62 protein-coding genes (2 of these 62 cut by a window edge) are annotated in these 55913 nt (G+C 63.9%); 28 read left to right on the top strand and 34 right to left on the bottom strand.

What is annotated here, in order from left to right; all coding sequences use genetic code 11:
• Window positions 1-1322, top strand: the 3' portion of a protein-coding gene (locus tag EV664_RS08925; RefSeq protein ID WP_133495332.1) for an AAA family ATPase. The gene continues 949 nt to the left of window position 1, outside the view; the window shows 1322 of its 2271 coding nt (coding positions 950-2271); its start codon lies beyond the left edge, outside the window; the stop codon is at window positions 1320-1322.
• Window positions 1323-1995: 673 nt separating this feature from the next.
• On the opposite strand, the gene EV664_RS08920 is transcribed toward EV664_RS08925, so the two are convergent.
• Both EV664_RS08920 and EV664_RS08915 read right to left on the bottom strand, forming a co-directional pair.
• A complete protein-coding gene (locus EV664_RS08920) occupies window positions 1996-3582 on the bottom strand; it encodes an amino acid ABC transporter ATP-binding/permease protein (protein ID WP_133495331.1) in 1587 nt (528 codons plus the stop codon).
• Window positions 3579-5114: an ABC transporter ATP-binding protein/permease gene (locus EV664_RS08915; RefSeq protein ID WP_133495330.1), complete on the bottom strand. Its 1536-nt coding sequence runs from the start codon at window positions 5112-5114 to the stop codon at window positions 3579-3581. The genes EV664_RS08920 and EV664_RS08915 overlap by 4 nt, the downstream gene beginning before the upstream one ends.
• A 125-nt stretch (window positions 5115-5239) precedes the next feature.
• Between EV664_RS08915 and EV664_RS08910 the strand changes: the two genes are divergently transcribed.
• The 6 genes from EV664_RS08910 (at window position 5240) to EV664_RS08885 (ending at window position 11120) form a co-directional block, all read left to right on the top strand.
• Complete coding sequence (locus EV664_RS08910; RefSeq protein WP_133495329.1) at window positions 5240-6829, top strand: cytochrome ubiquinol oxidase subunit I; 1590 nt, start codon at window positions 5240-5242, stop codon at window positions 6827-6829.
• A gap of 24 nt (window positions 6830-6853) precedes the next feature.
• Window positions 6854-7999, top strand: coding sequence for a cytochrome d ubiquinol oxidase subunit II (cydB, locus tag EV664_RS08905; protein ID WP_133495328.1), 1146 nt, complete (start codon window positions 6854-6856; stop codon window positions 7997-7999).
• A gap of 12 nt (window positions 8000-8011) precedes the next feature.
• Entirely contained in the window at window positions 8012-8128 is a 117-nt protein-coding gene (cydX, locus tag EV664_RS08900; RefSeq protein WP_133495327.1) for a cytochrome bd-I oxidase subunit CydX, read from the top strand.
• 77 nt (window positions 8129-8205) lie between these two features.
• Window positions 8206-9549: an oxygen-independent coproporphyrinogen III oxidase gene (gene hemN, locus EV664_RS08895; RefSeq protein WP_133495326.1), complete on the top strand. Its 1344-nt coding sequence runs from the start codon at window positions 8206-8208 to the stop codon at window positions 9547-9549.
• Window positions 9550-9632: 83 nt separating this feature from the next.
• Window positions 9633-10439 (top strand): universal stress protein, encoded by an 807-nt coding sequence (locus EV664_RS08890; protein WP_229668186.1) that lies wholly within the window; start codon window positions 9633-9635, stop codon window positions 10437-10439.
• A 213-nt stretch (window positions 10440-10652) separates the two neighbouring features.
• The gene (locus EV664_RS08885; RefSeq protein ID WP_133495325.1) at window positions 10653-11120 is read left to right on the top strand and encodes a DUF1203 domain-containing protein; all 468 of its coding nucleotides are present in this window, start codon (window positions 10653-10655) and stop codon (window positions 11118-11120) included.
• Window positions 11121-11271: 151 nt separating this feature from the next.
• Here the strand turns inward: EV664_RS08885 and EV664_RS08880 are convergent, their stop codons facing one another.
• Window positions 11272-11955 (bottom strand): OmpW/AlkL family protein, encoded by a 684-nt coding sequence (locus EV664_RS08880; protein WP_133495324.1) that lies wholly within the window; start codon window positions 11953-11955, stop codon window positions 11272-11274.
• Window positions 11956-12119: 164 nt separating this feature from the next.
• Here EV664_RS08880 and EV664_RS08875 point away from each other — a divergent pair, with 164 nt between their 5' ends.
• The 6 genes from EV664_RS08875 (at window position 12120) to EV664_RS08850 (ending at window position 16950) form a co-directional block, all read left to right on the top strand.
• Entirely contained in the window at window positions 12120-13595 is a 1476-nt protein-coding gene (locus tag EV664_RS08875; protein ID WP_268237644.1) for a PAS domain-containing sensor histidine kinase, read from the top strand.
• Window positions 13592-14212 (top strand): response regulator transcription factor, encoded by a 621-nt coding sequence (locus EV664_RS08870; protein ID WP_133495322.1) that lies wholly within the window; start codon window positions 13592-13594, stop codon window positions 14210-14212. The genes EV664_RS08875 and EV664_RS08870 overlap by 4 nt, the downstream gene beginning before the upstream one ends.
• Before the next feature lie 47 nt (window positions 14213-14259).
• Window positions 14260-14634 (top strand): response regulator, encoded by a 375-nt coding sequence (locus EV664_RS08865; RefSeq protein ID WP_133495321.1) that lies wholly within the window; start codon window positions 14260-14262, stop codon window positions 14632-14634.
• A gap of 201 nt (window positions 14635-14835) precedes the next feature.
• Window positions 14836-15426 (top strand): MaoC family dehydratase, encoded by a 591-nt coding sequence (locus EV664_RS08860; RefSeq protein WP_342353530.1) that lies wholly within the window; start codon window positions 14836-14838, stop codon window positions 15424-15426.
• Between the two features lie 49 nt (window positions 15427-15475).
• The gene (locus tag EV664_RS08855; protein WP_133495319.1) at window positions 15476-16225 is read left to right on the top strand and encodes an NUDIX hydrolase; all 750 of its coding nucleotides are present in this window, start codon (window positions 15476-15478) and stop codon (window positions 16223-16225) included.
• A complete protein-coding gene (locus EV664_RS08850; protein ID WP_133495318.1) occupies window positions 16222-16950 on the top strand; it encodes an extensin-like domain-containing protein in 729 nt (242 codons plus the stop codon). The genes EV664_RS08855 and EV664_RS08850 overlap by 4 nt, the downstream gene beginning before the upstream one ends.
• A 64-nt stretch (window positions 16951-17014) precedes the next feature.
• Here EV664_RS08850 and EV664_RS08845 read toward each other — a convergent pair whose 3' ends face one another.
• Together EV664_RS08845 and EV664_RS08840 are read right to left on the bottom strand one after the other, a co-directional pair.
• Window positions 17015-17566, bottom strand: coding sequence for a transcription elongation factor Spt5 (locus tag EV664_RS08845; protein ID WP_133495317.1), 552 nt, complete (start codon window positions 17564-17566; stop codon window positions 17015-17017).
• Between the two features lie 206 nt (window positions 17567-17772).
• A complete protein-coding gene (locus EV664_RS08840) occupies window positions 17773-18249 on the bottom strand; it encodes a hypothetical protein (protein WP_133495316.1) in 477 nt (158 codons plus the stop codon).
• A 128-nt stretch (window positions 18250-18377) separates the two neighbouring features.
• Here EV664_RS08840 and EV664_RS08835 point away from each other — a divergent pair, with 128 nt between their 5' ends.
• The gene (locus tag EV664_RS08835) at window positions 18378-20318 is read left to right on the top strand and encodes a M1 family metallopeptidase (RefSeq protein WP_133495315.1); all 1941 of its coding nucleotides are present in this window, start codon (window positions 18378-18380) and stop codon (window positions 20316-20318) included.
• A 145-nt stretch (window positions 20319-20463) separates the two neighbouring features.
• On the top strand, window positions 20464-21018 hold the full coding sequence (locus tag EV664_RS08830) for a CHAP domain-containing protein (RefSeq protein ID WP_133495314.1): 555 nt from the start codon (window positions 20464-20466) through the stop codon (window positions 21016-21018).
• A gap of 10 nt (window positions 21019-21028) precedes the next feature.
• Here the strand turns inward: EV664_RS08830 and msrB are convergent, their stop codons facing one another.
• The 3 genes from msrB to EV664_RS08815 all read right to left on the bottom strand — a co-directional run bounded on the left by msrB (window position 21029) and on the right by EV664_RS08815 (window position 23775).
• Entirely contained in the window at window positions 21029-21514 is a 486-nt protein-coding gene (msrB, locus tag EV664_RS08825; protein ID WP_133495313.1) for a peptide-methionine (R)-S-oxide reductase MsrB, read from the bottom strand.
• Window positions 21515-21610: 96 nt separating this feature from the next.
• A complete protein-coding gene (locus EV664_RS08820; RefSeq protein WP_133495312.1) occupies window positions 21611-22861 on the bottom strand; it encodes an ABC transporter permease in 1251 nt (416 codons plus the stop codon).
• Window positions 22858-23775, bottom strand: a complete 918-nt coding sequence (locus EV664_RS08815; protein WP_133495311.1) for an ABC transporter ATP-binding protein — start codon at window positions 23773-23775, stop codon at window positions 22858-22860. Before EV664_RS08815 ends, EV664_RS08820 begins: the two co-directional genes overlap by 4 nt.
• 92 nt (window positions 23776-23867) lie before the next feature.
• Between EV664_RS08815 and queG the strand changes: the two genes are divergently transcribed.
• A complete protein-coding gene (gene queG / locus EV664_RS08810) occupies window positions 23868-24911 on the top strand; it encodes a tRNA epoxyqueuosine(34) reductase QueG (protein ID WP_133495310.1) in 1044 nt (347 codons plus the stop codon).
• Entirely contained in the window at window positions 24908-26083 is a 1176-nt protein-coding gene (locus EV664_RS08805) for a BaiN/RdsA family NAD(P)/FAD-dependent oxidoreductase (RefSeq protein WP_188656389.1), read from the top strand. Before queG ends, EV664_RS08805 begins: the two co-directional genes overlap by 4 nt.
• 9 nt (window positions 26084-26092) lie before the next feature.
• On the opposite strand, the gene EV664_RS08800 is transcribed toward EV664_RS08805, so the two are convergent.
• Together EV664_RS08800 and EV664_RS08795 are read right to left on the bottom strand one after the other, a co-directional pair.
• On the bottom strand, window positions 26093-26470 hold the full coding sequence (locus EV664_RS08800; RefSeq protein ID WP_133495308.1) for a hypothetical protein: 378 nt from the start codon (window positions 26468-26470) through the stop codon (window positions 26093-26095).
• Window positions 26467-27153 (bottom strand): EI24 domain-containing protein, encoded by a 687-nt coding sequence (locus tag EV664_RS08795; protein ID WP_342353528.1) that lies wholly within the window; start codon window positions 27151-27153, stop codon window positions 26467-26469. Before EV664_RS08795 ends, EV664_RS08800 begins: the two co-directional genes overlap by 4 nt.
• A gap of 99 nt (window positions 27154-27252) precedes the next feature.
• Here EV664_RS08795 and EV664_RS08790 point away from each other — a divergent pair, with 99 nt between their 5' ends.
• The gene (locus tag EV664_RS08790; RefSeq protein ID WP_133495307.1) at window positions 27253-28251 is read left to right on the top strand and encodes an adenosine kinase; all 999 of its coding nucleotides are present in this window, start codon (window positions 27253-27255) and stop codon (window positions 28249-28251) included.
• Between the two features lie 489 nt (window positions 28252-28740).
• Here EV664_RS08790 and EV664_RS08785 read toward each other — a convergent pair whose 3' ends face one another.
• The 10 genes from EV664_RS08785 to hisB all read right to left on the bottom strand — a co-directional run bounded on the left by EV664_RS08785 (window position 28741) and on the right by hisB (window position 34916).
• Window positions 28741-30321: an amino acid permease gene (locus EV664_RS08785; RefSeq protein WP_133495306.1), complete on the bottom strand. Its 1581-nt coding sequence runs from the start codon at window positions 30319-30321 to the stop codon at window positions 28741-28743.
• A gap of 109 nt (window positions 30322-30430) precedes the next feature.
• Window positions 30431-30808, bottom strand: coding sequence for a histidine triad nucleotide-binding protein (locus tag EV664_RS08780; RefSeq protein ID WP_133495305.1), 378 nt, complete (start codon window positions 30806-30808; stop codon window positions 30431-30433).
• A gap of 88 nt (window positions 30809-30896) precedes the next feature.
• Entirely contained in the window at window positions 30897-31220 is a 324-nt protein-coding gene (locus EV664_RS08775; protein WP_133495304.1) for a phosphoribosyl-ATP diphosphatase, read from the bottom strand.
• A gap of 31 nt (window positions 31221-31251) precedes the next feature.
• On the bottom strand, window positions 31252-31449 hold the full coding sequence (locus EV664_RS08770) for a hypothetical protein (RefSeq protein ID WP_133495303.1): 198 nt from the start codon (window positions 31447-31449) through the stop codon (window positions 31252-31254).
• 51 nt (window positions 31450-31500) lie between these two features.
• Window positions 31501-31791, bottom strand: a complete 291-nt coding sequence (locus EV664_RS08765) for a PEP-CTERM sorting domain-containing protein (protein ID WP_133495302.1) — start codon at window positions 31789-31791, stop codon at window positions 31501-31503.
• Window positions 31792-31933: 142 nt separating this feature from the next.
• Window positions 31934-32698 (bottom strand): imidazole glycerol phosphate synthase subunit HisF, encoded by a 765-nt coding sequence (gene hisF / locus EV664_RS08760; protein WP_133495301.1) that lies wholly within the window; start codon window positions 32696-32698, stop codon window positions 31934-31936.
• Window positions 32695-33429, bottom strand: coding sequence for a 1-(5-phosphoribosyl)-5-[(5-phosphoribosylamino)methylideneamino]imidazole-4-carboxamide isomerase (hisA, locus tag EV664_RS08755; RefSeq protein WP_133495300.1), 735 nt, complete (start codon window positions 33427-33429; stop codon window positions 32695-32697). Before hisA ends, hisF begins: the two co-directional genes overlap by 4 nt.
• Entirely contained in the window at window positions 33417-34019 is a 603-nt protein-coding gene (gene hisH / locus EV664_RS08750) for an imidazole glycerol phosphate synthase subunit HisH (protein WP_133495299.1), read from the bottom strand. The genes hisA and hisH overlap by 13 nt, the downstream gene beginning before the upstream one ends.
• Window positions 34016-34330: a YciI family protein gene (locus EV664_RS08745; protein WP_133495298.1), complete on the bottom strand. Its 315-nt coding sequence runs from the start codon at window positions 34328-34330 to the stop codon at window positions 34016-34018. The genes hisH and EV664_RS08745 overlap by 4 nt, the downstream gene beginning before the upstream one ends.
• Complete coding sequence (hisB, locus tag EV664_RS08740) at window positions 34323-34916, bottom strand: imidazoleglycerol-phosphate dehydratase HisB (protein WP_133495297.1); 594 nt, start codon at window positions 34914-34916, stop codon at window positions 34323-34325. The genes EV664_RS08745 and hisB overlap by 8 nt, the downstream gene beginning before the upstream one ends.
• A 73-nt stretch (window positions 34917-34989) precedes the next feature.
• On the opposite strand from hisB, the gene EV664_RS08735 reads away from it, so the two are divergent.
• The 4 genes from EV664_RS08735 (at window position 34990) to gmk (ending at window position 38084) form a co-directional block, all read left to right on the top strand.
• The gene (locus EV664_RS08735; RefSeq protein WP_133495296.1) at window positions 34990-35475 is read left to right on the top strand and encodes an SspB family protein; all 486 of its coding nucleotides are present in this window, start codon (window positions 34990-34992) and stop codon (window positions 35473-35475) included.
• Between the two features lie 105 nt (window positions 35476-35580).
• On the top strand, window positions 35581-36972 hold the full coding sequence (gene fumC / locus EV664_RS08730; protein ID WP_133495295.1) for a class II fumarate hydratase: 1392 nt from the start codon (window positions 35581-35583) through the stop codon (window positions 36970-36972).
• A gap of 203 nt (window positions 36973-37175) precedes the next feature.
• On the top strand, window positions 37176-37394 hold the full coding sequence (locus EV664_RS08725) for a hypothetical protein (RefSeq protein WP_133495294.1): 219 nt from the start codon (window positions 37176-37178) through the stop codon (window positions 37392-37394).
• 39 nt (window positions 37395-37433) lie between these two features.
• Window positions 37434-38084: a guanylate kinase gene (gene gmk, locus EV664_RS08720; RefSeq protein ID WP_133495293.1), complete on the top strand. Its 651-nt coding sequence runs from the start codon at window positions 37434-37436 to the stop codon at window positions 38082-38084.
• A gap of 52 nt (window positions 38085-38136) precedes the next feature.
• On the opposite strand, the gene EV664_RS08715 is transcribed toward gmk, so the two are convergent.
• The 5 genes from EV664_RS08715 to crcB are packed head-to-tail and all read right to left on the bottom strand — an operon-like array spanning window position 38137 to window position 41177.
• A complete protein-coding gene (locus tag EV664_RS08715; protein WP_133495365.1) occupies window positions 38137-38832 on the bottom strand; it encodes an ATP12 family chaperone protein in 696 nt (231 codons plus the stop codon).
• Window positions 38829-39050, bottom strand: a complete 222-nt coding sequence (locus tag EV664_RS08710) for a hypothetical protein (protein WP_133495292.1) — start codon at window positions 39048-39050, stop codon at window positions 38829-38831. Before EV664_RS08710 ends, EV664_RS08715 begins: the two co-directional genes overlap by 4 nt.
• Window positions 39047-39709 carry an HAD-IA family hydrolase gene (locus EV664_RS08705; RefSeq protein WP_133495291.1) on the bottom strand — a complete coding sequence of 221 codons (663 nt, stop codon included), beginning with the start codon at window positions 39707-39709 and terminating at the stop codon, window positions 39047-39049. Before EV664_RS08705 ends, EV664_RS08710 begins: the two co-directional genes overlap by 4 nt.
• Entirely contained in the window at window positions 39706-40803 is a 1098-nt protein-coding gene (locus EV664_RS08700; RefSeq protein ID WP_133495290.1) for an RluA family pseudouridine synthase, read from the bottom strand. The genes EV664_RS08705 and EV664_RS08700 overlap by 4 nt, the downstream gene beginning before the upstream one ends.
• Complete coding sequence (gene crcB / locus EV664_RS08695) at window positions 40800-41177, bottom strand: fluoride efflux transporter CrcB (RefSeq protein WP_133495289.1); 378 nt, start codon at window positions 41175-41177, stop codon at window positions 40800-40802. The genes EV664_RS08700 and crcB overlap by 4 nt, the downstream gene beginning before the upstream one ends.
• 113 nt (window positions 41178-41290) lie before the next feature.
• On the opposite strand from crcB, the gene EV664_RS08690 reads away from it, so the two are divergent.
• The 5 genes from EV664_RS08690 (at window position 41291) to EV664_RS08670 (ending at window position 46414) form a co-directional block, all read left to right on the top strand.
• The gene (locus EV664_RS08690; RefSeq protein ID WP_133495288.1) at window positions 41291-41512 is read left to right on the top strand and encodes a hypothetical protein; all 222 of its coding nucleotides are present in this window, start codon (window positions 41291-41293) and stop codon (window positions 41510-41512) included.
• 76 nt (window positions 41513-41588) lie between these two features.
• Window positions 41589-42386 carry an outer membrane protein assembly factor BamD gene (locus EV664_RS08685; RefSeq protein ID WP_133495287.1) on the top strand — a complete coding sequence of 266 codons (798 nt, stop codon included), beginning with the start codon at window positions 41589-41591 and terminating at the stop codon, window positions 42384-42386.
• A 28-nt stretch (window positions 42387-42414) separates the two neighbouring features.
• The gene (recN, locus tag EV664_RS08680; RefSeq protein ID WP_133495286.1) at window positions 42415-44085 is read left to right on the top strand and encodes a DNA repair protein RecN; all 1671 of its coding nucleotides are present in this window, start codon (window positions 42415-42417) and stop codon (window positions 44083-44085) included.
• Between the two features lie 234 nt (window positions 44086-44319).
• The gene (locus EV664_RS08675) at window positions 44320-45939 is read left to right on the top strand and encodes a GNAT family N-acetyltransferase (protein WP_133495285.1); all 1620 of its coding nucleotides are present in this window, start codon (window positions 44320-44322) and stop codon (window positions 45937-45939) included.
• 151 nt (window positions 45940-46090) lie between these two features.
• A complete protein-coding gene (locus tag EV664_RS08670) occupies window positions 46091-46414 on the top strand; it encodes a hypothetical protein (RefSeq protein WP_133495284.1) in 324 nt (107 codons plus the stop codon).
• Window positions 46415-46815: 401 nt separating this feature from the next.
• On the opposite strand, the gene EV664_RS08665 is transcribed toward EV664_RS08670, so the two are convergent.
• From EV664_RS08665 to EV664_RS08625, 9 genes are all read right to left on the bottom strand, one after another.
• A complete protein-coding gene (locus tag EV664_RS08665; protein WP_133495283.1) occupies window positions 46816-47019 on the bottom strand; it encodes a hypothetical protein in 204 nt (67 codons plus the stop codon).
• 16 nt (window positions 47020-47035) lie between these two features.
• Window positions 47036-48172, bottom strand: a complete 1137-nt coding sequence (tgt, locus tag EV664_RS08660) for a tRNA guanosine(34) transglycosylase Tgt (RefSeq protein ID WP_133495282.1) — start codon at window positions 48170-48172, stop codon at window positions 47036-47038.
• Window positions 48173-48468: 296 nt separating this feature from the next.
• Window positions 48469-50412: a M1 family metallopeptidase gene (locus tag EV664_RS08655; protein ID WP_133495281.1), complete on the bottom strand. Its 1944-nt coding sequence runs from the start codon at window positions 50410-50412 to the stop codon at window positions 48469-48471.
• A 73-nt stretch (window positions 50413-50485) separates the two neighbouring features.
• Complete coding sequence (locus tag EV664_RS08650; protein WP_133495280.1) at window positions 50486-50731, bottom strand: hypothetical protein; 246 nt, start codon at window positions 50729-50731, stop codon at window positions 50486-50488.
• Between the two features lie 61 nt (window positions 50732-50792).
• Window positions 50793-51593: a fructosamine kinase family protein gene (locus tag EV664_RS08645; protein WP_133495279.1), complete on the bottom strand. Its 801-nt coding sequence runs from the start codon at window positions 51591-51593 to the stop codon at window positions 50793-50795.
• 258 nt (window positions 51594-51851) lie between these two features.
• A complete protein-coding gene (gene pth / locus EV664_RS08640; RefSeq protein ID WP_133495278.1) occupies window positions 51852-52421 on the bottom strand; it encodes an aminoacyl-tRNA hydrolase in 570 nt (189 codons plus the stop codon).
• A 129-nt stretch (window positions 52422-52550) separates the two neighbouring features.
• Window positions 52551-53207 (bottom strand): 50S ribosomal protein L25/general stress protein Ctc, encoded by a 657-nt coding sequence (locus tag EV664_RS08635; RefSeq protein ID WP_133495277.1) that lies wholly within the window; start codon window positions 53205-53207, stop codon window positions 52551-52553.
• Window positions 53208-53331: 124 nt separating this feature from the next.
• On the bottom strand, window positions 53332-54213 hold the full coding sequence (locus EV664_RS08630) for a TraB/GumN family protein (protein ID WP_133495276.1): 882 nt from the start codon (window positions 54211-54213) through the stop codon (window positions 53332-53334).
• A gap of 47 nt (window positions 54214-54260) precedes the next feature.
• Window positions 54261-55157 carry a TraB/GumN family protein gene (locus tag EV664_RS08625; RefSeq protein ID WP_133495275.1) on the bottom strand — a complete coding sequence of 299 codons (897 nt, stop codon included), beginning with the start codon at window positions 55155-55157 and terminating at the stop codon, window positions 54261-54263.
• Window positions 55158-55352: 195 nt separating this feature from the next.
• On the opposite strand from EV664_RS08625, the gene EV664_RS08620 reads away from it, so the two are divergent.
• Window positions 55353-55913: the 5' portion of a glycine--tRNA ligase subunit alpha gene (locus EV664_RS08620; RefSeq protein ID WP_133495364.1), read on the top strand. The gene runs 306 nt beyond the window's last position; only the first 561 of its 867 coding nucleotides appear in the window; its start codon is at window positions 55353-55355; the stop codon falls past the right edge of the window.

Here is a 55913-nt window from a genome sequence, read left to right as displayed (position 1 = left end):
CATCCGGCAGGTTCATCGATCCGGAGACACTCACCGAGCGCTACCACGCCCTGAAGACGGCGTTCGAACTCAACCACGAGCGGTTGCTAGCGAAGCGTCGCGAACCTAGTAGCGAGATCACGCTCGAAGATACGAAGGAGTTCGCGGACGCGATCGGCGATCTGCTGATGCAGGCGAACACTGCCATTGATGAATACAACGAGACCATCCGTGACCTATCCAAGTCCAAACGCATCCTGACCTCGCAGGTATGGCGCTTCATCGTAGAGGAGCGCCGGACCGACCTCACAACCTACGAGGCGGTCGCGACCAAGCTCGGTAAGATGATCGAGGGCATCGAAGCCAAGATCGCAGAGAAGAAGGGCGAGCGTGCCCGGCTCGTTGCTCAGTTGAAGGCTAAAGAGGCCAGCATCACGAGCGTTAAGCCAACGGTCGACGAGATCAACCGCATCCTCTCCTCATTCGGCTTCACCAGCTTCAAACTGGCCGTCGCCGGCGAGCGCGGGGACATGTACCGGATCGTTCGCCTGGATGGCTCCGACGCCGCGAAGACGTTGAGCGAAGGCGAGCGGTCGTTCATCACCTTCCTCTATTTCTATCACATGCTGGCCGGCAGCACGTCCGGCACAGGCACTACGGTCGAGAAGGTGGTGGTATTCGACGATCCTGTCTCGAGCCTAGATTCCGATGTGCTGTTCATCGTCAGCGCGCTTATCCGAAAGGTAGTCGGCGACGTCCGCGCCGGAAAGGGCTCGGTCCGGCAGATTTTTGTGCTCACGCATAATATCTACTTTCACAAGGAGGTGAGTTACGATCGGGATCGTCCCCTCTCAGGTTGCCGACGGGACGAAACGTTCTGGGTGGTGCGGAAGCGCGACAACGTCTCGTCGTTTCACCGCTATCCATTCAATCCGGTGAAAACCTCCTACGAGCTGCTCTGGGAGGACGTGCGCAATTCCGATCGCGCCAACCTCACCATCCAAAACACGCTGCGGAGGATCGTCGAGAACTATCTCGTCGTCCTCGGCGGCTGGCGACAGGATGCCATTGTCACGCTCTTCACTGGTCGCGACGCCCAAGTCTGCGCCTCGCTGTTTTCGTGGATCAATGACGGATCTCACAGCGCGCACGACGACATCTACCTCGCAGCCGACGACAACGCCGTGCAGAGCTACCTCCGCGTGTTCGAGCAGGTTTTCGAGAAAACCGGCCATATCGCCCACTACAAGATGATGATGCGGATCAGCGACGCGGACGAGGAAGAAACTGCGAAAGGCGAGGCGAATCCGGCTGCCGCCGGAGCGGCACTTCCTCCGATTTAGGCGCTTGAGCGGGGACCTTCAGAAGCCCGAGCCATACGGATGAATGGCTTTCTTGGCCGCGTCCATCCTTCTCCCGAGGAGCGGTTCGACGGAAAGGGAATGGCAGGTTCTGTCTAAGAGTAGCCGTTCGTGCGCTCAATCTGGAATGGCATGGTTTGGTCGGAAACGGACGGGAATATTGCGACGATCGAATGGCCGCTTCGTGAAATCCCCCGTCTACGAGCGCACAGTCCGAAGTCGGCCCAATGTAAGCCTTTGCGCTGGCTGGCCCGGAACGTCCGCAACTGGGGTGCTTTCTGCCGCCGTAACATCCTCGGCGCTCCATGCCTGTCGCAGCTCTCGCCTTTCAAAGCCGCCTGTCAGAAAACCACCCAGTTACTGCCGTACAGGCCCCGTCTGGCGCTTTCTGTGAGCGGTTGGCTATTCCCAGCGTTAATTTGTCCTCGCGGCCCAAGCTGCAAATCGCCCATCTGCTCTCGCGGGCTGCGCGTCAGCCGTTCGACCGCATACTCGCAACGTGCATCTATATGATTGAAACGAGCTACTTTAGTGGTATACACGGGTGTGACCACGGCTACATAAGCCGCTGTTTCAAAAGGGTTTTCGGGACAGGGTATAAATTCCCCTCAGCTCCACCAGCCGCCCTGTTTTCATACCGTCGATGCCCGCGCTCTCAATCGATCCCGTCGATGGGAATGTGACGTGCGGCGAGCGCCAGCGGCGCCTGCCGATGCGATACCAGAATCACGCCGGTCCCGGTAGCATCCAGCCATTCGCCTAGCCGCGTCACCAGCAGCGCCTCGGTCGCTGCGTCCAGCCCCTCGGTGGGTTCGTCGAGCAACAGCCAGGGCCGGTCGGCGAGCAGCGCGCGGGCAAGCGACAGCCGCTTGCGCTCACCGCCCGACAATATCCCACCGCTTTCGCCCAATAGCGTATCGAGCCCGTCCGGCATCGCCGCCACCCGGGTGTCGAGGCAGGCGATATGCAGCGCGGCGCGCATCTGATCCTCGCTGATACCGGGCCGGGCGAGGCGCAGATTGTCGGCGATCGAGCCCGCAAGCAGCGCGGCATCCTGCGGCGACAGTGCGAACTGGCCGGTCAATACCGTCTGCGAACATTCGGCCAGCGGTGTGTCGTTCAGGCGAAGCGTATGCACCGGCGCGCGCAGCCCGGCGAGCGCCTCGATCAGCCGCGTCTTGCCGCTGCCCGATGCGCCGGTGATCGCGATCCGCTCACCCGGCACGATCCGGGTGGCACCGATCGCCAAGGGCAGGGCGGCCTCGCGCTTCGCTTCGGCGCGGACCGGCTCGCCTTCAAGGCCGGTCAGCAGCGCCAGCCGCGCCAGACCCTGTTCGACGCTCGCCTGACGCATCGCGGTGCGCGCGAACGCTGCCATGGCTTCGACCGACGACGTTGCCGCAAGCAGGCCGAGCGCGATCAGCGCCGCCGGGCTTTGCGCGAACAGCAGCACTGCCGCCGCCGCAACCGTGCCGTACCCGATCAGTAGTCCGGCGACATGGCCTTCGCCCCGGAACAATGCGGCATTGGCGCGATCGACTCGTGCGGCGAGGTCTTCCAGCCGCTGGGCCACCCGGTCGGCAATGCCATAGCTGATGATCTCGGGCCGCGCGGCGGCGGCATCGACAAAGGCGGCGCGCAATTCACCGAGCGCATCGGCGGCTTCGGCAGCGGGCTCGCGGGTCCAGCGTGTGGCGGCATGTTTCAGCAGGAAAGGCAGTGCCGCGAGCAGCAGCGCCAGCGCGAGCGCCGCCATCCAGCCCGAAAGAATCGTCAGCCCGACCGCGAACAATGCGGCGGCAAGGCTGGCCGGGCGAGTGGGGCGGCGGACGATCAGATCCTCCAGCGCCTCGATGTCGCCGATCAGCCGCGCGCTGGCGTCGCCGCCCGACAGATCGGGCGCGGTGCGACTGTCCTGCGCGGCAAGCTTTCCGAACAACGCTCCGCGCCAGTCGGCCATCGCGGTCAGCGCGGCGCGATGCGACAATAGCCGCTCGCCATAGCGCGATCCGGTGCGGACAATGGCAAGGCCGCGAATCGCAGCGCTGGGGATGAGGTAATTGAACGCCGCGACTGCTGCCACGCCGCCCGCGCCTGCAATCGCCGCAGCTGTCAGAAACCAGCCCGACAGCGCAAGCAGCAGGACCGAGGAGATTCCGGCGAGCAGCGCGTACCAGAACGCCTGACGCAGCACGGTGGCTGTGCGGCCCCGAACGGCGTTATCGATCAGTTCGCGGTTCACAGCGCCACCTCCTCTCCGGCCGCTTCAATAACGATCGGATCATGCGTTGCGACCACCACGGCATGGTCACGGGCAAGCGCGATGAGCAGCGCGGTGATGTCGCGCGCGCTATCTGCATCCAGATCGGCGGTCGGTTCGTCGGCAAGGGTCAGCGAACGCCCGGCGAGAATTGCGCGGGCAAGGCCGAGCCTCCGCCGCTCGCCGCCCGAAAGCCCCGAACCGCGATGGTCGAGGATCAGGTCCAGCCCGGCCCCGCGCGCCGCCAGCATCGGCGACAGGCCGACGCGTTCGATCGCTTCGGCAATCTCATCCTGAGTCGCATTGATCCGCCCCAGTGCAAGATTGTCAGCCAGACTTCCGGGCAGGATCAGCGGGCGCTGCGCCGCCCAGGCGATATTGTCGGGAGCGACCGGCGTGATAGTCCCATCGGTCAGCGCCACTTGTCCGGCGATCGCGGCGAGCAGGCTGGTCTTGCCGCTCCCCGTCGGGCCGGTGAGCGCGATCATCCCGGTGCGCCCCAGTGCGAAGGAAACCGGCCCGATCGACCGTCCCGGCCAGTCGATCCGAGCGCCATTGGCCGCAATGCCGGTGAACGCAGCCTCAGCAGGGGCACGAACCAGCGGTTCGGGGAGCTGGTCAAGCGCGTCCGATGCCGCTTCGCCCAGCTGCTTTTCGTGATAGGCAGCGGCGAGGCGGCGCATCGGAAGGTAGAATTCGGGCGCCATGGCGAGCGCGAAAAACGCCTCGCGCAGGGTAAGCACTTCCGGATTGGGGAAGGGCAGCAGGCCGAGCAGGCTGAACCCGCAATAGACCGCGACCAGCGCAACCGCGAGCGCGGAGAAGAATTCGAGCACCGCGCTCGACAGGAATGCGATGCGCAGCACGCTGACGGTGCGGTCGGCCAGATCGTTCGCCGCACCGCGCACCTGCCGCGTCACGCGCTCCTCGGCGCGGAAATGGCGGATGATGCCAAGCCCGCGCACCCTGTCGACGAACAGGCCCGATAGCTGGCCCATCGCGCCCAGCTGCTCCTCCGATGCGCGCCGCGCCGCGGTTCCGGCCAGGATCATGCCGAGGATGAAGGGGATGAAGGTCGCCAGCAATATCCCCGCCGCGACCAGACTGGCAAAGGCAGTGACCGCGATGACGAACAACGGCGCAGCCGAAGCGGCGAAGCGGCTCGGCATGAACCGCGCCTGATAATTCTCGATCGCCTGCGGATGGTCGATGGCGAGCACCGCCGATGCGCCCAGCGAGGGCGGCTCCGCCATCGGTTCGCCGATCAGGCGGCGGATAACGGGCAGGCGGCGCGCGGCGGCAATGCGCTGAGCCCCCGTAATGGCGAGTCGATGGACCAGCCCCACCGCCACCGCGCGCACCAGTCCGCCGACAAGGATCAGCGCGACCGCCTCCGCCTCGATCAGTCCGCTGGTGGCGGCACCCGTTACGGCAATCGCGATTCCGGCGGCGAACAATGCGGCCCCTGCAAGGTCGATCAGCCACGCGAAACCGGCGGTATTTTTCTTACGCATCGAACAGCATTCCGGGCGTTCGCGCTCCTTTCTACGGACTATCCCCAATATCGACCCGAACGCACACGTCCTAGGCGACGGCTATCATTTGGGCGGCTGGGCCGCTGAAACGAGGACCCGTTACCATGGATATGGCCGTAGTCGAACTGTCGAGGCTGCAATTTGCCCTGACAGCTTTATATCACTTTCTGTTCGTGCCGCTGACGCTGGGTCTCTCCTTCATCCTGGTGATCATGGAGAGCATCTATGTGATGACCGACCGCCCGATCTGGCGCGACATCACACGCTTCTGGGCAAAGCTGTTCGGAATCAATTTCGTACTGGGTGTGGCGACCGGCCTCACCATGGAATTCGAATTCGGGACCAACTGGTCCTATTATTCGCATTATGTCGGCGACATTTTCGGTGCGCCGCTCGCCATCGAAGGGCTGATGGCATTCTTCCTCGAAGCGACGTTTGTCGGGCTGATGTTCTTCGGCTGGGACCGGTTGTCGAAGCGCGGGCATCTCGCCACCACCTTCATGGTCGCGCTGGGGTCGAACCTGTCGGCGCTGTGGATTCTGGTCGCCAACGGCTGGATGCAGCATCCCGCCGGTTCCACCTTCAACCCCGAAACCATGCGAATGGAAGTCACCAATTTCTATGAGGTGATCTTCAACCCCGTCGCGCAGGCGAAATTCGTTCACACGGTGAGCGCGGGCTATGTCATCGCCGCCACCTTCGTGCTGGGCGTGTCCGCTTTCTATCTGCTGCGTGGCCGTCATATCGAAGTCGCCAAGCGCAGCTTCGCCGTGGCTGCCGCTTTCGGGCTCGCCGCTTCGCTCTCGGTCGTCGTGCTTGGCGATGAAAGCGGCTATGCGCTGACCGACAACCAGAAGATGAAGCTCGCCGCGATCGAGGGAGCATGGGACACCGATGCCGCTCCGGCCGGCATCGCAATCTTCGGCCTGCCGTCCAATACGGGCCGCGAGACCAATTATGAGATCAAGGTGCCCTATGTGCTCGGCCTGATCGCCACGCGTAGCCTGACGGGCGAGGTATCCGGCATCAAGCCACTGGTGCGTCAGGCAGAGGCGCGCATCGTCAACGGCATCACCGCCTATGACGCAGTCGAAAAGCTGAAGGTCAACCGCAACGATCTCGCCGCACGCGAAGCCTATGAACGCACCAAGGCCGATCTCGGCTATGCGCTGCTCCTGAAACGCTATGTCGCCGATCCGCGCACTGCCGATGCAGCAACGATCAACAAGGCCGCATGGTCGACCGTTCCGAACGTCCCGGCGCTGTTCTGGCTGTTCCGCGGCATGGCGTTCATCGGCTTTGCGATGATCGCATTTTTCGGGGTCGCACTGTACTTCGCCAATACACGCAAGTTTGACCGGACCTGGTTCCTGCGTCTTGCGCTGTGGATCATGCCGCTTCCCTGGCTTGCCGCGGAGTTCGGCTGGGCGGTCGCTGAGGTGGGACGTCAGCCCTGGGCAGTGGAAGGCGTGTTGCCGACCTTCCTCGGCGCATCGAGCCTGACGGTACCGCAGATCTGGACCACGATTGCCGGTTTCACGGCGCTCTATGGCGTGCTCGCGGTGATCGAGGTGCGGCTGATGCTCGCGTCGATCAAAAAGGGCCCGGAAACCTACATTCCCTGGCGTCCGATGCGGGGTGCCGCTCCGGCTGCACCGAAACCCGCCGGCTATCAGACCGTCCCGGCCGAATAAGCCCGGACGATACGGAGACACACAATGGGTATTCCATTCGATTACGAAACGCTTCGCGTCATCTGGTGGCTGCTGCTGGGCGTGCTGCTGATCGGCTTCGCGCTGACCGACGGCTTCGATCTCGGCACCGCCGCGCTCCTGCCCTTTATCGGCAAAACCGATGAAGAGCGCCGCATGGTCATCAACACCATCGGCGCGACATGGGAAGGAAACCAGGTCTGGTTCATCCTCGGCGGCGGCGCCATCTTCGCGGCATGGCCGTTCGTCTATGCGGTCAGCTTTTCCGGCTTCTACCTTGCCATGTTCCTGGTGCTGTCGGCGCTGATCCTGCGGCCCGTGGGCTTCAAATATCGCTCGAAGCACGCGGATGCCAAATGGCGTAGTCGCTGGGACTGGGCGCTGTTCGTCGGCGGGTTCGTTCCGGCACTCGTGTTCGGCGTCGCGGTCGGCAATGTGCTTGCCGGCATTCCCTTCCGCCTCGACAGCGATCTGCGTTCTTTTTACGAAGGATCGCTGCTCGGCCTGTTCACGCCCTTCACGCTGCTCACCGGCCTTCTTTCGGTCGCAATGCTGGTGCTCCATGGGAGCGGCTGGCTGAGCCTGAAGGCGGACGGCGTGGTGCGGGAACGCGCGCAGCGCTGGGGGCAGATTGCCGCCATCCTCGCCATCGTGCTGTTCGCGCTGGGCGGTGTGTTCGTGGCGCTGGGCGGTATGGGGTTCCAGCTCATGGGGACGATCGATCCCAACGGCCCGTCCAACCCGCATCTGATCGATGCCGTTGCGGCACCGGGGGCATGGCTCGACAATTATTCGGCGCATCCCTGGATGCTGATCGCCCCCATTCTGGGCTTTCTGGGACCGGTGATCGCGTTCTTCGGCATTCGCGGCCGCCGCGACGCGATGGTCTTTACCGGCTCCAGCATCGCAACGATCGGAATCATTTCCACGGTCGGGCTGTCGATGTTCCCGTTCATCCTGCCGAGCTCGATCGATCCGGCGTCCAGCCTGACGGTATGGACTGCCTCTTCCAGCCATATGACGCTGTTCATCATGCTGCTGGTCACGGTCATCTTCCTGCCGATCGTGCTGGCTTATACCAGCTGGGCTTATCGCGTGATGTTCGGCCGCGTGACCGAAGACGAAGTCCGCCTCAACCCCGACTTTTATTAAGGAGCATCTGCAATGTGGTATTTCGCATGGATTCTCGGTCTCGGCCTTGCCGTCGGTGTCGCGGTGCTGAACGGCATCTGGCTCGAATTCCATACCGACCCTGCTGAGGACCAGACGGTTCTCGACTGAACTCTCCCACCTAAGGGCGCGTCATTCCCCCCGGGCGATGACGCGCCGCTTCTTTCCCATCGAACAGAGCACGCGCCATGCACCGCTATATCCCCGCACTCGCCGAACGGTCGGCCCCGCGCTACACCAGTTATCCGACCGCAGCGGAGTTCACCCCGACGATCGGCGCGCGCGACCATGGCGAAGCCCTGCACCGGGCAACGGATAGCGGCCCCGCATCGCTCTATATCCATATCCCCTATTGCCAGGCGATCTGCTGGTATTGCGGGTGCAATACCGGCGCGCTGAACCGCGCCGACCGGCTTGATGCCTATCTCGACGCGCTGGGCATGGAGATTGCCGGAACAGCGGCGGTGTTCGGCGGCACGATCGGACGGGTGCATTTCGGCGGCGGTACGCCCAATATTCTGTCCCCCGATCAGTTTTCGCGCCTTGCCGATCTGCTGCGCCGAAACTTTGCGATCGCCTCCAGCGCCGAATGGGCGGTCGAGGTCGATCCGCGCTCTTTCCATCGCGACCATGCAAGCGCCTTTGCCGCCGCCGGTGTCGACCGGATCAGCGTCGGCGCGCAGACCTTCTCTCCGCGCATTCAGGCAGCGATCGGGCGTATCCAGCCGCTGGCCGAGGTTAGCCGGGTGATCGCGCAGGCGCGCGATGCGGGAATCGAGCGGATCAATCTCGACCTGATGTACGGCCTTCCGGGTCAGGCGCTCGACGATATCGCATCGACGCTGGCAGCGGCGCAGACGCTTGCGCCCGACCGGGTGGCGATGTTCGGCTATGCCCATATGCCGCGCCTGTTGCCGCGCCAGCGGCTGATCGACGAAGCCGCGCTTCCCGATGCCGAGTCGCGGTTCTGGCAGCGCGCGCTGGCGCATGACCTGCTGGTCGAGCAAGGACTTGGCGCGATCGGGTTCGATCATTTCGCCCGGCCGTGGGACAGCCTGTCGGTGGCCGCGCGCGAAGGACGGCTGCACCGCAATTTTCAGGGCTTTACCGAGGATGCGGCCACCACGCTGATCGGGCTGGGCGCATCGGCGATCAGCCAGTTTCCCGGTCTGATCGCGCAGAATGAGAAACATGTCGGGCGCTATCGCATGCTCGCCGGAAACGGGCAGGGCTGCACAGTGCGCGGGGTGACACGCGGGCGCGAGGACCGGCTGCGTGGGCAGGTGATCGAGCGGCTGCTGTGCGACAACCGGGTCGATGCGGCAGCGCTTGCCCGCAGCCATGGCCTGCCCGAAAGCGCCGCTGCTCCCGATGAGGCGCTGTTGCGCGAGCTGGAGGACCATGGCGTCATCCGCCGCGAAGCGGGGCAGGTGATCGTGACGCGCGAGGGGCTTCCCTATGCGCGGCTCGCGGCGGCGGCGTTTGACAGCTATCGCAATCCCGGCGCGCGGCGGTTCAGCAAGGCGGTGTGATCCGCTCCGCTGTGTCCGTAACACTACCGATAGTGTCCGGCAAAAGTGCGCCCTAGCCTTTCGATGCTGAATATCGGGAGGTGATGATGAAGAATATTCTGCTTCTGGTTCATGACGATAGCGGTCAGGAGGCGCGGCTTCAGGCGGCGCTGGACGTCACCCGCGCGCTCTCCGGGCATCTGAGCTGTGTCGATGTCGCACTCACCCCGGCCATGGCCGAGGACGGCTTTTCGCCTGCGCTCAGCGCGGTGATGATGGACGAAGAGATCGCGCAGGAAAAGGCCAACCGCAAACGTATCGAGGCGCGGCTGGCGCACGAAGATGTGCTGTGGGATTGCATCGATGCGAGCGGCGATCCGGCGGCGGCGCTTCGCCGGGGCGCGCGGCTATGCGACCTGATCGTGGTCAATTCCGACCTGCGTGCCTTTCCACATCCGCGCCTGTCCGAACTGGCGGGCGAGCTGATCGTCACCTCGGGCAAGCCGGTGCTGGCCGTGCCGCCCGATATTTGCGGGCTGAATGCTTTCGGCCGCGCGATGGTCGCATGGGACGGTTCGCGTGAGGCGGAGGTGGCGCTGCGCTCGGCAGTGCCGCTGCTCGCCCATGCGGGCGGCGTGGTGCTGGTCGAGGTCGAGGACGGATCGGTGAAGCTGCCGGCAGAGGAAGCCGCCGAATATCTTTCGCGCCATGATATCCATGCCACGGTGCGGCGCGAGCCGTGCAACGGCAGCCATGCGGGCGATATCCTGATCGACCGGGTGAAGGCCGATCGGCCGGACTATCTGGTGATGGGCGGGTTCAGCCGTCCGCGCTTTGTCGAGGCATTGTTCGGCGGCGTCACCCGCCAGATGTTCGAACACAGCCCGGTACCGCTGTTTCTGGCGCATTGAGAGAGGCGGTCCGGTGGGCGTGGCGCACCGGACCGCTTGCAGGGCACGGTCTGCCTCAGCGTTGGTGGTGAGGGACGGGAAGTGGACTGTCAGCTTTTGGTCGTAAACTCACCAAAGCTGCCGCGAACCTTTGCATTGGTATTTCAACGCAAGATACGGGAGGCCCTTTCATAACTCCGTTGCTAGACCTGAGGGGAAGCAAGGAGATAGCCAGTGTCATTCCGGATCCAAGGTGTTGCCTCTGCCGGCTTCAGCCATCTTTACGACTTGTCCGATGCAGATCTCCGCACCCATGGCGTGGTTCGCTACGTGGCTGATGCCAAGCCCGGCTTTCCAGACCGAATTGAAATGCGTGACGCTGAACCGGGTGAATCGCTGCTGCTCGTGAATTTCGAGCATTTAAGCGTCGATAGCCCTTATCGTTCATCCCATGCCATTTTTGTGCGTGAGGGGGCCGTCAGACAGTATGACGAAGTAAATACCGTGCCGCAGGTCATGGCATGTCGCCTTTTGTCAGTGAGGGCTTTCGACGCAAACGGCATGATGCAAGATGCTATGCTAGTCGACGGGATCGATGCCGCCAAGGCTTTCAACGAACTACTGGCCGCAGAGACAACCGAATTCCTTCATGTCCATAACGCGATCCGCGGCTGTTACTCCGGACTGGTGGTGCGCGCTTGAAAAGTGCTGGCAAGGAGGTCTGGCCATTTAGGAAACTGCACGGAAACTACCGGAACCTTCTTTAGGATCGAAATCAGTAGACGCGCCTGCCGCTCAGGAAAAAGGGCGACCCGTTGCCGGGCCGCCCTTTTCGTGCCGTAGTGCGCCGCGATCAGAAGCGTGTGCCGATGCCAAGACCGACCACGATCGGGTCGATATGGATGTCGGCGCGGTTGATCGCTCCGTTGGTGTTGAGCTTCGCGGTGGTATCCATATCGATATATTTGACGTCGAGATTGACGAACAGATTCTTCGTCACATCGACATCGATACCCGCCTGAAGGGCATAGCCGAAGCTGTCGTCCATCTTCACGCTGGTCTTGCCGATCGCGCTTTCCAGTTCCTTGCTGGCATCGGTGGAATAGAAGATGGTGTAGTTGACGCCCGCACCGATATAGGGGCGGATCTTCGTGTGCGGCATGAAATGATATTGCAGCGTCAGGGTCGGCGGCAGCACCCACGTGTCGGCGAGCTTGCCCACGCCGGACAGTGTGCCGCGCCCGGTTGCTTCATGCCGCGTGGTGCCGAGGATCAGCTCCGCGCCGATATTGTCGGTCGCCATATAGGTGAAATCGACTTCGGGCATCACGCTGTATCCGACGCCCACCTTACTGCCCGGAAATGCCGGTTCGACAGCAGAGGAGCTTTCGATCGGGGAGACGAGAATGACGCGGGCGCGGGCGAGCACGTCGCCGGCATGGATGCCGACGTCCGTATCGGTCGTCTGCGCCATGGCGGCAGGGGCGAACAGCGCGGTTGCGGCGGCTGCTGCGAATGCGATCGGGATGGTACGCATGGGATTGATCTCCTGTTCTGATGAGAAGCGATTAGGCCCGCTGCGCCGCCGCTACTTTGATCGTTCGCAATATCGCCGATAGGTAGATTTCCGGATGAGGGGGGCGTAAAGCCAGCGGCGGAGCGCGGCGCACAAGGGGACGAACAATCCTTAAATTCCAAAGGGTGATCGCCGGGGAAAGCGATTATGCCATGCTGCTGATCGACGGCGATGGCGTCATCCGATCATGGAATGCGGGCGCGCAGCGCCTGACCGGCTGGCGCGAGGATCAGGCGGTGGGCCAGCCGCTGCATTCGCTGTACCAGCCGGGTGAGGCGGGTGAGCGAGAGGCGCAGGGCGATCTCGACGCTGCGCGCGCGGACGGACGCTGTCGGCACGAAAGCTGGCGCATGCGGCGCGACGGATCGGAATTTCTCGCCGATACCACCACGCTCGCGGTTCCCGACCTGCCGGCGGCGGAAGGGGGCGAGGATGTCATCGCCTTTTGCCAGATCGTCCGCGACATCACGCGCGAAAAGGCCGATCAGAGCGCGCTCAGCCGCAACGACCAGCATCTGCGCTCGATCCTTGCCACCATACCTGAAGCGATGATCGTGATCGACGAGCGCGGGATCATCCTGTCGTTCAGCGCAGCGGCCGAAGCGCTGTTCGGCTATAGCGAGGCGGAGGTGCGCGGGCGCAATGTCGGCATGCTGATGCCGCAGCCCGACCGTACGCGGCACGATTCCTATATCGACCATTATCTGGAAACCGGTGAGAAGCGGATCATCGGGATCGGGCGCGTGGTGCGCGGTCAGCGACGCGACGGAGCGACCTTCCCGATGGAACTGGCGGTGGGCGAAGCGGTCAGCGAGGATTTCCGCATCTTCACCGGCTTTATCCGCGACCTGACGCAGGAGCGCGAGGCCGAGCTGCGGATGGAGGAGCTGCGCTCCGAACTGATCCATGTCTCACGCCTCAGCGCGATGGGAACCATGGCGTCGACGCTGGCGCACGAACTCAACCAGCCGCTGACCGCGATCGCCAATTATCTGGAGGCGGTGCGCGACCTGATCGATGCCGGGACCGCCGATCCCGACCTGGTGCGCGAGGCAGTGAGCGAATCGGCAAGCGAGGCGCTGCGCGCCGGCAATATCGTCCGTCGCCTGCGCGAATTCGTCGCGCGCGGCGAGATCGAGAAGGGCGTCGAGGACCTGAGCGAGCTGATTGCCGGGGCGGGGCGGCTGGGCTTTGCCGGAGTGACCGAGAAGAGCATCCGCGCCTTTCACGAGATCGCGCCCGATCTGCCTCCGGTGCTGGTCGACCGGGTGCAGATTCAACAGGTGCTGGTCAATCTGATCCGCAATGCGGTGGAAGCGGTAAGCGATAGCGACCGCCGCGATATTCGGGTGAGTGCGCGGCGCGCGGAAAACAATATGGTCGAGATCGCGGTAGCCGATACCGGCCCCGGCATCGACCCGAGCATCCGTCCGCGCCTGTTCGAGGCCTTTACGAGCACCAAACAGACCGGCATGGGACTGGGTCTGTCGATCTGCCGAACGATCGTCGAGGCGCATGGCGGACGCATCCGCGCAGAGCCGCGCGATGACGGCGGCAGCATTTTTTCGTTCACGATTCCCAGTGCGGAGGCAAATGAATGACCGAACGGCGTATCATCCACCTTGTCGATGACGAGGAATCGATCCGGCGTTCGGCGGGCTTCATGCTGCGGACCAGCGGCTTCACGGTCGAAACCTATGAATCGGGCGATGCCTTTCTGAAGGTCGCGAAGGACGCGGAGCCGGGCTGTATCCTGCTCGATATCCGCATGCCCGGCATGGACGGGCTGGAGGTGCAGCAGGCGCTGGCCGAGCGCGGTGTGACGATGCCGGTGGTGATGCTGACCGGCCATGGCGATGTCGGCACGGCGGTGCGCGCGATGAAACAGGGCGCGGTCGATTTCCTCGAAAAACCGTTCGAGAAACAGGCGGTGCTCACCGCGATCGACATGGCCTTTGCCCGGCTTCACAAAACGGCGGATGAAGATGTTGCCGAACAGGAAGCGAAGGTGCGGATCGCCCGGCTGACCGCACGCGAACAGGATGTGCTCGCCGGGCTGGTGCGTGGCCATCCGAACAAGACGATCGCCTATGATCTCGGCATTTCGCCGCGCACGGTCGAGGTGCACCGCGCCAATCTGATGACCAAGCTGGAAGTGCGCACGCTTTCCGACGCGCTGCGAATCGCCTTTGCCGCGGGCGTCGATTCGCAACCCTAGGATATTTGCGTATCGCGCGCGGGCGCTGCGTACGCCATTTTGCGCCGATGCCAGATGCTCGCTCCCCTTGCGCCCCCCGGCAATTGCTGCTGATCGAGGATGATGCGAAGGTTCGCCGGTCGCTGCACCTGTTGCTGCAATCGGAGGGCTATGAGGTGCGCTCCTTTGCCGGCGTCCGCGCGCTGCTGGCCGAAGCGGGCGCGCGCGCCGCGCCCTATCTCGTCACCGATTACCGGCTGAGCGACGGCGACGGGATCGGCGTACTCGAAACGCTTCGCGGCGGCGGATGGCAGGGACGCGCGGTGCTCATCACCGGCTTTGCCACCGATATGTTGCGTCAGGCGGCGACGAAATGCGGCTTCCACTGCATCGTCGAAAAGCCGTTTCGCAACCACGAACTGCTCCACGCGCTCGCCGGCTGACACCATGTTGCAATAAGCACGGCTTCCGGGCCAGATCGTCATCGCGAGAAGCGAAGCGACGAAGCGATCCGCCGCCGTCCGTGACGCACTGGATTGCCGCGCCCTTAGCGTGGTTTGCGATCTGATTGCATCAGATCGACCGCTCCAGATGATTGTTTGACGCATTTTCTGAACCGTCAGGTGATTCCACCTGACTGGAAAATGCTCAATGGGGCTCGCAATGACGATCCCGGCACAGATTCCGCTCAATGCACTTCGACATGGACGGCCGCCCCTTGCGGTGTAGCTCCCGCCTTGTCACGAGGGGCGGGACAAGCATCACGCGCGGGAGGATATATGGCGGGTTTGTGGTTCGATGAGCTGGAGGTCGGGCAGATATTCGACCATGCGATCCGGCGCACGGTGACGGAGACCGACAATCTGATGTTCTCCACCCTCACGCATAATCCGGCGCAGCTGCATCTCGACGCCGAATATATGAAGGGCACCGATTACGGCCGGATCATCGTCAATTCGACCTTCACACTCGGTCTGATGGTCGGGGTGTCGGTGGGCGATACGACGCTGGGCACCGCGATCGCCAATCTGGGCTGGGACGAAGTGCGCTTTCCCGCGCCGGTGTTCATCGGCGATACGCTTACCATCCAGACCGAAGTGGCGGAGCTTCGCGAATCGAAATCGCGGCCCAATGCGGGGATCGTGACCTTCATCCATCGCGCCTTCAATCAGGACGGTGTGCTGGTGGGGTCATGCCGCCGCAGCGGGTTGCAGCACAAACGTCCGGTGGCATAAGCGCGCGCCCGGCCTTGCCCCTCGCCCGGCATCGCTTAAATCGGACGCGATGAACGAAGCGCGCACTCCCATTCCGGCGGCGACGTTGGTGCTGATGCGCGAACGTAGCGGCGCCGCGCCGCAACTGCTGTTCGTCGAACGATCGCGCGAATTGCGCTTCGCGGGCGGCGCGGTGGTCTTTCCCGGCGGCAGGGTGGACCCCGCCGACCGCGTACTCGCCGCCGACATCGCCCCCGATCTGGAAGATGGCGCGGCGCGGATCGCGGCGGTTCGTGAAACGCTGGAAGAAACCGGACTCGCCATCGGGTTCGAAACGCGCCCCGACCGGACGGCGGCAGCGCGAATGCGTGCGACGCTGCATGCAGGCGAAGCGCTGGGCACCGCGTTGCAGGGGCGGCTTGCCCTCGACGCGCTGGTCCCCTTTGCCCGCTGGTTGCCCGATCTGCCGCTGTCGCGCGTGTTCGACACGCTGTTCTATCTTGCGCGCTATGACGGTCCCATGGATGCGGCGAGCGTCGATGCGACGGAGAATAGCCGGCTGTTCTGGGCGAGCGCGCAGGAAGTGCTCGATCAGGCCGATCGCGGCGAGGTGCATGTCATTTTTCCCACGCGCCGCAATCTCGAGCGGCTGGCCGGGTTCGACGATTTCGCCGCGGCGGTGGCGGATGCGCGCCGCCATCCGGTCCGCACCATCACGCCGTGGACCGAGCTGCGCGATGGTGAGGAACATCTGTGTATCCCCGCCGGGCTCGGCTATCCGGTCACGTCGGAGCCGGTCAGCGCGGTTCGACGCGGGTGAGGGCGCTTCGCGAAACCATCCGCGCACTGGTGATCCTGTCGGTCGTCGCGGTCGTCGGGCTGGTCGGTTGGGGCTATATCCGCAACCATCCGCAGGATGCGCCGTGGACTGAACTGGACCTTGCCCAAGCACCCGGCATGTTCACCGGGCGCAAACTTGCCGGGCTGACGCAGGATTTCGGGAAGTGCCGCGCGCTGCTCGACCAGGCGGGAGTTCGCTATGCCGTCATGCCCGCGCGCGACGGGGAACATTGCGGCTATGCCGACCGGGTGCGGTTGCAACCGGGCGGGGCGAGCGCGATCCGGTTTCGCCCGGCGGAGCTTCGCACCAGCTGCCCGGTCGCGGCGGCGCTCGCCATGTGGGACTGGAATATGCTGCAACCTGCGGCTGAGGCGCATTTCGGATCGAAGGTCACGCGGATCATCCATCTCGGCAGCTATTCGTGCCGCCGGATGTACGGCAGGGATTCAGGGGCGTGGAGCGAACATGCCACCGCCGATGCGGTCGATGTCGCGGGCTTCGTGCTCGCCGACGGGCGCGAGGTGAGCGTGCTGCGCGACTGGAAGGGCAAGGGCGAAAAAGCGGCGTTCCTGCATCAGGTCCGCGACGGTGCGTGCGAGCTGTTTTCCACCGTGCTCTCGCCCGATTACAACGCAGCGCATCGCGACCATCTGCATCTCGATCAGGCAGAGCGCGGGCAGATGGGCGGCCGCGCCTGCCGCTGAACGATCAGCAGGGGGCTGCCGAACCCGGCTTTGCGACGGGTCCGGCAGAAAGGATCAGCGCGGTTCAGTTGGGCAGCGCGTTGCTGTCGACCTTCTCGACCCAGGACGGGAAGAAGCTCGGCTGCCGCACCGACCAGCCGGATGCGGTGGCGGCGGCTTCGCTGATCGACTGGAGCAGCTTGCGGCGAAGATCGGGGTGCAGCTGCGGCATCGCCGATGCGGCACAGAATGCAGCCGGAAGCCAGGGGCGAACCTCTGCACCGATCAGCCGCTCATAGAGGAAGCGATAGGCGGCAAAAGCGGGGAGCCGCGACTGGCCGAGATCGAATGCCGATACGCTGACCAGCGGCGCGAGAAACGGTTCGACCGCCTCGATCGCGCTGTCATCGGGCACGGTGGCGCGAATATCGGGAAGCCGGTCGTACAGCCGGGCCTGTGCCCGAATGCTTGCCGCTTCGACCACGTCGCGCGACCAGCGCGACAGCGCATCCTCGCGATCGAGCCCGATATCCAGCGACCGCCGGATATAGCGCTGCGTCGCCGCGCTGAAGCTCGCAAATTCCTTCATTTCGGCCAGCGTCATGGCACCGTCCGCAGGTTTCATCCGTGCACTCATAGTCAACTCCACCCCCAGCTTCCTGTCGGGTGTATAGCCGAAGATGGTTAACGCGATGCTGAACCGCTCCGGCAACCCGACCTTTTCATCGCACCACAAGCGCTGTTGCATTGCAACAAATGATGCGACGAACCGATGGCGGCGACATGGATTGTCGTCGCTCTGCCAATTATAGGAAATTATCCTGCGCTGCAGATACTGTAGGATTACTGGGCAGTTAGCCGGACGAGCGCATTCGGTACCCAGCCCGAAAGGCACGACCCCGAATATGCCTGTGGCCGCTCGACCCGCTGTTCCACGCCGCAACGATCCTCGCCCGTTGCCATATCGCCGTTTTCTGCCGGTATGACGACGCCCAGCCAGCGCTGATCGATCGAGCGCGTGCAGATATACATACGCTGCCCGGCGGCCAGCGTGCCGCGCGCTTCGGCCTCGTCAAAGGGCGCGGCGCGTACCGTGATCCGGCGATCCTCCGCCAGCGTCGCGACTCCGCGCGCACCGCAGGCGGCGAAATTGGCGCCGTTCTCTCCGATGCGGACCGGGCGGGCGCCGGGGCTGAGCGGCTGATCCACGCTCGCGTCGCTGATATTGTCGCTTTCCGGCTGGTCAGCGGAGATCGGCGTGCCCGACTGGCAGGCGGAAAGGCAAAGCGGCAGTATCGCCAGCGGCAGGATATATCGCATGCCCCTGATCCTAAACGGCTATGGCGCGGATTTCGAGCGCCTTTGCCGTCGCCTCGCGCTTTGCGTCCTGGCGAGGCATTCGCTAGCGTCATCCATCATTCAGTTATTTCGTGCGAGGGGCACATCCCATGAAACTCCAGATCGTCGGCGCTACTGCGCTTGCCACCGTCCTTGCCGCCTGTTCGGGCGCCACCGGAAATTCTTCCGCCGCGACGCAGAATGTTCAGGAAAGCGCCGCGCCCGCCGTCGCGCCGGTGCTGACCACCCCCGACGCGAAGGATGTGCACAGCTATGCCAACCCCGCCGAGGCGCGGGTGACGCATGTCTCGCTCGACCTCGCCGCCGATTTCGACGCGCATGTGATGCGCGGCACCGCGACGCTCGACCTTAAAACCGCGAAGGATGCGCAGCAGGTGGTGCTCGACACGCGCGACCTGACCATTGCGTCAGTGACGGATGCGCAAGGCCATCCGCTCCCCTATAAGGTCGGCCAGTCCGAACCTAATCATGGTGCGCCGCTGACCATCACGCTCGACGGCAACAAACAGGTGAAGATCACCTATCAGACCTCGCCCGACGCGCCTGCGCTGCAATGGCTTTCCCCTGCCCAGACGGCGGGCAAGAAATATCCCTATCTGTTCAGTCAGGGCGAGGCGATCCTCAACCGCAGCTGGATTCCGACGCAGGACAGCCCCGGTATCCGGCAGACCTGGGACGCATCGATCACCGTGCCCAGGCCGCTGACCGCAGTGATGAGCGCCGAGATGCTGACGCCCGAGGGTGAGGAGGCTTCGGGCGACCGCCACACTTTCCGCTTTCGCATGGACAAGCCGGTTGCGCCCTATCTGATCGCGCTGGCGGTCGGCAATCTGAAGTTCGAGGCGACGGGGCCGCGCACCGGCATCTGGACCGAGCCGGAAATGCTCGACAAATCGGTGAAGGAATTTGCCGAGCTGCCCAAATTCGTCGATGCGGCGGAAAGCCTGTACGGGCCCTATCGCTGGGGCCGCTATGACGTGCTCGTCCTGCCGCCCAGCTTTCCGTTCGGCGGCATGGAAAATCCGCGCCTGACCTTTGCGACGCCGACGGTGATCGCGGGCGACCGGTCGCTGGTCAGCCTGATCGCGCACGAACTGGCGCATAGCTGGTCGGGCAATCTGGTTACCAATGCGACGTGGAACGATTTCTGGCTGAACGAAGGCTTCACCGTCTATTTCGAAAACCGCATCATGGAAAAGCTGTACGGCAAGCGGCGTGCGGCGATGGAGGCCGATCTCGGCTGGAGCGGCATGATGGAGGCAGTGAAGGCGGCGGGCGGGCCGAATTCGCCCGATACCCAGCTTCACCTCAATATGACGAAGGATCGCGATCCCGATGACGGGATGACCGACATCGCTTATGAAAAGGGCGCAGCATTCCTGCGCACGATCGAAAAGACGGTGGGGCGCGACCGGTTCGACAAATATCTGCGCGGCTATTTCGATCGCCACGCCTTCCAGCCGCAGACCACGGCGGGGTTCCTTGCCGATATTCGCAAGAATCTGCTGACCGATGCCGAGGCGAAGGAGATCAACCTCGACCAATGGGCGTATAAGCCGGGCATTCCGGCCAATGCGGTGCATGTGAAATCGGATGCTTTCCCCGCAATGGATATGGCGGCGAAGGAATTTGCCGAGGGCGGACTGGTCGCCTCGGTTCCCGACGATGTGACGACGCAGGAGCGGGTACGCTTCCTCAACCAGTTGCCGCGTGACCTGAGCCATGAGCGGCTGAAGGCGCTCGACGACCGGTTCCATTTCTCCGAATCCGGCAATAGCGAAATCCGCTTCGCCTGGCTGATGCTGGCGTTGGGCGTGCATTATCAGCCCGCCGTTCCGTCGGCCGAAGCGTTCCTGACATCGCAGGGGCGGCGCAAATTCGTCGCACCGCTATTCCAGACGCTCTGGGATCAGGGCGACTGGGGCAAAGCGATCGCGCGGCGCATCTATGCGAAGGCGCGGCCGGGCTATCATTCGGTGACGAGCGGTACGGTCGACAAGATTCTGAACTGGAAGACCGCGCAGAACTGACCTTCGTTCCCCGTTCGGGACGGGTCATCGCCCCCGCAACACGTTTCGTCGGAATTGGTTCCGTCGAAGCGTGGGTGGGGGTTTTGTTTGCCCTATAGGTCTGGTTAACAAGCTTCACCTGATCTTTGCCGAGTGGGGGCAACATATGAATTTCGGACGCTTTGCAGCGCGTTTTGCGCTGACGGGACTGCTTTGCCTTGCGACTTTGGCACCGGCTCAGGCGCGGCACTGGCAGTGCGTTCCCTATGCCCGCGAGCTTTCCGGCATCAATATTCACGGCAATGCGCTGACCTGGTGGGATCAGGCCGCCGGCGTCTATGAGCGCGGCGAAACCCCGCATGTCGGTGCCGTCATGTCCTTCTCCCCCGTCGGCAAGATGCGCCTCGGCCATGTCGCGATGGTGTCGAAAGTGGTGAGCAGCCGCGAAGTCCTTCTGACCCATGCCAACTGGTCGGTGCCCGGCGGGGTCGAGCATGATGTGCGTGCGGTCGATGTGTCGCCGAACAATGACTGGAGCGAAGTGAAAGTCTGGTACGCGCCGATCGGCGATCTGGGCGCGACGACCTATCCGGTCAACGGCTTCATCTATCCGGTTTCGGTTCCCGATGCGAAGGATGCGCAGCAGGCGCTGCCTTATGCCGCACTGCCCCGCCAGCATGTCGACCACGAGGCAGAGCATCTCGTCGCGCTGACCAACTGATCCCTTGCAATCAGGCGGGCGTGAACTGCATCGCCGCGCCGTTCATGCAATAGCGTTTGCCCGTGGGCTTCGGCCCGTCATTGAAGACATGGCCGAGATGCCCGCCGCAGCGGCTGCACAGCACTTCGGTCCGCGTCATGCCCAGCGACCGGTCGCTGCGCGTCACCACAGCGCCCGGCAGCGGCGCATAGAAGCTTGGCCAGCCGGTGCCGCTTTCGAACTTGGTCTTCGACGAAAACAGCTTCTGGTCGCATCCGGCGCACGAAAAAATGCCGCGCCGATGTTCGTCGTTGAGTGGGCTGGAAAAGGGCCGCTCGGTCCCGCCTTCACGCAGGATGCGGAACTGGGTGGGGGTCAGCCGCTGCTTCCATTGCGCTTTGCTGAGGCTTAACGGGAATTTTTCCGCCGCCTGACTTTCTCCTGCAGAGCAGCCGATGGTCAGCGCGGCAAGGCCGGCGCCTGTGAGGCTCAGAAAATGGCGGCGATCCGACGGCATGGCAGTTCCTTTCGCGCGATCAACGGCAAGGCCCGGCGCGCGTTCCGGGTCTTTGTCGTTTGTAGCGCGCGCCGATGAACCCCGGCTGATCGCTGCTCAGGGCGCGGTGGCCGCCACTTCGCGGTCGCGCTTGCGCCGCCAGCGGCGCTTTGCCCCCGCCGATTTGAGCACGCCCATCCGGAACAGCCGCGCGCCGATTGAGATCGATGCCGCCACCCACAGCAATTGCCACCCGATCGCGACCAGATGCGGCCAGAGCGTCGCGGAGCGCGCTGCCTGCCCCATCATCGCGAAGGGCGAACTGAACGGAAATATCCGCGCGATCAGCGATATCGGCGCGTCTGGCAGCGCGACCGAGGCGGAGGCAAGGCCGAGCATCGCCATCTGAAAGATGGTGATCGGCAGCGAGAGCATCTGGATTTCACGCGGGGTGGACGCCTGCGCTCCGATACCCAGAAACACCGATCCCAGCAGCAGATAGGCCATGGTGAAATAAGCGAGGAACAGAATGCCGAATGCGGGTAGCCCGATCGCGGGGCGCATCTCCTGAATCTTCGCAAATGCATCGGCGGGGACGAAGAGCAGCATCAGCCCGGCGAGCCCGCCCCAAAAGGCAATGAACAGCATCGCGACGCCGAACATGCCGATCAGCTTGCCCAGAAACACGCTCTCCAGCCGGACCGATGCGGCGAGGATTTCGATCACCTTGTTCGACCGCTCCTCGGCCATGGTGCCGACCGTCTGCCCGGACAGCATCAGCGTCAGGACGAACAACAGCGTGACTGCGAACACGCCGGTCGCCGATGTCCCGCCGATCGAACTGCCCGCGCGTTTGACATCGACGAAATGCGGCGTGCTGAGCGGTCTGTCGATGCCCGCCGCCCGGTCGCGCGCCGCGCGTTCGGCGACTTCGGCGAGATAGGCGGCGCTGCCCGAATTCTCGTCATGGCGAAGGATGATAGGGCGTTCCAGCGTGCCGTACAGCACGGCGGGCACATCGCGATCCTGCTGCGCCAGCAGCGCGCGCGCCTGTTGCTCGACATGGTTTTGCGGCTTTACCAGAATCAGGTCGGGCGGGGTCGAATCGCCGCGAAACAGGTCGCGCAAATTCTTTTCGGTGGCCGCGAATTGCCGCGCGGTGCTCCCGTCGAGCACGGCATAGATACGCTCCTTCGAATCGGCATTTTTGCCGACCATCCGCCCGCCCATGCCGCCTACCATGCCGAAGCCGATAAAAATGAGCGGCGCGAGCAGGAAGATGAGGAAGGTCGGCGTCGCGACGATCGCCATGAAGTCGCGCCGCGCGATCGTCATTGTGTCGCGGGCCATGCGGGAAAGCGCGTTCATGCCATTTCCTCCACCGTTTTGCGCCCGACAATTTCGACGAACGCCTCGTGCAGGCCGGGGCGCTCGATCGACAGGCCGGAAATGCCGTGCCCTGCCTCGATCAGGCGGACGAGCAATTGTTCAATTCCCTCTTCGGGCAGGGTGAAGCGCCATCCTTCCGCTTCGCGCCGGGCATCGGGGGGCAGGATCGCGGCGATATCGCCTGAATCATGATGCGGTTCGTAGAGTACCCGCATCGGCAGGATCGCGCGCGCATCGGCAACCGTGCCCTCGAACCGGCGCTTGCCCCCGGCGATGACGCAAAGCCGGTCGCACAGCCGTTCGGCATGCGCCATGATATGCGTCGAAAACAGGATCGTCGCGCCGCGATCGCGCTCAGCCAGCACCAGTTGTTCCAGCCGCTCCTGATTGACCGGATCCAGCCCTGAAAAGGGTTCGTCGAGAACGATGAAGCGCGGGCGGTGGACCACCGATCCCAATAGCTGGACGAGCTGCGCCATGCCCTTCGACAATTTGCGGATCTTCATATCGGGCGCATGGCCAAGCCCTGCCGCCTCCATCAGTTCGACCGCGCGCGTCCGGTCGGTCTTCCAGTCGAGCCCGCGCAGCGCGCCCATGAACGCGATCGCGTCCTTGCACTTCATGCCGGGATACAGTCCACGCTCTTCGGGCAGATAACCGACATCGTCGCTGATCTCGCGCGGCGAATCGCTCCCCATCAGCGTGCGATGCCCTGCATCGGGTTCGATAATGCCCAGCAGCATGCGCAGCGTCGTCGTTTTGCCCGCGCCATTGGGGCCAAGCACGCCGTAAATCGCGCCTTTCGGCACGCTAAGGTCGATCCCGTCGACGACGCGCTTGCCGCCGAATTTCTTGACCAGCCCATGCGCTTCGAGCGCCAGTTCCTGCGTCATGCCAACATCCCCCTGCCGTTCCTCAGTTCCGGCACGCAAAGCCCGCGCGCAGAAAAATTCAATTGTCGGCCTGCCCGTGGTAGCGGGGCCGGGTGAGCGAAGACAAGTCACTGGAATCACGAATATTCGAAAAGGCGGCCGAACTGGGGTTTGTCGCCTGCGGCTTCGCGCCCGCGGATGCCGCCCCACGCACTGCCGAGCGGCTTCGCCAATGGCTCGCCGAGGGGCGGCATGGCGACATGATCTGGATGGAGAATCGCGCGCATCATCGCGAAAGCCCGAAGGGGCTGTGGCCCGAAGTGCGCTCGGTGATCGCGCTGGGGATGAGCTACGCCCCCGGCTATGATCCTCTGGCACTTGAAGATGCGGGCGAGCGCGGTCGGATCTCGGTCTATGCGCAGGGCCGCGATTATCACGATATCGTCAAAAAGGCGCTGAAGGCGCTCGCGCGCTGGCTGGTCGAAAATGCCGGCGGCGAACTGAAGGTCTTTGTCGATACCGCGCCGGTAATGGAGAAGCCGCTGTCAGAGGCGGCGGGGCTCGGCTGGCAGGGCAAGCACACCAATCTGGTCAGCCGTGATCATGGCAGCTGGCTGTTCCTCGGCGCGATCTATACCACGCTCGATCTGGCTCCGACCGGGGCGGGGCGCGACAGTTGCGGTTCGTGCGATGCGTGCCAGACGGCGTGTCCGACCGATGCATTCCCTGCGCCCTACCAGCTCGATGCCCGGCGCTGCATTTCCTATCTGACGATCGAATTGCACGGCCCGATCCCGCACGAATTTCGCGAGAGCATCGGCAATCGCATCTATGGCTGCGACGATTGTCTGGCCGCCTGTCCGTGGAACAAGTTCGCCAGGGCCGCAGCCGCGAACCGCGCCTTTCTTCCGCGCGGCGAACTGACCGCGCCGCGTCTTGCCGATCTGCTCGCGCTCGACGATGCGGCGTTTCGCGAAGTGTTTTCGGGTTCCCCGATCAAGCGGATCGGGCGCGACCGGATGGTGCGCAATTGCCTGATCGCTGCCGGGAATAGCGGCGACGCGTCGCTGACCCCCCCGGTGCGCGCGCTGATGGACGATCCCGATCCGGTGGTGCAGGAGGCGGCGCAATGGGCATTGGAGCGACTTCCCGCATGACCGAAACTTTTGACGCGATCATCCTCGGGGCAGGGGGCGCGGGACTGATGTGCGCGGCAATCGCAGGGCAGCGTGGGCGGCGCGTGCTGGTGATCGACCATGCCAATGCGCCGGGTAAGAAAATCCTGATTTCGGGGGGCGGGCGGTGCAATTTCACCAATCTCGGCACCGCGCCCGATCGCTATATTTCCATGAACCCGCATTTCGTGAAATCGGCGCTGGGGCGGTACGGGGCGCAGGACTTTCTCGCGCTGGTCGAACGTTATGGCATCGCCTGGCACGAAAAGACGCTGGGACAGCTATTCTGCGACGGATCGGCGCGGCAGATCGTCGATATGCTGCTCAGCGAGTGCGATCGCGGCGAGGTTGAGCTTCGTGTTGCTGCACCGATCAGCGATGTGGCGCATGGCGACGGGCAGTATCGCGTGACGCATGGCGGGCGCGTGGCACAGGCCCCTGCGCTGGTGATCGCGACCGGCGGGCCGTCGATTCCCAAAATGGGCGCGAGCGGCTTTGCCTATGACCTTGCCCGGCAATTCGGTCTGAAAGTGGTCGAGCCGCGCCCTGCGCTGGTGCCGCTGACGCTGTCAGGGGAGGAGGCGCTGTTCCGCGACCTTGCGGGGGTATCCGCCCCGGTCGTCGCGCGCTGCGGCAAGGCGAGCTTTGCCGAGGCGGCGTTGTTCACCCATCGCGGTTTGTCGGGTCCCGCGATCCTGCAAGTGTCATCCTATTGGTATCCGGGTCAGCCGATCGGGATCGACTTTCTCCCCCGTGCGCCGGAGGACTGGCTGATCGCGGCAAAGCGCGAGCGGCCCCGCGCGACGGTGCAACAGCTTCTCGCGGCACAACTGCCCGACCGGCTTGCAGGGGCGCTTGCCGAACGGCTGGCGCTCACCGGCGGGCTTGCCGATCAGAAGGATCGTGCGCTTGTCGAGGCCGGGCAGCGGCTGTCCGACTGGCGCTTCGTCCCCAATGGCAGCGAAGGTTTTGCCAAGGCGGAGGTGACGGTCGGCGGTATCGACACCGCCGGGCTATCGTCCAAGACGATGGAGGCGCGCAAGGTGCCCGGCCTGTATGCCATCGGGGAAGCGGTGGACGTTACCGGCTGGCTGGGCGGCTATAATTTCCAATGGGCCTGGGCGAGCGGCTGGGCGGCCGGGCAGGCGCTCTGACCGAAAGCGTCAGCGCCCGCCGCCGCGCCGGGTGAGCGCCGCGACACAGCTTGCCCGGTCGATCGGCGCGCCGTTGCGCTGCCGCGCATCGACATGCGCGACGACCGGCACACCGCCGCCGCGGGGGGGGTAGAGATAAGCGTCCAGCACGCAGATATCGCTGCCGAACTGCAATTTACGGCCCATCCCTTCGGTCTGATCGGCATCGGGCGTGCCGAACAGCTTTTCGAGCGAGCGCGCGTCATGGCCGATCACTTTTTCCAGCCCCGCAGTGCTTTCGGTCGGCGTCACTTCCATCCCGCCGCCGGGCCGCGCGCCGGGGATCACGCTGCCGCTGCACCCCGCGACCAGCGCGCCGCCGAACAGAATTGCCGCCAAAGCCTTCATGCCATTGTCTTCCCGTGAAACATATGCGTTGCCATTGCCGCGCCCAGAACCGGCGCGATGAGATTGACGAACGGAACCACGAGCAGCCCCGTCCCGGCAAGCCCCAGAAGCAAGCGCCGCCATCGCGTTGCCGCGCGCCAGTCTCGTATCGCCGACGGACTCATGTGCCGCGCCGCGACCATATCGCCGAGATCGCGGCCCAATAGCCAGCCATTGACGACGAAAAAGGCGATCGCCGTTCCCACGCCGGTCAGCAGCAGCGCGAGATAGACCGGGCTCATCGCCAGATTGACGAGGATCGCGCGACCCGCCGAACCAAGCCCCATCGCGACCGATCGTCCGAACGGCACGTTGCGCGCTTGGGTAAGCGCCTTCGGATAATGCCGCGCCTCGACCGCCTGCACCACCGCATCGGCGAAAATCCCGATCACTGCGATGGCGACTGCGCGGAACAGCAGCCAGATCGCGCCGATCGTGCCGAGCAGCGCGGCAAGCGCCGCCAGCCCTGACCCGGCCGCCCCCAGCGGCTCGGCCAGCACCCGAACGCCGAACCACAGGCCCAGCCCGAGCGCGAGAAAGATCAGCAGGGTGAGCCCAATCGATCCGGCGAGCACCCGAAAAATGGCGGGATCGCCCAACTGGCGGACGGAAAGGAGGAATGCGCGCAACATCTTGGCCGCCACGCTACCGCCCCAGCGCGCCCTGTCCAGCGGTTGCAAGCGACGCGCCCTCCGCCTAGGCGCTAGGGCAAGAAATTTCTTATCCGCTTTTTGGAGAACCATGTGACCAGCGCAACCTACGATGTCGTCGCGATCGGCAATGCAATCGTCGATGTCCTTGCCCAGTCGGACGATGCCTTCCTCGATTCCGAAGGCATGAAAAAGGGGTCGATGCAGCTGATCTTCGAACCCGAGGCGGCCGATGCGCTTTACGCCAAAATGGGACCGGGGCGCGAAGTTTCGGGCGGCTCAGCGGCGAACACCATTGCCGGAATCGCTGCGCTGGGCGGCAAATGCGGCTTTATCGGTCAGGTTGCCGATGACGAGTTGGGCAAGATTTTCGCGCATGACATCCGCTCGGTCGGCATCGATTTCGATACGCCCGCGCGCGAAGGCGAACCGACCACGGCGCGCTGCCTGATCTTCGTGACGCCCGATGGCCAGCGGACGATGAACACCTTTCTTGGCGCCTCGCAGTTCCTGCCCGCCGAAGCGCTCGACGCCGATTTCATCGCCAAGGGCGAGATTCTCTATCTCGAAGGCTATCTGTGGGATCCCGAAGAACCGCGCGCCGCGATGCGCCGTGCGATCGAGATCGCGCGCAAGGCCGGTCGCCGCGTTGCCTTCACTTTATCGGACACTTTCTGCATCGACCGGCATGGCGATGATTTCCGCAAGCTGATCGCCGACGGGCTGATCGATATCCTCTTCGCCAATGAAAACGAGCTTCAGGCGCTGGCGCAAAGCGACGATTTCGATGCATGCGTCGAGAAAATCGCCGCGCAGGTGCCGCTGCTCGTCGTGACGCGCAGCGAAAAGGGCGCGATCGCGGTGAAGGACGGCACGCGGGTCGAGGTTCCGGCCGAACCGATCGCCAGGGTCGTCGACACCACCGGCGCGGGCGATCTGTTCGCCGCCGGGTTCCTGCGCGGTCAGGCACAGGGCAAGTCGGTCGCCGATTCGCTGAAAATGGGCGCGATCTGCGCGGGCGAGATCATCTCGCATTATGGCGCGCGGAGCGAAGCAAATCTCGAAAAGCTGGTCGCCGACAAACTCGCCTGACCGGCGCTGATCGAACGCAAACGCCGTCCTTCGCTCGGGCGAGGGGCGGCGTTTTGCTGTCTAGGTAAGATCGCTCACGTAACCCGTTCCCCCTCGCGCCGTTCGCTTCGAGCATAGTCGAGAAACGCCTGATACAACGTTGCACCAAGCGCCCGATCGTCATCGCGAGAAGCGCAGCGACGAAGCGATCCCGCGACACGCACGCCGCTCTGGATTGCCGCGCCCCTTCGGGGCTCGCAATGACGAACGTGTGTGCGGTTTTGATCGATGCACCTCGGCATGAAAGCGCGAGCATTCCTTCTGCCTTGCTATTTCACCACCCGTTGGTGCTGAGCCTGTCGAAGCACCGTTCTTCCCGACTGCCGCCGGGCTGCGCCGCTCGCAATGACCCCGGCACTGGCTTCGGGGCCGCGCTCCGCTGACAAATGCCGATGCACACAAAAAAGGCCGGGATCGCTCCCGGCCTTTTCTGTTCGATTCGCCGAAAAATCAGGCGTCCTTATATCCCGGCGTATGCGCATCGCCGATCGGCGGCACCGCTTGCGGCGGGGCGTCCGGATCGTCCTCATGCACATCGATGATGCCGCGTCCGACATGGCTCTTGCGGAAACCATAAGCGAAATACACCACCAGCCCGATACCGCCCCAGACGGGGAGTACCAGCATCGCCTCCAGCGGCAGGCTGACATAGAGGCCCAGCGTGCCGAGTATCGCCAGCGGTGCGACGATATAGACGAGCGGCGTGCGGAACGGGCGTTTGCGCTCCGGCTGCGTCCGGCGAAGGATCAGCACGGCGAGCGCGACCATGAAGAACGCGAACAGCGTGCCCGAGTTCGAAATATCGGCAAGCTGCCCCACGGGAAGGAATGCCGCGAAGATCGCGACCGCCACGCCGGTGATCATCGTCACGATGTGCGGCGTCTTCCACTTCGGGTGAATTGCCGAAAGGAATTCGGGAAGCAGACCGTCGCGCGCCATCACGAAGAAGATGCGCGTCTGACCGAACAGCATGATGAGGATGACCGAGGGCAGCGCGAGGAACGCCGCGATGCCGATCATGTCGCCCAACCGTTCATAGCCGATCTGACGCAGCACATGCGCAAGCGCTTCACGCGAGCAAACCAGCGGTTCGGTGCCCATGCCCGCCAGCGCCTTACAGCGATCGGCGAATTCGGGTGTACCCGGGGCCAGAACCTGACCGGCAAGTCCGCTGATCGGCTGCGCGCCGATCGTGCCGATGGCGCCCGCAGCGACCAGCAGATAGAAAACCGTACAGATTGCGAGACTGCCGATCAGGCCGATCGGCACATTGACCTGCGGATTCTTGGTCTCTTCGGCTGCGGTCGAAACTGCGTCGAAGCCGACATAGGCGAAGAAGATCGATGCCGCCGCGCCGACCGCGCCCAGACCCGATCCCAGGCCGGTGCCGATCCAGCCATTCGGCATGAACGGTTCGAATTCCGCGCCCTTGATAACCGGCAGGGTGAGTATGATGAACACGCTCAGCGCCGCGACCTTGATCGTCACCAGTACCGCGTTCACCCGCGCGCTTTCGGTCGTGCCGACCATCAGCAACAGCGTAACGAGCAACGCAATGATCAGCGCGGGCAGGTTCACGATGCCATCGGCATAGGGGCCGACCGACAAAGCGTGCGGAAATCCTATTCCCCAACTGTTTAGCAGACCGATAAAATAGCCCGACCAGCCGACCGAAACCGCGCTCGCCGCGACCGCATATTCGAGGATCAGCGCCCAGCCGACCATCCATGCGAGAAGTTCGCCCATCACCGCATAGGTATAGGTATAGGCCGAGCCCGAGACCGGCACCATGGAAGCGATTTCGGAATAGCAAAGCGCCGCCACACCGCATACACACGCGGCGATCACGAACGCCCACATCATTCCCGGCCCGGCTTTCTGTGCCGCTTCGGACGTCAGAACGAAAATGCCGGTGCCGATGATCGCGCCGACGCCCAGAAGGGTCAGCTGGATCGGTCCGAGCGTTCGCGACAATGATTTCTTTTCTGCGGTCGCCAGAATGGCGTCCAATGGCTTTACGCGCCAATCCATGGTCAGGTCAGTCCCCCCAAGCGGATGCACGGCGGATTGATCCGCCGGAAATTAGGAAAGCGCAGAGCCTAACGGTAAAGCGGGTGCGTGCAATCCCCAATTGCAATTGTTACTTTATCAGCATCGGCCCCAAAGCGCGCCCGGCGAACAGATGGACGTGGAGATGGGCCACTTCCTGATGCGCATCGGGTCCGATATTGGCGAGCAGGCGATAGCCCGGTTCGACCAGCCCTGCATCGCGCGCGACCTTGCCCACAGCGCGCACGAATGCGGCGATTTCAGTGTCGGGGGCATTGGCCGAAAAATCGTCCCACGACACATATCTGCCCTTGGGGATTACCAGGATGTGGGTCGGCGCCTGTGGATTGATGTCGCGAAAGGCGAGGCTGTGGTCGTCCTCATACACCTTGTCGCACGGAATTTCGCCGCGCAGGATTTTTGCGAAGACATTCTCGTGGTCATAAGGGCGGGTCGCATCGACGGGCATTGCCTGATTCTCCTGATCGCGAGCGTTGGTTCGCAAAGGTTCTGGAGAAAGATGGCGGCCTCGACAAGCTGGCGCGCGCGGCGCGGGGTCAGCCCTGCCGCGATGCCTTTTCCTCAAGGCCCGATACGCCCTCGCGCCGGGCAAGCTCGCCGCGCACATCGTCGAGCGACAGGCCGGATTCGGCGAGCAGCACCAGCAGGTGAAAGAGAAGGTCGGCGGCTTCGCTCGTCAGCTCTTCGGCATTGCCCGCCATCGCAGCGATCACGGTTTCCACCGCTTCCTCACCGACCTTCTGCGCGATCTTCGCCCGGCCTTTCGCATGCAGCCGCGCGACATAGGAGCTGTCGGGATCGGCCTGCATCCGTTCGCGGATGACGGATTCCAGCGCGGACAGGGGATCGGTTTGGCTCATGACGCTGCACATCGCAGGGATGCGCGCTTTGTCAATCCCGCCGACCCCGCCGCCGGAACCGCGCGCGCAGCGCCCGCCGGGCGAACCAGAGGCCCAGCGCGGCGAACACAAACAGCGCGACATCGGACGGCGCGAAGCCATGCCGCTCCACCACCCCCGAATGCGCGGTGGCGGAGGCTGCGGATGTAAGCGCGGCCGACACGGTCAACAGGGCGAAGAGAAATCGCATGGCGGCACCATAGCGAAAAACCGCAAGTGCGGGGTTAACAACCTCGACCGATCAGTTCTTGCGACGCTTCTTCATCCGGCGAGCGGCGTAGGCACCGGCAAGTCCTGCGGCGAAAAGGCCGAACACGCCGGGCTCGGGCACCGAGGTGGGACTGGTCGGGCTGCCATTTCCGCCCTGCGAACCGCAATGGCCGTGCGTGTATTTCGCCCCGCAGCTGTCGGGCGTTTGCGGCGATCCGCTATGGCCGGGCGTGCTGTGTGGCGGTGTGTCCATCGCCAAAGCAGCGGCGGGCAGCAAGAGTGCAGAGGCAGCAATTGCAATACGAAGCGGTGCAAACATCATAATTTCCCCGGTTTATTCTTTGCCGCCTTAGCTAGCAAACAGCATGCCAAATGCCGCAAGACACTCACGAATCGCTGCTTTTACCCGACCGGCAGCAATGCCCCGGATGAATTTGTAAAATATTCCGACAGATCTGACGTCCTTAGACCGGGCTGCGCGCCGCGATCCCCGCCGCCCGCAGCGCCGCATGCGCGTCCGCCACCGTGGCTTCGCCGAAATGGAAGATCGATGCTGCGAGCACGGCGCTGGCATGCCCTTCGCTGATCCCGGCGACGAGATGGTCGAGCGACCCGACCCCGCCCGATGCCACCACCGGCACCGTCACCGCATCGGCGATGGTACGGATCAGGTCGATATCATAGCCGTCACGCGTCCCGTCGCGGTCCATCGACGTCACCAGAAATTCGCCCGCGCCAAGCTTTGCCAGACGAAGCGCATGTTCGATCGCGTCGATTCCGGTTTCGCGGCGACCCCCATGGGTGAAGATTTCCCAATGGTCGCCCACCCGTCGCGCATCGATCGAGGCGGTGATGCACTGACTGCCGAACCTGTCGGCGATATCGGCGACGACCTCCGGCCGGGCGACCGCGGCAGAATTGACTGCGACCTTGTCCGCTCCGGCGAGCAGCAGCGCGCGCGCATCTTCCGCGCTGCGCACGCCCCCGCCGACGGTAAGCGGCATGAAGCACACTTCGGCGGTGCGTCGCACAACATCGAGGATCGTGCCGCGATCTTCATGGCTGGCGGTAATGTCGAGAAAACAAAGCTCGTCCGCGCCCGCCGCATCATAGGCACGCGCCTGTTCGACCGGATCGCCCGCATCTTTCAGATCGACGAAATTGACGCCCTTCACGACCCGGCCGTTCGCCACGTCGAGACAGGGGATGACGCGCGCCCGGACGGTCACGCCGCCGCGACCCGGATCGCCTCGGCCAGATCGAGCCGGCCGTCATAGAGCGCTCGGCCGGTAATAACGCCCTCGACGCCGTCATCGACATGCGCGGTCAGAGCCTCGATATCGCCGATTCCGGCGACGCCGCCGCTTGCGATCACGGGAATCGACACGGCACGCGCCAGTTCGACGGTCGCTTCGACGTTGCAGCCTTTGAGCAGCCCGTCGCGCCCGACATCGGTGAAGAGCAGCGCAGCGACGCCCGCATCCTCGAACCGCCGGGCAAGCTCTGCCACCGATACGGTCGAAACGTCCGCCCAGCCGCGCGTAGCGACCATGCCGCCCTTCGCATCGACCGCAACGACCACCCGGCCCGGAAAGGCCGATGCCGCTTCTTTCACAAGGTCGGGATTTTCGAGCGCCGCCGTGCCTATCACCACCCGGTCCACGCCCAGATCGAGCCAGTGCTCGACCGCCGCGCGGTTGCGGATGCCGCCGCCAAGCTGCACTTTTCCGGGGAACGCTTTTACGATTCCGGCCACCGCGCCGCCATTCACCGATTCACCGGCAAAGGCACCGTCGAGATCGACGACATGCAGGTGATCGGCGCCCGCCTGCGCGAACTGCTTTGCCTGCGCCGCCGGATCGTCGCCATAGATGGTGGCGCGATCCATATCGCCCTCGGCCAGCCGGACGACCGACCCGCCTTTCAGGTCGATTGCGGGAAAGATGGTCAGGGACGCCATTCGAGAAACCTTTCGAGCAATGCGATGCCGTAGCGCTGGCTCTTTTCGGGGTGAAACTGCACGCCGACCATATTGTCGCGGCCGATCGCGGCGGTTACCGGGCCGCCATGGTCGCTGATCGCGATGACATGCGCGCCCGAAAAGGCGAAGCTATGCAGGAAATACGCTTCCCCCGCTTCGATCAGCGGATGGGGCCGGGACGGGATGACATCGTTCCAGCCCATATGCGGCACGCGCAGACCGGGGGCAGGGGGGATCGCCGCGACCGTGCCCGCAATCCAGCCAAGCCCGGCATGTTCGCCGAATTCCTCGCCCGTTTCGGCCATCAACTGCATGCCGACGCACACGCCAAGGAAGGGCGCGCCGCCTTCAAGTACGCGTTCCTCCATCGCCGCTACCATGCCGGGCACCGCGCGAAGTCCCTTCGCACAGGCACCGAAAGCGCCGACGCCGGGCAGCACTACCCGATCCGCACCGCGCACCGTTTCGGGATCGTCGGTGACCGCGATATCGCGCGCACCGGCGGCTTTTAGCGCATTGTGCACCGAATGAAGATTGCCCGCGCCATAATCGATCAGCGCTATGGTCACGCCAGCAGGCCCGCAATTTCCGGCTGGGCAAAGCTCATATTGAAAGCGACCACTTCGAATTCGGCAACGCCGCTGGTGACGAACGGGTCCTGCCCGGCCAGCGCCTCAACCGTTTTGGCATCGCCACGCGCCACGATTACGCCGCCGGTACGCGGATCGCGCCGTCCGGCGATGAGAAACGCACCCTCGGCCATGTTGCGCTCAAGAAATTCGACATGCGCCTTCATCTGCGCATCCACGTCTTCCAGCGGACGGACATAGGTCAGCAGGATCAGCGACAGCGCGCCCGACGAACGATAGGAATCAGCCACCCAATGTCCCCTTGGTCGACGGAATTGCATCTGCCTTGCGCGGGTCGATCTCGGTCGCGATGCGCAGCGCGCGGGCCAATCCCTTGAACACGCTTTCGGCGATATGGTGATTGTTGGCACCGTACAGCGTTTCGATGTGCAGGGTGATCCCTGCATTCTGCGCGAAGCTGTGGAACCAGTGTTCGAACAATTCGGTGTCCATCTCGCCCAGCTTCACCTGGGTGAAGCGCGTGTTGAACACCAGCCAGGGCCGCCCCGAAATGTCGAGGGCAACGCGGGTCAGCGTTTCGTCCATGGGGGACAGGGCGTCGCCATAGCGGCGGATGCCACGCTTGTCGCCCAGCGCCTTCGCCACGGCTTCACCGATCGCGATGCCGCAATCCTCGACCGTATGATGCTGGTCGATATGCAGGTCGCCATCGACCGTGCAGGCAAGGTCGATCAGCGAATGCCGCGATAATTGTTCGAGCATATGATCGAGAAAGCCGATTCCGGTCGAAACCGAATAATTTCCCGTACCGTCCAGATTGACGGTGACTTCGATCGCCGTTTCGGCGGTCTTTCGCGTGATGCTTGCGGTGCGCATGAACGTCCACATAGCGTAGCGAACGCGTCATGCAATCTTGACCATGGCCCAAAGGAGGTTAGTCACCGCATTCATGACCGAAAGCGTGCCAGATAGTTTGATTCCCTATGACGATATCGTGCAGGAGGCCCTGCGCGCCGTTGTGGGCCGGGTTTTGGGGCAGGTGCAGGAAAGCGGGGCGCTTCCCGGCCAGCACCATTTCTATATCACGTTCAAGACACAGGCGCCGGGCGTCGATATTCCCGACCGGCTGATCGAACGCTTTCCCGACGAAATGACGATCGTGATGCAGCATCGGTACTGGGATCTGACGGTCGATTCGGAACGGTTTTCGGTTGGACTGAGCTTCAATCAGATTCCGTCGATGCTGGTGATACCCTTCTCCGCGATCACCGGTTTCCACGACCCTGCGGTGAATTTCGAACTGCGCTTTCAGGCCACGGAAGGTCCCGAAACGCCCGAACCCACCGATCACGGCGAAAATGATGGCGACAAGTCGCTGCCGGGTGCCGAGGACGGGTCGAACGTCGTTGCGGTGGATTTCAAGCGGAAGAAATAAAAGCGGGATCGGGCGCGTGCCCGATCCTTCTTTCCTGCACCTCTTGCGCTGCCGGTGAAACATCCCGACTTCCCGGGGATTGAAGCCGGGAAGGAGAGGCAGCGCATGACGAACACCCGTACCGAAAGCGATTCGATCGGCGAGATCGAGGTTCCCGCAGACGCTTATTGGGGTGCGCAGACCCAGCGCAGCATCGAGAATTTCCCGTTCGGCGCGCGCGAGCGGATGCCGGTGGAAATCGTCCACGCGCTCGGGGTCGTCAAGCAGGCGGCGGCGCGAGTGAATCGCAGCCATGGCCTTGACGGCGACCTTGCCGACGCGATCGAAAAGGCAGCCGGAGAGGTGGCGAGCGGTGCGCTCGACGATCAGTTTCCGCTGGTCATCTGGCAAACCGGGTCGGGCACCCAGTCGAACATGAACGCCAATGAAGTGATCGCCGGCCGCGCGAACGAGGCGCTTACGGGCAAGCGCGGCGGCAAATCGCCGGTACATCCCAACGATCATGTCAACAAATCGCAAAGCTCGAACGACACCTTTCCGACCGCGCTGCACATCGCCGCGGTGCTTGCCGCGCGCGACAAGCTCTTCCCCGCGCTCGACCGGCTGAAAGATGCGCTGGAGCAAAAGGCGCGCGACTGGGACCATATCGTCAAGATCGGGCGCACCCATCTTCAGGACGCGACCCCGCTGACGCTGGGGCAGGAATTTTCGGGCTATACGGAGCAACTGCATCTCGCAAAGCTGCGGATCGATCCGTTCGTCGCGCATGCGCTTGTCCGGCTGGCGCAGGGCGGCACTGCGGTCGGCACCGGGCTGAATGCACCGGACGGCTTTGGCGAGGCGTTCGCGAAAGAGGTAAGCGATATTACCGGCTTCGCCTTCGAAAGCGCGCCGAACAAGTTCGAGGCGCTGGCATCGAACGACACGCTGGTCGATTTTTCCGGGCGGCTGAACAGCCTTGCCGTCGCGCTGTCGAAGATCGGCAATGACATTCGCCTGCTGGGATCGGGGCCGCGCTGCGGTCTGGGCGAGCTTGACCTTCCCGCCAATGAACCGGGCAGTTCGATCATGCCGGGTAAGGTCAACCCGACCCAGTGCGAGATGCTGACCATGGTTGCGGCGCAGGTGATCGGCAATCATCAGGCAGTGACCGTCGGCGGGCTGCAGGGGCATCTGGAGCTGAATGTGTTCAAACCGATGATCGGGGCGGCGGTGCTGCGCTCGATCGACCTGCTGAGCGTCGCGATGGACAGCTTCGCCGAACGCTGTGTCGAGGGGATGGAGGCGAATGAGAAGCGAATTGCCGAGCTGCGCGACCGTTCGCTGATGCTGGTCACCGCGCTCGCTCCCGAAATCGGCTATGACAATGCGGCAAAGATCGCCAAGCACGCGCATCAGCATGACATGACGCTGAAAGAGGCCGGGCTTGATCTGGGGCTGGTCGATTCGGATACGTTCGACCGGGTGGTTCGCCCTGAAACAATGGTCGGTCGGTAACCGCTTCGGGACGAAGAAAAAGAGCGACGCTTCGACAGGCGCAGCGCGAACGGGTCGCGGGTCGCTCCCCCCTCACTACGTTTGTCCTGAGCTTGTCGAAGGACCGGTCTTCTGCCTTCGCCACGCCTCTTCGCGGAACCCGCAACCGCCATCGCGGGTTACCCTCCCAAAGCCCGTTCCGGGCGATTTTCGGAGAAACGAGCATGGGTGCAACCACCATCGGCGCATTGATCGGCGGCGCAATCGATTCGATGAGCGGTGAGGACAGCGCAGCGGACGGCGCGATCATCGGTGCGATCACTGCCAATGTCCTGAAGGTCGCGGTACCGGTTGCTGTCACCTATGCAGTCGGCTGGATGGTGCTTCGCGGAATTTCAGAAGGCGTCGATCAATTGTTCGGCGGAGACGAAGCCGACGCGTGACCGCTTGACGGAGGGGCGCTCGCTCCGCCACTAGCGGCCATGGCTTTTGAGCGCGACCCCGATCCGCATGGTTTCAAACGACGCGGCGTATTGTTCGTCCTGTCCTCGCCTTCGGGCGCGGGCAAATCTACGATTGCGCGCAAATTGCTGGCGGCGGAGCCGAAGCTCGGCATGTCCGTATCGGCCACGACTCGCCCGATCCGGCCGGGCGAGACGGACGGGAAGGACTATCATTTCGTCCATCTCGACAAATTCCGCCAGATGGTCAGCGACCATGAATTTCTCGAATGGGCGCATGTCTTCGATCACCGCTACGGTACGCCCAAAAAGCCCGTCTATGACATGCTCGAATCGGGTCAGGACGTATTGTTCGATATCGACTGGCAGGGCGCGCAGCAGCTGTTCCAGATTGCGGGCGGCGATGTCGTTCGCGTCTTCATCCTGCCGCCGTCGATGGAGGAATTGCGCGACCGGCTCGAACGCCGCGCGACCGACAGTCAGGATATCATCGACCGCCGTATGGCGCGCGCCGAGCGCGAGGTAAGTCACTGGGACAGCTATGACTATGTGCTGGTCAATGACGATGTCGAGGAATGTTTCGAATCGGTGCGCACGATTCTCGCCGCCGAGCGCCTGAAGCGCTCGCGCCAGACCGGGCTGATCGGCTTTGTGCGCGGATTGATGAAATAGTGCGACGCGTCCGGAGCCCTGTTCCCGTGAAAGCGGGAATCCAGAGCTTCATCTAACCCCGCAGCAATTCCAGAAACCGGATCGCCGCGTCATAGCTCTTGCGCTTGTGCGCGCGCGCCTTCGCGGCGAGATCGTCCTCACCCCATTGTTCGGCCTGCCAGTCCTCGTCGAGATTGGCTGCCGCCCATGCCCGATCGGCATCGGTCGCTCTCTCAACGAGCGCCAGCGCGAGCACCAGCGATCCGGTAATCGTCACCAGCGGATAGAGCGCCGCCAGCTCGAAAGCTGACCGGCTGCCCACGCTGTCGGAAAGGCGCGCCAGCGTTTCGGCCGGCTGCGCGACATGCATCACCCCCGAGGTTCGCGCGAAGCGCACATCATAGCGCGACTCGGCCCAGTTGAGATGCGGCTCCCATGCCGCTTCCTGCCGCGCGATCAGTTCATCGGGATGGTCGGCGCGATAGCAAAGCAGGTCGCTCTCGCCATAGGCCGCCAGCGTCGCGGCAAAACCGGCGGCGTCCGCGCCCACCCGATCGATCGCTGCATTGGCAAGTCCGGTGAGCGGCATGGCGGCAGGATCGATCGTCTCGCCCACCGCGCGCCATTCCTCAGCGATGCCCTCGGCCAGCGCTCGCCCCGGCAGCGCGAGCGGCACGCGGCCGGGCGTGCGTACCGGACGCCCGTCAAGCGCGATGCCATGGCGCTCGCCCTCGGCAACGACCTCCACGCTTTTCCAGAACCGTTTCACGATTCGGGCGGGGTCCGCCATTGCCGCGCCATTGCGCGCGGTACCGTTGCAATCATGAACAGCGCCGACAGCACGATCGCCGCGCCGAGAATGCGCGTCGTAAGATCCTGACCGCGCGCCAGCACCACCAGCCCGAAGACCGCACCCGCCGCTCCGGCGATCCGAACCCCGGTCATCGCGAGATAGCGGTTGCGCGCGCGGGAATCGGGATCGCTCATAATGCCTCCAGATAGTGCTGCATCGCCTGCGTGTCATTCGCCACCGTGCGTGCGCCCGCGGCCACCAGTTCTTCTGGCGGATGATAGCCCCAGCCGACGCCGATCGGATGCACCCCCGCCGCGACACCCATCGCCATGTCGAAACTGGTATCGCCGATCATGACGCTGGTTTCGGGCGAGGCACCCGCCTCGGCGATCGCCGCTTCGATCATCGACGGGTGCGGCTTGGACGGATGCCGGTCGGCGGTCTGCAACGTCACGAAGCGATGCCGTACGCCGTGATGGTCGAGCAGCAGGTGCAGCCCGCGATCCGACTTGCCGGTCGCGACGCCCAGCACCCAGCCCGCATCCTCCAGCGCGCCCAGCGTCTCTGCAATTCCGTCGAACAGCGGTTCGGCGAGCAGCGTGCCGTCGACGCGCATCCGGCGAAAACAATCCTTGTACGATTCGGCCAGCACCCGGTGCATCGCCATATCCGCGTCGGGCAGAAGCTGCGCCATGGCCTCGACCAGATTCAGCCCGACGATCCGCCGGATCAGCGAGCGTTCGGGCGGGGTAAGCTTCGCGCCGCTGAACGCTTCCTCCATCGCAAGGCAGATATTGGCCTGACTATCGGCCAGCGTCCCGTCGCAATCGAAAATCGCAAGCCGGTTGGTCAATTGCCGCCCCGTTTGCGCCGTTCGCCGCGGCGCTCCTTGCGGATCGTCTTGGCATGGCGGCGTGCCTTGATCTTCTTTTCCTCGCGGGTGGGCGGCGGGGGGGCATCGCTGATCGGCAGCGCGTCGCCCTTTGCTGGGTCGAAGCCCAGCATCTCCATCGATTCGGCGAAATGCTGCGGCAATTCGGCAGTCACGTCGAGCTTGCCGCCGCCCGGATGATCGACGCGGATGCGGCGGGCATGCAGGTGCATCTTACGGCTGACCCCGCCGGTCAGAAACGCTTCCGGCCCGCCATATTTGCCGTCGCCGACGATCGGATGGCCGATCGCGGACAGATGCACGCGCAGCTGGTGCGTGCGCCCGGTCATTGGTTGCAGCTCGACAAAGGCAGCGCGATTGCCCGCACGCTCGATCACGCGATAGCGCGACTTTGCGGGCTGGCCATTTTCCTCATCGACATGCATTTTCTCGCCGCCGGTGCCGGGTTGCTTGGCGAGCGGCAGTTCGATCAGCCCGTCCGAAATTTCGGGAACACCGACGACCAGCGCCCAATAGACCTTTTTGGCCGTGCGCCCGGCGAAATTCTTCGAAAACAGCCCCGCCGCGCGCGGCGTGCGTGCCACCAGCAGCGCGCCGGACGTATCCTTGTCGAGCCGGTGGACCAGCTTCGGCCGGTCCTCGCGCTCGAAACTGAGCGCATCGAGCAGCCCGTCGACATGCTCGGTCGTCTTGGTGCCGCCCTGCGTCGCAAGCCCCGGCGGCTTGTTGAGTACCAGCGCCGAATCATCCTTGTGAATGACCAGCGAGCGGGCGAACTCCTCCTGTTCCGCCGTCAGGGCTTTGCGCTGGCGCTGCGGGCGCGGAGCGCTGGGCGCTTCGGCGGGGGGCACGCGGATGATCTGGCCCGCCTGCACATGGTCGCCCGGTTTTGCCCGCGCGCCGTCGAGTCGCAACTGCCCGGTGCGCGACCAGCGCGACACGATGTTGAAGCTCGCGTCAGGCACATGCCGTTTGAACCAGCGGTCGAGCCGGATGCCGTCGTCCTCCGCCGAAACGGTGAACTGGCGCACTTCATCGGATGCGACGCCGCTCATGCGACGCTCCGAACGATCGCCATGCCGCCTGCAACGGCGGCGATGGAAACGGTCACCGACACCAGCACATAAACAAGCGCGGGCAGCATCTGGCCGCGCTCGATCATATTGACGGTGTCGAGCGAGAAGGAGGAAAAGGTGGTGAACCCGCCCAGCACGCCGACCGCCAGAAACAGGCGCAGTCCCTCGCCCGGCGCAGAGATTCGCGACAGCGTTCCGACCAGCAGACCCATCAGCAGCCCGCCCAATATATTGGCGGCCATGGTGCCCCAGGGAAAACCCGGCCCCATCAGGGCAAGGGCGGCGCGGCCCAGAAGATGACGCCCGGCAGCGCCGATGGCACCGCCCAGCATGACAAGAAGTAGATGCGGCATTCCCCGCCGTTAGCGCTTAACGTGCATAAGGAAAAGCGCTGAACGTAATCCGCGCTCCGAACGCGCCGCTGTATTATGTTGACAACACACGCCCGCGACCCCACTTTATCGCCATGCTGAACCTTATTTCCGTGCTCTCCGGGCTGATGACGCTCGTTCTCGCGCTGGTCGCACTTATCCCGTTGCTCGGCTGGCTCAACTGGCTGGTGATTCCGATGGCGGTGGTGGGCGCTGCGATCGGCGCGATGTCGGCGGGGACGGCGGGGCGCAATCTCAACATCTTCGTGCTGGTCGTTTCGGCGATCCGGCTGGTGCTGGGCGGCGGTATCTTCTGACCGCATCAGGGCGGATATTTTCGACCCGGTACGAAAAGCGTTGTTCGTCCCTGCGCTGCTCGGCTAAGGACGCATCATGCGTATGACTCTGTACCGCTCTTTCGTCACCGGCCTGTCTCTGGCCGGCCTGATGGTCACCGCCGGCTGCGCCTCGACAAAGGCGAGCAAGGATCTGCCTTATGTCGCGCGCGATGTCGGCACGCTCTATTCGGCGGCGAAGGACAAGCTCGATCGCGGCCAGTATGAAATCGCCGCGAAGCTGTTCGACGAGGTGGAGCGTCAGCATCCCTTTTCGGTCTGGGCGCGCCGGGCGCAGCTGATGGGCGCGTTCAGCTATTATATGAACCGCGATTATACCCAGTCGATTCAGTCGGCACAGCGCTTCATCGCCGAACATCCGGGCAGCCCCAGCGCGCCTTATGCCTATTATCTGGTGGGTCTGAGCTATTATGAGCAGATCGCCGATGTCGATCGCGATCAGAAGATCACCGAACAGGCAAAGGCGGCACTGGGCGAACTCGCCCGTCGTTATCCGCAGACGCGCTATGCCGCCGATGCCCGGCTGAAACTCGATCTGGTCGAGGATCATCTCGCGGGCAAGGAAATGGAAGTCGGCCGTTTCTATGAACAGCGCGGCAACTGGCTCGCCGCGACCGAGCGGTTCCAGCTGGTCATCGATAAATATCAGACCACGACTCATGTGCCCGAAGCGCTGATGCGGCTTACCGAAACCTATCTGGCGATGGGCCTGCCCGAAGAAGCGAAAAAGACCGCAGCCGTGCTCGGCGCCAATTATCCGGGCAGCAAATGGTATGAGCGCGCTTATACGCTCATGGAGGATAAGGCGCCGGCGGTGGCCGCCGCCGGGGCCTGAGCAGGCGCGCGGTGACGGGCCGCATCCTATGCTGACCGGGCTTTCGATCCGCGATGTCGTGCTGATCGAGGCGCTCGACCTCGATTTCGCTCCCGGTCTCGGCGTGCTGACCGGCGAAACCGGGGCCGGCAAATCGATCCTGCTCGACGCGCTCGGCCTTGCGCTGGGCGGGCGAGGCGAAACTTCGCTGGTGCGCAGCGGTGCCGATCAGGCGGTGGTGACGGCGAGCTTTCTGACACCGGACGACGGCAGTGCGATCGCAGCGCTGCTCGACGAAAACGGCATAGCGCGCGAACCGGGCGAACCGCTGATGATCCGGCGGCTGGTCAAGGCCGATGGCGGCAGCCGCGCCTTCGTCAACGATCAGCCGGCCTCTGCCGGGCTGCTGCGCGAATTATCGCGCCATCTCGTCGAAATTCATGGCCAGCACGACGATCGCGGGCTGCTCAATGCACGCGGCCACCGCCAGCTGCTCGATATTTACGGCAAGCTCGATGTCGCGGGCGTGGCCGCTGCGCATCGCCGCTGGCGCGACGCGATGGCTGCGCTGGAGGAGGCGCGCGAATCGCATGACGCTGCCGAACGCGATCGCGAATGGCTGGAACATGCCGTTGCCGAACTGACCGCATTCGCGCCGCGCGGCGGGGAGGAAGAGGAACTCGCCGAACGCCGCGCCGGAATGCAGCGCGGCGAGAAGATCGCCGCTGACCTGCAAGGCATCGCCGATCTGCTCGAAGGATCGGACGGCGGGCTCGCCCGGCTGCGTCAGGCAGCGCGGATTCTGGAGCGCGTGGCGGAGGATCACGAGGCGCTGGGCGAAGCGCTCGCCGCGATCGACCGCGCGATCATCGAGGGCGCTGCCGCACAGGAAAAGGTCGATGCAGCGGCCGAAGCGCTCGCTTTCGATCCCGTCCAGCTGGAAGCCGATGAGGCGCGGCTGTTCGAACTGCGCGGCCTTGCGCGCAAACATCGCGTGCAGCCCGATGAGCTCGCCGCGCTCGCCGAGCAGCTGTCGGCACGGCTCGCCCGGCTGGAAAGCGGCGGGGCGGAGCTTGAGGCACTGGAAAAGGCCGCAGCCGAAGCGCAGGCCGCCTATCGCAAGGCGGCCGATTCGCTGCACCGGGCGCGGATCGACGCGGCGACCCGGCTTGATGCGGCGGTGGCGAGCGAATTGAAGCCGCTGAAGCTCGATGCCGCGAAATTCCGGACCACGGTGGAGCCGCTTGCCGAGGCGCAATGGTCGGCGACCGGCAGCGACCGGGTGGAGTTCGAGATCGCGACCAATCCGGGATCGCCCTTCGGCCCGCTCGCGAAAATCGCCAGCGGCGGCGAATTGTCGCGCTTCATCCTCGCGCTGAAGGTCGCGCTGGCCGAAAAGGGCGGGGCGCAGACGCTGATTTTCGACGAAATCGATCGCGGGGTCGGCGGCGCGGTGGCAAGCGCGATCGGCGAGCGTCTGTCGCGGCTCGCCCAGAGCGCGCAGGTGCTGGTCGTCACGCACAGCCCGCAGGTCGCGGCGCGCGGCAATCGCCATATGCTGATCGCCAAATCGAATGACGGCACGGTGACGCGCACCGGTGTCACCCCGCTCGACTCGAAGGAACGGCGCGAGGAAATCGCCCGGATGCTTTCGGGTGCCGAAATCACCGACGAAGCGCGCGCACAGGCAAAACGGCTGCTCGAACCCTCGCTGCTATAAGCGCGAGGCGCTTTGCGGCGACCGAGCCTGTTGCACCAACGTCATTGCGAGCCCCGAAGGGGCGCGGCAATCCAGAAGCGACACGCGCCATCGCTCTGGATCGCTTCGTCGCTGCGCTCCTCGCGATGACGACGATCCGCTCCGGGAGCGGCAGCATCGTATAAGTCTCCACCATCTCCGGAACCACCCTCGCACCCGATTGGTTCGCATAGGCAACGAACAAGAGGGAATTGAATGTCGACACGCTCGCCGGCGAAACTGGAAGTCCGCAACGCCACCACCGGGGATATTCCCGGCATCCTGTCGCTGATCGGCAGGGTCTATGCCGCATATCCGGGCGTCGAAAACTATACCCCCGGTATGATCCGGGGACAGATCAACAATTTCCCCGCCGGGCAGTTCGTCGCGCTCTATGAAGGCGAAGTCGTCGGCTATTGCGCTGCCAGCCGGATCGATGAGCATGTCGCGCTTGCCCCCCATGACTGGGAAAGCATCACCGGCAACGGGTTCGGCAGTCGCCATGATCCCACCGGCGACTGGCTCTACGGCTATGAAATGGCGGTGGATTCGAAGCAGCGCGGTCTGCGCATCGGCAAGCGCCTGTATGAAGCGCGCCGCGCGCTCTGCGAACGGCTGGAGTTGAAAGGCATCGTCTTTGCCGGGCGGATGCCGAACTATCGCCGCAACCGGAACAAAGTCGACGGACCGGTCGACTATGTCGAAAAGGTGCGCGAGGGGAAGATCAAGGATCCCGTCATAGGGTTCCAGCTTTCCAACGGCTTCGAACCGATCGGCGTGCTCGAAAATTATCTGCCTGAAGACAAAGCGTCGATGGCGATGGCGGCGCACATGGTCTGGCGCAACCCCTATGTCGATCCCGATGAGCCGCCGACGCATCGCGTACCGCGCGATATCGAAAGCGTCCGGCTCGCCACCTGCCAGCTGCAGGCGCGTGCGGTTAAGGATTTCGACGAATTCATCCGCAATGTCGAATATTTCGTCGATGTCGCGGCGAGCTATGAATGCGATTTCATTTGCTTCCCGGAGCTTTGCTCGCTCTCGCTGCTCTCGTTCGAGCGAAAGAAATTATCGCCGATGGAGGCGATCGACCGGCTGACCGACCATCGCCAGCCGCTTGTCGATGCACTGAGCGACATGGCGCTGCGCTATAACATCAACATCGTCGGCGGTTCGCATCCGACGCGCACCGATGACGGCGACATTCAGAATGTCGCTTATGTGTGCCTTCGCGACGGATCGGTGCATGCGCAGGAAAAGCTGCACCCCACCCCCAACGAAGCCTATTGGTGGAAGATCAAGGGCGGCGACAGCGTCGATGTGATCCAGACCGATATCGGCCCGGTCGGCGTGCTGATCTGTTACGACAGCGAATTTCCCGAGCTTGCCCGGCGGCTGGTCGATGAAGGCGCGCGAATCATCTTCGTGCCGTTCTGCACCGATAATCGTCAGGGCTATATGCGCGTGCGCTATTGCGCACAGGCCCGCGCGATCGAAAATCAGTGCTTCGTGGTGATGAGCGGCAATGTCGGCAATCTGCCCGGCGTCGACAATATGGACATTCAATATGCCCAGAGCGCGATCATCACGCCGTGCGATTTCCCCTTTGCCCGCGACGGCATCGCGGCGGAGGCGAGCGAGAATATCGAGGCGCTGACGATCGCGGACGTGAACCTCGCCGACCTTACCTGGGCACGTGCGGAAGGAACGGTGCGCAACCTGACCGACCGCCGGTTCGATCTGTACCGGATCGACTGGACACAGGGGCCGCGGCCCGACGGCCAGCAGGTGCCGAGCCGCGCACCGATGGAAAGCAAGGGGCCGGGCGGCGGCTGATCCGGAGGCGGGGTGTCGTTCCTGAACGGACTTTCCCGCTTCGTTACAATCGGTGACACTTTCGGGCGGCTGTGGAGATATCGGCGATACAGGTGCCGCCCATCTTCACCTTCATGCCGGAGCGTTCCGGCGGGTTGAAGGAGTAGCCGCCATGAAGAAATTCACCCTGATCATCGCCGGGCTGGGCATTGCAACCGCCATGCTGCCCGCCGCTGCCTCCGCCGCGCCCTATCGTGCGGGCATCGAGCGCCAGATCGATCGCAGCGCCCAGCGCGGTGCGCTGAGCCATCGCGAGGCGCGCGCGCTGCGGGCCGAATATAGCCGGATCGCTAAGCTCGAATATCGCTATCGCCGCAGCGGCCATGGCATCAGCCGAGCCGAAGCACGCGATCTCGACCGCCGCTATGCCGCATTGCAGGCGAAAGTGCGGTACGAGCGGCAGGACAATAATCGCCGGCCCGTGTATCGCCGCTAACCTATCGCGCCGCCCCCAGCCGCAGGGCAGGGGGCGGCTTTTGCGGTCATATCCACCTGTTGATCCCCACCGAGCCCGACATCGTCATTGCGAGCCCCGAAGGGGCGCCGCAATCCAGCGCGGCACGCGCGCGTCGGCGATCGCTCGTAAAGGCTGCTTCGGGATGGGGATGGCAAACGGCAGCGGCCCCGGCCTCCGCCGGGGCGACGATTGTAGAAATCGCGGTGCACACAAGCCGGTGATACAAGCCGCTAACCCCATGCGTCGCCCCGGCGGAGGCCGGGGCCGTTGGCGTGGGGCGCTATGGCTGCGCTGAGCGGCGCGATGCAAGACTGCGGGCTGTGCGCCGCTCCGGATCGCTTTACCTTGCTGCGACATGTTCGGATCGGCGCCGTTCTGTATCAGCCCTTGCGCCGGGATGTCGCGGCGTAGAGCGCCGCTGCGGCAAGCGCTGCCGATCCCACGCCGATGCCGATCCCGGCTGCCGCGAGCGGCCACTTCTTCTTGCGATCCTGCCCCGGTTCCGGACCCGTCCCGGCGCCGTCGCGTGCTGCCTTTGCCTCTCGCGCGGCTGCGGTGATTTCGTTTTCGGGCTGGTCACTCATCGACACTCTCCAGAACTCATTGTTGTTTTTCGCGAATATAACGCGCGCGAAAGTCGTTGGCGAACGTCTTGAGCGCGCCCCCAGCAATCGCATCGCGCAGATCGGCCATCAGCGCCTGATAGAAAAACAGATTATGTTCGGTCATCAGCATCGCGCCCAGAATCTCGCCTGCGCGGACGAGATGGTGGATATAGGCGCGGCTCCATCCCTGACAGGCGGGGCACCTGCATTCCGGGTCGAGCGGGCCGGTATCCTCGGCAAAGCGGGCGTTGCGGATGTTGATCGGCCCTTCGCGGGTAAAGGCCTGTCCGGTCCGGCCTGACCGGGTCGGCATCACGCAATCGAACATATCGACGCCGCGTTCGACCGCGCCGACAATATCGTCGGGCTTGCCCACGCCCATCAGATAGCGGGGCTTGTCGGCGGGTAGCTGGCCCGGCGCATAATCGAGCACGCCGAACATCGCCTCTTGCCCTTCACCCACCGCCAGGCCGCCGATCGCATAGCCGTCAAAGCCGATATCGATCAGCGCATCGGCGCTGGTCTTGCGAAGACCTTCGTCGAGCGCCCCCTGCTGGATGCCGAACAGCGCCGCACGCGCGGCATGCGCTTCGCCCGAATCGAAGCCCTCACGGCTGCGCTTCGCCCAGCGCATCGAGCGCTCCATCGCCTTTGCCTGAATGTCGCGAGTCGTGTCGGTCGGCACCAGCTCGTCGAACGCCATCACGATGTCGCTGCCCAGCAGGCGCTGAATCTCCATCGATCGTTCGGGGCTCATCAGGTGCCGCGACCCGTCGAGATGACTTTTGAAGACGACGCCTTCCTCGCTGCGTTTGGTGAGTTCGGACAGGCTCATCACCTGATAGCCCCCGCTGTCGGTCAGGATCGGGCGGTCCCAGCCCATGAATTTGTGCAAACCGCCCAGCCGGTCGATCCGCTCGGCCGTGGGGCGCAGCATCAGGTGATAGGTGTTGCCGAGGATGATGTCGGCACCCCCGGCGCGCACATCGGCGGGCTTCATTGCCTTTACGGTGGCGGCGGTGCCGACCGGCATGAAAGCAGGGGTGCGGATCGTGCCGCGCTGCATGGTAATCGTGCCGGTGCGCGCCGCACCATCGGTGGCCGCAATCTGAAAATCGAAACGCGAAGTCATAGGGCTCGCCATGCCGCGCGGCAGGCGCGCTGTCCAGCCGGGGGCGGGGGCAGGGACTTGCAGCCTCATACAAAAGACCGTTTGCCCTGAGCCTGTCGAAGGGCAGTCCTTCTCTTCGCCGGAAAGAGGAAGAACGGGGCTTCGACAAGCTCAGCCCCAACGGAGCGAAATAGCTCAAGGTCGTCATTGCGAGCCCCGCAGGGGCGCGGCAATCCAGTTCAGTGCTGGCCCCAGTGGATCGCTTCGTCGCTGCGCTCCTCGCGATGACGACAGTAAGACCTGATGCGTTTGCCCCTTTAGCCGCTCAAGCTGTTATTCCCGCGATCCTTGTCGGGCAGCTTGTGGTCGGGATCGATTTCCGCCTTCACCACCTTGGCTGTGCCGCCGACCGGCACTGCGCTGGTCGCCTGACAAATCCAGGTTTCGGCGGGCAGGCGGATATTCTTCACGCTGCCATCGGCAAAGGTCACGCGCAGCGTTGCCGGCATGACCAGCTTGTCCTTTGACGTCACACTGACCAGCGCGCCCTTTGCCGGGTCTTTGTCGACATAGGAAATGCCGGTAACGGCAAGGTCCATCTGCCAGTTATTATAATACCAGCCGCGCCACCAATAATCCAAATCCTCGCCCGCATCGCTCGCCATTGCGCGGAAGAAATCGGCGGGTTGCGGGTGCTTGAACGCCCACGCCGCAGTAAAGCGCCGGAACGCGGCGTCGAACCGCTCCGGCCCCAAAATCTGTTCGCGCAGCAGAATGAGGCCAAGCGCCGATTTGAAATAGGTCACCGGGTGGCGATATTTCTCGATCACCGTATCGGCGCGGGCAAGGATCGGCGGGGCTTGCGGGTCGGCGAGCAGCGGCAGAATCTCATTCACCGGATTGCCGCCGCCCGGCGCATATTCGCCGTCGCGTTTCGGGCCATATTCGCCGTTGTTGAACTCATCCGACTGATAGACGTCGATAAAGGTGTTGAAGCCTTCATCCATCCACGCATGCCGCCGCTCGTCGAACCCGACGATCATCGGGAACCAGCTATGGCCGATCTCATGCGCGGTGATCCAGAACAGGTCCTTGCCCTTGTCGTCGATCCCGTCGAACACGATGCCCGGATATTCCATGCCGGTGGCAGGACCCGCCACATTGATCGCATTGGGCCAGGGATAGGGGAACCATTTGGCCGAAAAACGCTCGACCGTGTCCTTCACATATTCGGTCGAGCGGCCCCAGCGATCTTCCCCGGCGCTCTCGGCGGGATAGACCGACTGGGCAAGCGCGCTCTTGCCGCCCGGCAGATTGATCCGCGCGGCGTCCCACGCAAACTGGTTCGACGCCGTCCATGCGACATCGCGCGTATCCTTCATGCGGAAATGCCAGGTCAGCGTGCCCCCGCGCTTCGGGCGGCTGGCCGGGTCGGTGATTTCCTGCGGCGATCGGATCATCACCGTCTTGTCCGATTCCTTTGCCTGTTTCAGGCGGCGAACCTGCTCGCCGGTCAGCACCTCGTCCGGGTTCATCAGCTCGCCCGACCCTGCAACGATCATGTCGCTCGGCACGGTCAGCCAGTAATCGAAATCGCCATATTCGCTGTAAAATTCCTGCGCGAGATAGGGCAGCGCGTCCCAGCCGCGAATATCGTCATACACCGCCATGCGCGGATACCATTGGGCAAGGTCGTAAATCTCCCCGCCCTTTGACGTGCCCCACGCCATGCGCCCGCCAAATTTGCCGGGAATGGTGAAGTGCCATGCGATATCGATGCTAACGCTTTCGCCGGGTTTCAGCGGTGCGGGCAGACGGATCTGCATTCGCGTATCGTCGATCAGCGGCTCGACCGCCTGTGCCGCGCCCTTGCCGAGCGTAATGCTGGCCGAATCGATGATGTCGCCGCTGGTGGTGCCGCGCGGTTCGCCGCCGCTCGCCATATGGCCGCGCGATTCGGGTTTGTAGAGATTCTGTTCGAGGTGCAGCCACAGCACACGCAGCGTATCGGGGCTGTTATTGGTATAGGTGATCCGCTCCGACCCGCGCAAAACCTTGGCCTTGGTATCCAGCGTCGCGCGGATCGCATAATCCGCCTTGTTCTGCCAGTAATCGGGGCCGGGCATGCCGTCGGCCGAGCGATAGCGATTGACCGACTGGCCAAGGTCGAGCGGGGCGAACGTCTCTCGCGGCTGATAATCCTGCGCCATGGCCGGCATTGCGGTCAGCATCAGCGCACAGGCCGCGAACAGTCTCGTCATCAATCACACCCCCGATATGCAAAGCGGAGGGAGTGTTAGGCCATAATGGGGAGCGCCTGTCGACCGGGCGCGGTCAATATTTGCGATAGGGATCGGGCTGATCGCCGGGATAGTCCATGACGCAGCGGCGCTGGTCATGGCGTTCACCCACCTCGCAGCCGCGCTGTTTGCGGGTCCAGTCCTTCACGGTCACGTCGCGGCCGGGCAGGGGGCGCGAATCGGCAGGATTTGCGGTGGGGGTGGGCAGTGAGACCGGTCTGGGCTGAACACAGGCGCATAGCAGCAGCGGCATCGCAAAGGCAGGATAAGCGCGCGACATTCGTGGAAGCTCCCTGATCCGGGGACTCGCTCCGGCACAGAGAGAATAGCGCGCACCCCGATCAGACGCCAAGCCGGTTCAGGCAATCCTCCACACCGCTGCGATAGCCCGATCCGAACAGCCGCAGGTGAACGAGCAGCGGCCAGAGGCGATACACCGGCTGCCGTTCGCGCCACCCGCTTTCCAGTCCGAGTGCGTTGAAAAACCGATCGGGTGGCGAATCGAACAGGGTGAGCATCGCGGCATCGACTTCGCGGTCGCCATGGTAACAGGCCGGATCGATCAGCGCGGTCACCTTTCCCCCGGCGCTCAGCACATTGCCGCCCCACAGATCGCCATGGAGCAGGGACGGGGCGGGATCGCGCGGCAGATACTCGCTCAGCCGGTCGGCCAGCGCTTCGAGCCGCCGGGCGAGCGGCGCGTCAATATGCGGGCTATGGCAGCGCAGGCGGTTGTCCGCCCAGAAGCTGGCCCAGTCGTCGCGCTGGCCATTCGCAACCGTTACCGATCCGAAGGCGTGATCGCAGTGCCAGCCATAACTCTGTCCATGCGCGCCATGCAGCCGATTGAGCACCGCCGCCAGATCGTCCCACGCCCCTGCAGGGCTGCCGTCTGAATCGACTCGCTCGATCAGCAACAGATTGTCAGAAACACCCAGCGCCTCGGGCGCAGGCGCGCCCGCAGCCCGGATCGCGCGCAGCATCTGCGCCTCGCTCTCCGCGCTTCTCCCGTTCTTCGCAACCACGCGCCGCCCGTCCTTCAGGTCGAGCGCAACCACTTCCGAAAGATCGCCGCCCGACATCGGCCGCGCGGAAAGAATGTCGCTGCCGAGCAGCGCTGCGGTTCGGGCTAAATCGATCATTCCCGCGATGTGGGAAGCTCCACCGCCGATTGCGACCGCCGCCGCGCCTTTCCACACACACCGTCATGCCCGGCTTGATCGGGCATCCAGGGATCAAGGCGCAGCATTCGTGGCGCTGGATGCCGGGGCAGGCCCGGCATACGAGTAATGATGAGGCTGATGCCTGATGCCCGGGATGCCCCATCCGGGCGGGCAGGGCGGACAAGACCGGCCGTTGCCGATCGCGCTGCCGGTACCGATCGGCCGTTGCGCCGCCAGCTATCCCTGTATCCGCAGCGCAATTTCGTTCATGAAACGCGGATCGTCGCCGCGCGCCAGCCATTCGGCTTCGGCGGCGATCGCGCCGAGCAGATCGCTCAGTTCCTCGATCTCTGCTTTCGCGTAATTGCCCAGGACATAGCCGTGGACCCGGTCCTTATGCCCCGGATGGCCGATCCCGATTCGCACCCGGCGATATTCCTTGCCGATATGGCTGTCGGTCGAACGCAGGCCGTTATGCCCGGCAGCACCGCCCCCGGTCTTCACCTTCACCTTGAACGGGGCAAGGTCCAGTTCGTCGTGAAAGACGGTCACTGCGCTTTCGTCGAGCTTGTAGAAATCCACCGCCGCGCGGATCGAACGGCCGCTTTCGTTCATGAACGTGGCGGGTTTCAGCAGGATGATCTTGTCGCCGCCGATGCGGCCTTCCTGCGTCCAGCCCTGAAACTGTTTTTTCGGCGGGGAAAAGCCATGCACTTCGGCGATCGCGTCGATCGCCATGAAGCCGACATTGTGCCGGTGCATCGCATATTGCGCGCCGGGATTGCCCAGCCCAGCCCAGATCTGCATCGCTGCTCTCCCGGTCGGGGTTCGGGTCGTGCGCCGCGCCGCAAAGGGGCAAGGGGCGACGGGAACGCGGTCCGGGCGGGCGGGCGGCTCTGTCGAGCAGCGCCGTCCGCCCGGATGCGAAATGCGGGCTTATTCGCCCTTATCGTCTTCCATGACGGTATCGGCGTGCTGCTCGGTGACTTCGGTTTCACCGGCTTCGCCTTCGCTCGACTTCATCGCCGACGGGGCGACGAGCGTTGCGATGGTGAAGTCGCGATCCGTGATCGCCGATTCCGCGCCCTTGGGCAGCTTCACATGGCTGATATGGATCGATTCGCCGACGTCGAAGCCCTTGACCGAGATTTCAATCTCGTCCGGGATGTTCGCCGCATCGACGACCAGTTCCAGCTCATGACGAACGACGTTCAGAACGCCGCCGCGCTTGATGCCGGGTGCCAGATCTTCGTCGGTGAAGGTCACGGGCACGTTCACATGGACCTTGGCATGCTCATCGATGCGCAGCAGGTCGACATGCGTCGGGCGATCGGTGACGGGGTGCAGTGTCACATCCTTGGGCAGGGTGCGCACGGGCTTGCCGTCGCCGGTGTCGATCATCACGACCGAGTTCATGAAATGCCCGGTGTTCAGCAACTTCATCAGCGCACGCTCCTCGACATGGATCGGGAGGGGCTCTTTTTTGTTGCCGTACAGAACGGCGGGAACTCGGCCTTCACGACGAAGCGCCCGGGAGGCTCCCTTGCCAACCCGGTCGCGCGTCTCGGCCGACAGCGTAAGCTGATCGCTCATAATATCTGTCTCCGAATGCGCTTGATTGCGTATTGTCTGCCGCACGAGCCTCCAGGGATGTCCCCGTGCGAACAAGCGCGCGCCTATACGCGGGAGTGCGCGCAAAGGCAAGCGGCGGGTGACGCTATTGCACCCGCTTCACGCTATATCCTTGCGCCGCGAGCCGCGCGGGCAGGCCGTCCGGCCCGGCAAGATGCCCTGCGCCCACCGCCACCAGCACCGTTCCGGGGCGCTGCATGCGTTGTTCGATCCAGCGGCTCCAGCGCGCATTACGATCGGTGAGCAGCGCTGATTTCAGCCCCGGCGCACCGGTGAACAGCGAATCGGCTGCCTTTTGCAGCGCTGCGGTGTCGCCCGCCGCCCAGGCCGAGAAGGCGGCGTGATAGCCAATGTCCGGCGCGGCGGCATCGGCGACCGCATTGGCAAGCAGATGCGCCTGATCGGCAGGCGAAAGCGAATCGAAGATCGCGAATTGTCCGCCCAGCGTTTCGAACGCGCCGATCGGTTTATGAAGCTGGCGGAAGGATCGGGTCAGCGCCGCCTCGACGCCCTCTTCGGCCCGAGCGCCCGATTGCCGCGCATCGCCCGCCGCGAGAACGAGTGCGGTGCCCCAGTTTTTAAGCCCGTCGAGCGTGCGCATCTCCGCCCCGGCATTGGCAGCCGCTTCCGGAAGCAATGCGCGCATTTCGGGGCGCAGGCGCTCGGCGACCGGCGGCAGGCCGGATGCGCGTGCAACTTTAAGGAATACAGCGGACGCCTGGGACGGGTTTCCCGGCGGAATTTCGAGCATCAGCGTTTGGGATTCGCCAATCGCCTTCGCCACGGCCGGTCCATGCCAGCGCGTTCCCGGCGGCAGCATATGGATCGATGCCAGCAGCCACACGGTGGTGTCGCCGTCCGATACCCGCCAGAGCGGCGGTCTCGCTTCAACCGGAGCATCGCGCCCGCATGCCGGGATCAGCGTGGCGCAAAGCGATAGCAAAAGGGCGGCGATCAGGCGGCGCATTGCCCCTCATCGCCGCCCCGTCCCGAACGCGCAAGTGCGTCCGGCGCTCAGTCGTACTGAACCCGAACCGCCTTCACGCCCAGCTTTGCCAGATCGTCCTGCACATCATTGGGTCCGGCGAGATGGCCCGCACCTACCGCGACGAACACCGTTCCCGGCGTATCCAGCATCGCCTTGATCTGCTTCGCCCAGCGTTCGTTGCGGTCGAACAGAATCGTCTTGGCAAGGCCCGGCGTTTCGAGCAGTTCCTCGTTAATCAGCTTGCCCAGCGCATCGGGCTTTCCTTCCGACCAATAGGTAATCATCCGGTTGAGCGTGTCGGAAGGCTTTTCGACTTCCTCCACCGCCTGATTGAGCAATTCGATCTGCTGCGTTTCGGTAAGCGCGTCGAAAAAGCCGAGCTGCTCCTCTGCGGTTTCCAGCGTGCCGATCTTTTTGCCCGCCTTGCGTGCGGCATCGATCAATGTCGCTTCCGCCCCCTGTTGCGGGTCGAACCCGGCCTTTTGCGCCGACAGCGTCGTCAGCGTCACGGCGGCGAGCCAGGGCTTCAGCCTGTCGAACGCGGTCGGCGGCAGGCCGAGCTTCGCCATGGCGGCGTCATAGGCGGCCTTGTCCTTCGCGCTCATCTTAGCCGTGAAGGGCTGCGGGCCTTTCGAAAAGCCATGCCGACGTGCCGCTGCCTGAATGGTCGCAGTGTCGCTCGAATCGAGTTCGAATACCGCCTTGTCCGATTTGTCGAACGCCTCGCGCACCGCATCGTCGAACCAGCCGAGATCCGGTGTCAGCGCATGAAAGGTGCCGAACAGATAGATTGTGGTGTCGTCGTCCTTCACGACCCACAGCGCCGGATCGGCATCCTTGACCTTCGCCGCCGGTTCCTTCGCCAGTACGGGCGAGGCCAGCAGGCCGAAGCCGAGAAACGGCGCGATGATCTTTTTCAGCACAGGGCAATCTCTTTCGAACGGGACGGGAGGGGGTCTTATATCGTCGCGACCTTAACCGGTGGCAACATGGCTGCCGAAGCGTGCCTAGCGCGCCGCTTGATTCCCCGACGCGCATGTTCCAAAGCCCGGCAAAGACTATTGGTTTTCGTAAGGCGAAAAGGCAGTTCGTTGAGCAACGCCCCCAGTTTCCAGCGCATGATCCTGACCCTCCATGATTATTGGAGCGAGCGCGGATGCCTGATCCTGCAACCCTATGACATGCGCGTCGGTGCGGGCACGTTCCACACCGCGACGACGCTGCGCGCATTGGGGCCGGAGCCGTGGAATGCCGCGTTCGTACAGCCGTGTCGCCGCCCGACCGACGGGCGGTACGGGGAAAATCCGAACCGGTTGCAGCATTATTATCAATATCAGGTGATCCTGAAGCCAAGCCCCGCCGACCTTCAGGAACTGTATCTCGGCAGCCTTGCCGCGATCGGCATCGACTTTACGAAACATGACATTCGCTTTGTCGAGGATGACTGGGAAAGCCCGACTCTGGGGGCCTGGGGCCTTGGCTGGGAAGTGTGGTGCGACGGGATGGAAGTCACCCAGTTCACCTATTTCCAGCAAATGGGCGGGTTCGACTGCAAACCGGTCGCGGGCGAACTGACCTACGGGCTGGAACGCCTCGCCATGTATATTCAGGACGTCGACAGCGTGTACGACCTTGCCTTCAACGATGCGGGCGTGTCGTACGGCGACGTGTTCCTCGAA

Origin of the sequence: Stakelama pacifica, from assembly GCF_004361835.1 — a bacterium.
GTDB classification, from domain to species: Bacteria; Pseudomonadota; Alphaproteobacteria; order Sphingomonadales; family Sphingomonadaceae; genus Sphingomonas; species Sphingomonas pacifica.
Note: the sequence above shows the minus strand (reverse complement) of the source record. Positions and strands in the feature narration are given on the sequence as shown.

Bases quoted from the DNA above. Each gene is read 5' to 3' on its own strand.
- EV664_RS08915 (WP_133495330.1), bottom strand. From the start codon at position 5,114: ATGCGTAAGAAAAATACCGCCGGTTTCGCGTGGCTGATCGACCTTGCA.
- EV664_RS08910 (WP_133495329.1), top strand. From the start codon at position 5,240: ATGGATATGGCCGTAGTCGAACTGTCGAGGCTGCAATTTGCCCTGACA.
- cydB (WP_133495328.1), top strand. From the start codon at position 6,854: ATGGGTATTCCATTCGATTACGAAACGCTTCGCGTCATCTGGTGGCTG.
- cydX (WP_133495327.1), top strand. From the start codon at position 8,012: ATGTGGTATTTCGCATGGATTCTCGGTCTCGGCCTTGCCGTCGGTGTC.
- hemN (WP_133495326.1), top strand. From the start codon at position 8,206: ATGCACCGCTATATCCCCGCACTCGCCGAACGGTCGGCCCCGCGCTAC.
- EV664_RS08890 (WP_229668186.1), top strand. From the start codon at position 9,633: ATGATGAAGAATATTCTGCTTCTGGTTCATGACGATAGCGGTCAGGAG.
- EV664_RS08880 (WP_133495324.1), bottom strand. From the start codon at position 11,955: ATGCGTACCATCCCGATCGCATTCGCAGCAGCCGCCGCAACCGCGCTG.
- EV664_RS08870 (WP_133495322.1), top strand. From the start codon at position 13,592: ATGACCGAACGGCGTATCATCCACCTTGTCGATGACGAGGAATCGATC.
- EV664_RS08865 (WP_133495321.1), top strand. From the start codon at position 14,260: ATGCCAGATGCTCGCTCCCCTTGCGCCCCCCGGCAATTGCTGCTGATC.
- EV664_RS08860 (WP_342353530.1), top strand. From the start codon at position 14,836: ATGCTCAATGGGGCTCGCAATGACGATCCCGGCACAGATTCCGCTCAA.
- EV664_RS08855 (WP_133495319.1), top strand. From the start codon at position 15,476: ATGAACGAAGCGCGCACTCCCATTCCGGCGGCGACGTTGGTGCTGATG.
- EV664_RS08845 (WP_133495317.1), bottom strand. From the start codon at position 17,566: ATGAGTGCACGGATGAAACCTGCGGACGGTGCCATGACGCTGGCCGAA.
- EV664_RS08840 (WP_133495316.1), bottom strand. From the start codon at position 18,249: ATGCGATATATCCTGCCGCTGGCGATACTGCCGCTTTGCCTTTCCGCC.
- EV664_RS08835 (WP_133495315.1), top strand. From the start codon at position 18,378: ATGAAACTCCAGATCGTCGGCGCTACTGCGCTTGCCACCGTCCTTGCC.
- EV664_RS08830 (WP_133495314.1), top strand. From the start codon at position 20,464: ATGAATTTCGGACGCTTTGCAGCGCGTTTTGCGCTGACGGGACTGCTT.
- msrB (WP_133495313.1), bottom strand. From the start codon at position 21,514: ATGCCGTCGGATCGCCGCCATTTTCTGAGCCTCACAGGCGCCGGCCTT.
- EV664_RS08820 (WP_133495312.1), bottom strand. From the start codon at position 22,861: ATGAACGCGCTTTCCCGCATGGCCCGCGACACAATGACGATCGCGCGG.
- EV664_RS08815 (WP_133495311.1), bottom strand. From the start codon at position 23,775: ATGACGCAGGAACTGGCGCTCGAAGCGCATGGGCTGGTCAAGAAATTC.
- EV664_RS08805 (WP_188656389.1), top strand. From the start codon at position 24,908: ATGACCGAAACTTTTGACGCGATCATCCTCGGGGCAGGGGGCGCGGGA.
- EV664_RS08800 (WP_133495308.1), bottom strand. From the start codon at position 26,470: ATGAAGGCTTTGGCGGCAATTCTGTTCGGCGGCGCGCTGGTCGCGGGG.
- EV664_RS08785 (WP_133495306.1), bottom strand. From the start codon at position 30,321: ATGGATTGGCGCGTAAAGCCATTGGACGCCATTCTGGCGACCGCAGAA.
- EV664_RS08780 (WP_133495305.1), bottom strand. From the start codon at position 30,808: ATGCCCGTCGATGCGACCCGCCCTTATGACCACGAGAATGTCTTCGCA.
- EV664_RS08775 (WP_133495304.1), bottom strand. From the start codon at position 31,220: ATGAGCCAAACCGATCCCCTGTCCGCGCTGGAATCCGTCATCCGCGAA.
- EV664_RS08770 (WP_133495303.1), bottom strand. From the start codon at position 31,449: ATGCGATTTCTCTTCGCCCTGTTGACCGTGTCGGCCGCGCTTACATCC.
- EV664_RS08765 (WP_133495302.1), bottom strand. From the start codon at position 31,791: ATGATGTTTGCACCGCTTCGTATTGCAATTGCTGCCTCTGCACTCTTG.
- hisA (WP_133495300.1), bottom strand. From the start codon at position 33,429: ATGGCGTCCCTGACCATCTTTCCCGCAATCGACCTGAAAGGCGGGTCG.
- hisB (WP_133495297.1), bottom strand. From the start codon at position 34,916: ATGCGCACCGCAAGCATCACGCGAAAGACCGCCGAAACGGCGATCGAA.
- EV664_RS08735 (WP_133495296.1), top strand. From the start codon at position 34,990: ATGACCGAAAGCGTGCCAGATAGTTTGATTCCCTATGACGATATCGTG.
- fumC (WP_133495295.1), top strand. From the start codon at position 35,581: ATGACGAACACCCGTACCGAAAGCGATTCGATCGGCGAGATCGAGGTT.
- EV664_RS08725 (WP_133495294.1), top strand. From the start codon at position 37,176: ATGGGTGCAACCACCATCGGCGCATTGATCGGCGGCGCAATCGATTCG.
- gmk (WP_133495293.1), top strand. From the start codon at position 37,434: ATGGCTTTTGAGCGCGACCCCGATCCGCATGGTTTCAAACGACGCGGC.
- EV664_RS08710 (WP_133495292.1), bottom strand. From the start codon at position 39,050: ATGAGCGATCCCGATTCCCGCGCGCGCAACCGCTATCTCGCGATGACC.
- EV664_RS08700 (WP_133495290.1), bottom strand. From the start codon at position 40,803: ATGAGCGGCGTCGCATCCGATGAAGTGCGCCAGTTCACCGTTTCGGCG.
- crcB (WP_133495289.1), bottom strand. From the start codon at position 41,177: ATGCCGCATCTACTTCTTGTCATGCTGGGCGGTGCCATCGGCGCTGCC.
- EV664_RS08690 (WP_133495288.1), top strand. From the start codon at position 41,291: ATGCTGAACCTTATTTCCGTGCTCTCCGGGCTGATGACGCTCGTTCTC.
- EV664_RS08685 (WP_133495287.1), top strand. From the start codon at position 41,589: ATGCGTATGACTCTGTACCGCTCTTTCGTCACCGGCCTGTCTCTGGCC.
- recN (WP_133495286.1), top strand. From the start codon at position 42,415: ATGCTGACCGGGCTTTCGATCCGCGATGTCGTGCTGATCGAGGCGCTC.
- EV664_RS08675 (WP_133495285.1), top strand. From the start codon at position 44,320: ATGTCGACACGCTCGCCGGCGAAACTGGAAGTCCGCAACGCCACCACC.
- EV664_RS08670 (WP_133495284.1), top strand. From the start codon at position 46,091: ATGAAGAAATTCACCCTGATCATCGCCGGGCTGGGCATTGCAACCGCC.
- EV664_RS08665 (WP_133495283.1), bottom strand. From the start codon at position 47,019: ATGAGTGACCAGCCCGAAAACGAAATCACCGCAGCCGCGCGAGAGGCA.
- tgt (WP_133495282.1), bottom strand. From the start codon at position 48,172: ATGACTTCGCGTTTCGATTTTCAGATTGCGGCCACCGATGGTGCGGCG.
- EV664_RS08655 (WP_133495281.1), bottom strand. From the start codon at position 50,412: ATGACGAGACTGTTCGCGGCCTGTGCGCTGATGCTGACCGCAATGCCG.
- EV664_RS08650 (WP_133495280.1), bottom strand. From the start codon at position 50,731: ATGTCGCGCGCTTATCCTGCCTTTGCGATGCCGCTGCTGCTATGCGCC.
- EV664_RS08645 (WP_133495279.1), bottom strand. From the start codon at position 51,593: ATGATCGATTTAGCCCGAACCGCAGCGCTGCTCGGCAGCGACATTCTT.
- pth (WP_133495278.1), bottom strand. From the start codon at position 52,421: ATGCAGATCTGGGCTGGGCTGGGCAATCCCGGCGCGCAATATGCGATG.
- EV664_RS08635 (WP_133495277.1), bottom strand. From the start codon at position 53,207: ATGAGCGATCAGCTTACGCTGTCGGCCGAGACGCGCGACCGGGTTGGC.
- EV664_RS08630 (WP_133495276.1), bottom strand. From the start codon at position 54,213: ATGCGCCGCCTGATCGCCGCCCTTTTGCTATCGCTTTGCGCCACGCTG.